General features: G+C 45.7%; 57 protein-coding genes. 36 read left to right on the top strand and 21 right to left on the bottom strand.

The features are described from left to right. Window positions 1-146 precede the first annotated feature (146 nt). Entirely contained in the window at window positions 147-710 is a 564-nt protein-coding gene (locus QUB44_RS18835; RefSeq protein ID WP_333369816.1) for a Uma2 family endonuclease, read from the bottom strand. Window positions 711-1,033: 323 nt separating this feature from the next. On the opposite strand from QUB44_RS18835, the gene QUB44_RS18830 reads away from it, so the two are divergent. The 4 genes from QUB44_RS18830 to QUB44_RS18815 all read left to right on the top strand — a co-directional run bounded on the left by QUB44_RS18830 (window position 1,034) and on the right by QUB44_RS18815 (window position 5,175). After that, on the top strand, window positions 1,034-2,017 hold the full coding sequence (locus QUB44_RS18830) for an alpha-ketoacid dehydrogenase subunit beta (protein ID WP_333369815.1): 984 nt from the start codon (window positions 1,034-1,036) through the stop codon (window positions 2,015-2,017). A 144-nt stretch (window positions 2,018-2,161) separates the two neighbouring features. Further along, on the top strand, window positions 2,162-3,559 hold the full coding sequence (gene secD / locus QUB44_RS18825) for a protein translocase subunit SecD (RefSeq protein ID WP_333369814.1): 1,398 nt from the start codon (window positions 2,162-2,164) through the stop codon (window positions 3,557-3,559). Window positions 3,560-3,726: 167 nt separating this feature from the next. Next, a complete protein-coding gene (secF, locus tag QUB44_RS18820) occupies window positions 3,727-4,695 on the top strand; it encodes a protein translocase subunit SecF (protein ID WP_333369813.1) in 969 nt (322 codons plus the stop codon). A 99-nt stretch (window positions 4,696-4,794) separates the two neighbouring features. Beyond that, window positions 4,795-5,175 carry a hypothetical protein gene (locus tag QUB44_RS18815; protein ID WP_333369812.1) on the top strand — a complete coding sequence of 127 codons (381 nt, stop codon included), beginning with the start codon at window positions 4,795-4,797 and terminating at the stop codon, window positions 5,173-5,175. A 169-nt stretch (window positions 5,176-5,344) separates the two neighbouring features. On the opposite strand, the gene QUB44_RS18810 is transcribed toward QUB44_RS18815, so the two are convergent. Further along, window positions 5,345-6,829 carry an ATP-binding protein gene (locus tag QUB44_RS18810; RefSeq protein ID WP_333369811.1) on the bottom strand — a complete coding sequence of 495 codons (1,485 nt, stop codon included), beginning with the start codon at window positions 6,827-6,829 and terminating at the stop codon, window positions 5,345-5,347. A gap of 1,431 nt (window positions 6,830-8,260) precedes the next feature. Between QUB44_RS18810 and QUB44_RS18805 the strand changes: the two genes are divergently transcribed. Both QUB44_RS18805 and QUB44_RS18800 read left to right on the top strand, forming a co-directional pair. Then, entirely contained in the window at window positions 8,261-8,659 is a 399-nt protein-coding gene (locus QUB44_RS18805) for a DUF4342 domain-containing protein (RefSeq protein ID WP_333369810.1), read from the top strand. Window positions 8,660-9,244: 585 nt separating this feature from the next. Then, the gene (locus tag QUB44_RS18800; protein ID WP_333369809.1) at window positions 9,245-10,081 is read left to right on the top strand and encodes a hypothetical protein; all 837 of its coding nucleotides are present in this window, start codon (window positions 9,245-9,247) and stop codon (window positions 10,079-10,081) included. Between the two features lie 225 nt (window positions 10,082-10,306). Here QUB44_RS18800 and QUB44_RS18795 read toward each other — a convergent pair whose 3' ends face one another. The 3 genes from QUB44_RS18795 to QUB44_RS18785 all read right to left on the bottom strand — a co-directional run bounded on the left by QUB44_RS18795 (window position 10,307) and on the right by QUB44_RS18785 (window position 14,283). Then, window positions 10,307-11,692, bottom strand: a complete 1,386-nt coding sequence (locus QUB44_RS18795) for a hypothetical protein (protein ID WP_333369808.1) — start codon at window positions 11,690-11,692, stop codon at window positions 10,307-10,309. 806 nt (window positions 11,693-12,498) lie between these two features. Next, window positions 12,499-14,028: a YifB family Mg chelatase-like AAA ATPase gene (locus QUB44_RS18790; RefSeq protein ID WP_333369807.1), complete on the bottom strand. Its 1,530-nt coding sequence runs from the start codon at window positions 14,026-14,028 to the stop codon at window positions 12,499-12,501. A 48-nt stretch (window positions 14,029-14,076) separates the two neighbouring features. Beyond that, window positions 14,077-14,283, bottom strand: a complete 207-nt coding sequence (locus QUB44_RS18785) for a hypothetical protein (RefSeq protein ID WP_333369806.1) — start codon at window positions 14,281-14,283, stop codon at window positions 14,077-14,079. Here QUB44_RS18785 and QUB44_RS18780 point away from each other — a divergent pair. From QUB44_RS18780 to lnt, 3 genes are all read left to right on the top strand, one after another. Beyond that, window positions 14,282-14,629: a histidine triad nucleotide-binding protein gene (locus QUB44_RS18780; protein WP_333369805.1), complete on the top strand. Its 348-nt coding sequence runs from the start codon at window positions 14,282-14,284 to the stop codon at window positions 14,627-14,629. The genes QUB44_RS18785 and QUB44_RS18780 overlap by 2 nt on opposite strands. A 545-nt stretch (window positions 14,630-15,174) precedes the next feature. After that, window positions 15,175-16,257: a photosystem II q(b) protein gene (psbA, locus tag QUB44_RS18775; RefSeq protein ID WP_333160757.1), complete on the top strand. Its 1,083-nt coding sequence runs from the start codon at window positions 15,175-15,177 to the stop codon at window positions 16,255-16,257. Window positions 16,258-16,444: 187 nt separating this feature from the next. After that, window positions 16,445-18,172 carry an apolipoprotein N-acyltransferase gene (gene lnt, locus QUB44_RS18770; RefSeq protein WP_333369817.1) on the top strand — a complete coding sequence of 576 codons (1,728 nt, stop codon included), beginning with the start codon at window positions 16,445-16,447 and terminating at the stop codon, window positions 18,170-18,172. Between the two features lie 60 nt (window positions 18,173-18,232). Here the strand turns inward: lnt and QUB44_RS18765 are convergent, their stop codons facing one another. Beyond that, window positions 18,233-19,138, bottom strand: a complete 906-nt coding sequence (locus QUB44_RS18765; RefSeq protein ID WP_333369804.1) for a bestrophin family ion channel — start codon at window positions 19,136-19,138, stop codon at window positions 18,233-18,235. A gap of 370 nt (window positions 19,139-19,508) precedes the next feature. Between QUB44_RS18765 and recJ the strand changes: the two genes are divergently transcribed. Then, entirely contained in the window at window positions 19,509-21,605 is a 2,097-nt protein-coding gene (gene recJ, locus QUB44_RS18760) for a single-stranded-DNA-specific exonuclease RecJ (RefSeq protein ID WP_333369803.1), read from the top strand. A 121-nt stretch (window positions 21,606-21,726) separates the two neighbouring features. Here the strand turns inward: recJ and psb30 are convergent, their stop codons facing one another. Next, entirely contained in the window at window positions 21,727-21,867 is a 141-nt protein-coding gene (gene psb30 / locus QUB44_RS18755; protein WP_015175616.1) for a photosystem II reaction center protein Ycf12/Psb30, read from the bottom strand. A 353-nt stretch (window positions 21,868-22,220) separates the two neighbouring features. On the opposite strand from psb30, the gene QUB44_RS18750 reads away from it, so the two are divergent. From QUB44_RS18750 to QUB44_RS18735, 4 genes are all read left to right on the top strand, one after another. After that, window positions 22,221-22,595, top strand: a complete 375-nt coding sequence (locus tag QUB44_RS18750) for a YkgJ family cysteine cluster protein (RefSeq protein WP_333369802.1) — start codon at window positions 22,221-22,223, stop codon at window positions 22,593-22,595. A gap of 67 nt (window positions 22,596-22,662) precedes the next feature. Further along, window positions 22,663-23,868, top strand: coding sequence for a transposase (locus QUB44_RS18745; protein ID WP_333369801.1), 1,206 nt, complete (start codon window positions 22,663-22,665; stop codon window positions 23,866-23,868). A 224-nt stretch (window positions 23,869-24,092) separates the two neighbouring features. Then, window positions 24,093-24,416: a hypothetical protein gene (locus tag QUB44_RS18740; protein WP_333253351.1), complete on the top strand. Its 324-nt coding sequence runs from the start codon at window positions 24,093-24,095 to the stop codon at window positions 24,414-24,416. A gap of 257 nt (window positions 24,417-24,673) precedes the next feature. Beyond that, complete coding sequence (locus QUB44_RS18735; RefSeq protein WP_006631083.1) at window positions 24,674-24,961, top strand: YggT family protein; 288 nt, start codon at window positions 24,674-24,676, stop codon at window positions 24,959-24,961. A gap of 368 nt (window positions 24,962-25,329) precedes the next feature. Here the strand turns inward: QUB44_RS18735 and QUB44_RS18730 are convergent, their stop codons facing one another. From QUB44_RS18730 to QUB44_RS18720, 3 genes are all read right to left on the bottom strand, one after another. Continuing rightward, a complete protein-coding gene (locus tag QUB44_RS18730; RefSeq protein ID WP_333369800.1) occupies window positions 25,330-25,761 on the bottom strand; it encodes a hypothetical protein in 432 nt (143 codons plus the stop codon). 62 nt (window positions 25,762-25,823) lie between these two features. Then, window positions 25,824-26,801, bottom strand: coding sequence for a shikimate dehydrogenase (locus QUB44_RS18725; protein ID WP_333369799.1), 978 nt, complete (start codon window positions 26,799-26,801; stop codon window positions 25,824-25,826). Window positions 26,802-26,985: 184 nt separating this feature from the next. Beyond that, a complete protein-coding gene (locus QUB44_RS18720) occupies window positions 26,986-28,350 on the bottom strand; it encodes a P-loop NTPase fold protein (protein WP_333369798.1) in 1,365 nt (454 codons plus the stop codon). 315 nt (window positions 28,351-28,665) lie between these two features. Here QUB44_RS18720 and QUB44_RS18715 point away from each other — a divergent pair, with 315 nt between their 5' ends. Next, window positions 28,666-28,887, top strand: coding sequence for a hypothetical protein (locus tag QUB44_RS18715; protein WP_333369797.1), 222 nt, complete (start codon window positions 28,666-28,668; stop codon window positions 28,885-28,887). Window positions 28,888-29,423: 536 nt separating this feature from the next. Here QUB44_RS18715 and QUB44_RS18710 read toward each other — a convergent pair. Beyond that, window positions 29,424-32,201, bottom strand: coding sequence for a phycobilisome rod-core linker polypeptide (locus QUB44_RS18710; protein ID WP_333369796.1), 2,778 nt, complete (start codon window positions 32,199-32,201; stop codon window positions 29,424-29,426). Window positions 32,202-32,668: 467 nt separating this feature from the next. Here QUB44_RS18710 and QUB44_RS18705 point away from each other — a divergent pair, with 467 nt between their 5' ends. After that, window positions 32,669-32,824 carry a hypothetical protein gene (locus tag QUB44_RS18705; protein ID WP_333162876.1) on the top strand — a complete coding sequence of 52 codons (156 nt, stop codon included), beginning with the start codon at window positions 32,669-32,671 and terminating at the stop codon, window positions 32,822-32,824. A 60-nt stretch (window positions 32,825-32,884) separates the two neighbouring features. Continuing rightward, window positions 32,885-34,069 carry a class I SAM-dependent methyltransferase gene (locus tag QUB44_RS18700; protein ID WP_333369795.1) on the top strand — a complete coding sequence of 395 codons (1,185 nt, stop codon included), beginning with the start codon at window positions 32,885-32,887 and terminating at the stop codon, window positions 34,067-34,069. A gap of 112 nt (window positions 34,070-34,181) precedes the next feature. Here the strand turns inward: QUB44_RS18700 and QUB44_RS18695 are convergent, their stop codons facing one another. Both QUB44_RS18695 and QUB44_RS18690 read right to left on the bottom strand, forming a co-directional pair. After that, a complete protein-coding gene (locus tag QUB44_RS18695; protein WP_333369794.1) occupies window positions 34,182-34,625 on the bottom strand; it encodes a PIN domain-containing protein in 444 nt (147 codons plus the stop codon). Then, a complete protein-coding gene (locus tag QUB44_RS18690) occupies window positions 34,626-34,907 on the bottom strand; it encodes a hypothetical protein (protein WP_333369793.1) in 282 nt (93 codons plus the stop codon). Window positions 34,908-35,147: 240 nt separating this feature from the next. On the opposite strand from QUB44_RS18690, the gene QUB44_RS18685 reads away from it, so the two are divergent. Both QUB44_RS18685 and QUB44_RS18680 read left to right on the top strand, forming a co-directional pair. Then, entirely contained in the window at window positions 35,148-35,321 is a 174-nt protein-coding gene (locus QUB44_RS18685; protein ID WP_333227457.1) for a hypothetical protein, read from the top strand. A gap of 95 nt (window positions 35,322-35,416) precedes the next feature. Next, window positions 35,417-35,683, top strand: coding sequence for a hypothetical protein (locus QUB44_RS18680; protein WP_333369792.1), 267 nt, complete (start codon window positions 35,417-35,419; stop codon window positions 35,681-35,683). Window positions 35,684-35,758: 75 nt separating this feature from the next. Here the strand turns inward: QUB44_RS18680 and QUB44_RS18675 are convergent, their stop codons facing one another. Both QUB44_RS18675 and QUB44_RS18670 read right to left on the bottom strand, forming a co-directional pair. Further along, window positions 35,759-37,432 carry a leucine-rich repeat domain-containing protein gene (locus QUB44_RS18675; protein WP_333369791.1) on the bottom strand — a complete coding sequence of 558 codons (1,674 nt, stop codon included), beginning with the start codon at window positions 37,430-37,432 and terminating at the stop codon, window positions 35,759-35,761. A 71-nt stretch (window positions 37,433-37,503) separates the two neighbouring features. Continuing rightward, the gene (locus tag QUB44_RS18670) at window positions 37,504-38,160 is read right to left on the bottom strand and encodes a hypothetical protein (protein WP_333369790.1); all 657 of its coding nucleotides are present in this window, start codon (window positions 38,158-38,160) and stop codon (window positions 37,504-37,506) included. Window positions 38,161-38,706: 546 nt separating this feature from the next. Between QUB44_RS18670 and QUB44_RS18665 the strand changes: the two genes are divergently transcribed. The 5 genes from QUB44_RS18665 to QUB44_RS18645 all read left to right on the top strand — a co-directional run bounded on the left by QUB44_RS18665 (window position 38,707) and on the right by QUB44_RS18645 (window position 40,319). Then, window positions 38,707-38,931, top strand: a complete 225-nt coding sequence (locus tag QUB44_RS18665) for a DUF433 domain-containing protein (protein ID WP_106332354.1) — start codon at window positions 38,707-38,709, stop codon at window positions 38,929-38,931. Then, window positions 38,928-39,200, top strand: a complete 273-nt coding sequence (locus tag QUB44_RS18660; RefSeq protein ID WP_333369789.1) for a DUF5615 family PIN-like protein — start codon at window positions 38,928-38,930, stop codon at window positions 39,198-39,200. The genes QUB44_RS18665 and QUB44_RS18660 overlap by 4 nt, the downstream gene beginning before the upstream one ends. Before the next feature lie 183 nt (window positions 39,201-39,383). Then, window positions 39,384-39,749, top strand: coding sequence for a DOPA 4,5-dioxygenase family protein (locus QUB44_RS18655; RefSeq protein ID WP_333369788.1), 366 nt, complete (start codon window positions 39,384-39,386; stop codon window positions 39,747-39,749). A gap of 151 nt (window positions 39,750-39,900) precedes the next feature. After that, a complete protein-coding gene (locus QUB44_RS18650) occupies window positions 39,901-40,104 on the top strand; it encodes a type II toxin-antitoxin system HicB family antitoxin (protein WP_193972043.1) in 204 nt (67 codons plus the stop codon). Beyond that, complete coding sequence (locus QUB44_RS18645) at window positions 40,101-40,319, top strand: type II toxin-antitoxin system HicA family toxin (protein WP_333369787.1); 219 nt, start codon at window positions 40,101-40,103, stop codon at window positions 40,317-40,319. The genes QUB44_RS18650 and QUB44_RS18645 overlap by 4 nt, the downstream gene beginning before the upstream one ends. A 37-nt stretch (window positions 40,320-40,356) precedes the next feature. On the opposite strand, the gene moaA is transcribed toward QUB44_RS18645, so the two are convergent. Beyond that, entirely contained in the window at window positions 40,357-41,346 is a 990-nt protein-coding gene (moaA, locus tag QUB44_RS18640) for a GTP 3',8-cyclase MoaA (RefSeq protein ID WP_333369786.1), read from the bottom strand. Window positions 41,347-41,532: 186 nt separating this feature from the next. Here moaA and QUB44_RS18635 point away from each other — a divergent pair, with 186 nt between their 5' ends. The 10 genes from QUB44_RS18635 to QUB44_RS18590 all read left to right on the top strand — a co-directional run bounded on the left by QUB44_RS18635 (window position 41,533) and on the right by QUB44_RS18590 (window position 50,205). After that, a complete protein-coding gene (locus QUB44_RS18635; RefSeq protein ID WP_333369785.1) occupies window positions 41,533-41,982 on the top strand; it encodes a nitrate reductase associated protein in 450 nt (149 codons plus the stop codon). A gap of 135 nt (window positions 41,983-42,117) precedes the next feature. Next, window positions 42,118-43,407: a hypothetical protein gene (locus tag QUB44_RS18630; protein ID WP_333369784.1), complete on the top strand. Its 1,290-nt coding sequence runs from the start codon at window positions 42,118-42,120 to the stop codon at window positions 43,405-43,407. Window positions 43,408-43,904: 497 nt separating this feature from the next. Then, window positions 43,905-44,366 carry an ATP synthase subunit I gene (locus QUB44_RS18625; RefSeq protein WP_333102792.1) on the top strand — a complete coding sequence of 154 codons (462 nt, stop codon included), beginning with the start codon at window positions 43,905-43,907 and terminating at the stop codon, window positions 44,364-44,366. Between the two features lie 55 nt (window positions 44,367-44,421). Continuing rightward, on the top strand, window positions 44,422-45,180 hold the full coding sequence (gene atpB / locus QUB44_RS18620; protein WP_333369783.1) for a F0F1 ATP synthase subunit A: 759 nt from the start codon (window positions 44,422-44,424) through the stop codon (window positions 45,178-45,180). 128 nt (window positions 45,181-45,308) lie between these two features. Then, complete coding sequence (gene atpE / locus QUB44_RS18615) at window positions 45,309-45,554, top strand: ATP synthase F0 subunit C (protein ID WP_242717122.1); 246 nt, start codon at window positions 45,309-45,311, stop codon at window positions 45,552-45,554. A gap of 97 nt (window positions 45,555-45,651) precedes the next feature. Then, window positions 45,652-46,137, top strand: coding sequence for a F0F1 ATP synthase subunit B' (locus QUB44_RS18610; RefSeq protein WP_006631106.1), 486 nt, complete (start codon window positions 45,652-45,654; stop codon window positions 46,135-46,137). An 87-nt stretch (window positions 46,138-46,224) separates the two neighbouring features. After that, entirely contained in the window at window positions 46,225-46,752 is a 528-nt protein-coding gene (locus QUB44_RS18605) for a F0F1 ATP synthase subunit B (protein ID WP_190740265.1), read from the top strand. 3 nt (window positions 46,753-46,755) lie between these two features. Continuing rightward, the gene (atpH, locus tag QUB44_RS18600; RefSeq protein ID WP_333369782.1) at window positions 46,756-47,301 is read left to right on the top strand and encodes an ATP synthase F1 subunit delta; all 546 of its coding nucleotides are present in this window, start codon (window positions 46,756-46,758) and stop codon (window positions 47,299-47,301) included. 111 nt (window positions 47,302-47,412) lie between these two features. Continuing rightward, window positions 47,413-48,930: a F0F1 ATP synthase subunit alpha gene (atpA, locus tag QUB44_RS18595; protein ID WP_333369781.1), complete on the top strand. Its 1,518-nt coding sequence runs from the start codon at window positions 47,413-47,415 to the stop codon at window positions 48,928-48,930. A gap of 321 nt (window positions 48,931-49,251) precedes the next feature. Next, window positions 49,252-50,205, top strand: a complete 954-nt coding sequence (locus QUB44_RS18590; RefSeq protein WP_333168390.1) for a F0F1 ATP synthase subunit gamma — start codon at window positions 49,252-49,254, stop codon at window positions 50,203-50,205. 293 nt (window positions 50,206-50,498) lie between these two features. Here the strand turns inward: QUB44_RS18590 and QUB44_RS18585 are convergent, their stop codons facing one another. The 5 genes from QUB44_RS18585 to QUB44_RS18565 all read right to left on the bottom strand — a co-directional run bounded on the left by QUB44_RS18585 (window position 50,499) and on the right by QUB44_RS18565 (window position 52,209). Further along, on the bottom strand, window positions 50,499-51,077 hold the full coding sequence (locus QUB44_RS18585; protein WP_333369780.1) for a Uma2 family endonuclease: 579 nt from the start codon (window positions 51,075-51,077) through the stop codon (window positions 50,499-50,501). Between the two features lie 157 nt (window positions 51,078-51,234). Next, entirely contained in the window at window positions 51,235-51,432 is a 198-nt protein-coding gene (locus tag QUB44_RS18580; protein WP_333369779.1) for a DUF2442 domain-containing protein, read from the bottom strand. A gap of 26 nt (window positions 51,433-51,458) precedes the next feature. Next, window positions 51,459-51,671: a helix-turn-helix transcriptional regulator gene (locus QUB44_RS18575; RefSeq protein WP_333369778.1), complete on the bottom strand. Its 213-nt coding sequence runs from the start codon at window positions 51,669-51,671 to the stop codon at window positions 51,459-51,461. A 57-nt stretch (window positions 51,672-51,728) separates the two neighbouring features. Beyond that, entirely contained in the window at window positions 51,729-51,941 is a 213-nt protein-coding gene (locus QUB44_RS18570) for a helix-turn-helix domain-containing protein (protein ID WP_194009260.1), read from the bottom strand. Window positions 51,942-51,996: 55 nt separating this feature from the next. Continuing rightward, entirely contained in the window at window positions 51,997-52,209 is a 213-nt protein-coding gene (locus QUB44_RS18565; protein ID WP_190735550.1) for a helix-turn-helix domain-containing protein, read from the bottom strand. A 148-nt stretch (window positions 52,210-52,357) separates the two neighbouring features. Here QUB44_RS18565 and QUB44_RS18560 point away from each other — a divergent pair, with 148 nt between their 5' ends. After that, window positions 52,358-52,801, top strand: coding sequence for a hypothetical protein (locus QUB44_RS18560; protein ID WP_333369777.1), 444 nt, complete (start codon window positions 52,358-52,360; stop codon window positions 52,799-52,801). A gap of 478 nt (window positions 52,802-53,279) precedes the next feature. Beyond that, window positions 53,280-54,572 (top strand): Z1 domain-containing protein, encoded by a 1,293-nt coding sequence (locus QUB44_RS18555; RefSeq protein WP_333369776.1) that lies wholly within the window; start codon window positions 53,280-53,282, stop codon window positions 54,570-54,572. The last annotated feature ends 33 nt before the right edge of the window (window positions 54,573-54,605 follow it).

Raw genomic sequence — 54,605 nt, 5'->3', positions numbered from 1 at the left:
TCATAAGTTAGGGTGAATCCGACTTCTAAACTCTAAACCTAAACCCTGCCTACTGTCTAGAACGAAATAGCCCTGTTATAGAAAGGCAAATTACTCTTGAAGAATGGAATAGCTTGTGAACTACCACACACTCCTCCCAAAAAAGTTTATGGTATTTTTGCCATCTGAAATAGCTGTGAAGCCGTAAATTCTAATCCATCAAAAAGTGTATCTATTAATAGCGTATCTCCCATATAAGTCTGCGGTGCTGCATCGGGGTAAAAAACTGTAATGCTTCTCGCCTTGCTATCTACTACCCAAACCCGCAATACCTTAGCATCTAAATAATCTCTCGCTTTAGCAGCTAACTGACCGAAAGTTTGTTCGGGTGAAATAATTTCTATGACTAATTCTGGGGCTACAGGACAGGCTTCATCTTGATTCCAGTCAGGAGATAAGCGTTCGTAAGAAACATATAAAAGGTCTGGTACTGGCACCCAGTCTCGCCCCAGTCTGGTTAATCTTACCGCCCATTCTACACCAATTTCTCCCCGTTCCTCACCCCACTGTTCGAGGATTTTTATTAGGCTTCGGGTGAGGCGAGAATGAAATTTTTTAGGTGACATCTTCGGTACTGCTTGCTCGTCAATAAGTTCGTAGGTAATATCGCCTTCTCCTTCGGGAAGAGTGAGAAACTCTTCCAAAGTGAGTTGAGTTTTTGTCTGGAGCATAATATTCCTCTGCTGTGGGCAGGCAAGTTATATCATTTCCGGTGTAACCGGAAATGATGTTGACTGTTGACGGTTGACTGTTCACAGCGTCAACCGTCAACCGTCAACCGTCAACAGTGAACTCGAATTTACTATTCCGATGCTAACGGATTTGATATTAGTATTATTTTAACTTAAATATTCATTGACATAATACAAATGTTATGATAAAGATTGGCAAAATCTCAGGTTTTAACTGCCGAATTTGCGATCGCATCCTCATCCACACCCCCAAAAGGTTAAGATTCTAATCTGACCCTCCTGCAATCATTGCTTCACCTCCTATGGCAGAAACCTTATTGTTCAACGCCCTCCGCGAGGCGTTAGACGAAGAAATGGCCCGCGACTCCGCCGTATTCGTACTCGGCGAAGACGTAGGTCAATACGGCGGTTCCTATAAAGTCACCAAAGACCTCTACAACAAATACGGCGAACTTAGAGTGCTCGACACCCCGATCGCCGAAAATAGCTTTACAGGCATGGCAGTAGGCGCAGCAATGACGGGACTGCGGCCTGTCATCGAAGGCATGAACATGGGCTTTTTGCTGCTGGCCTTCAACCAAATTTCCAACAACGCCGGAATGCTGCGCTACACATCCGGTGGCAACTTCAAAATGCCAATGGTAATTCGTGGGCCTGGCGGCGTGGGCCGACAACTCGGCGCCGAACACTCCCAGCGGTTAGAAGCATATTTCCAAGCAGTACCGGGTTTGAAAATAGTCGCCTGTTCGACTCCCTACAACGCCAAAGGACTCTTAAAATCAGCCATCCGCGACGATAACCCCGTTCTGTTTTTCGAGCACGTCCTTCTTTACAACCTCAAAGAAAATTTGCCAGAAACAGAATATTTAGTGCCGCTGGACAAAGCAGAAATTGTGCGATCGGGCAAAGATGTCACCATCCTGACTTATTCCAGGATGCGGCACCACGTCTTGCAAGCCGTGCCCGCACTGCTAAAAGAAGGTTACGATCCAGAAGTAATCGACCTAATTTCTCTCAAACCCCTGGACATGGAGACCATCGGCGCATCCATTCGCAAAACTCACAAAGTAATCATTGTAGAGGAGTGCATGAAAACAGGAGGCATCGGTGCCGAACTAATTGCCTCAATCAGCGATCGATTTTTTGACGAACTCGACGCACCGGTTTTGCGCCTGTCTTCACAAGATATTCCCACACCTTACAACGGCAATTTGGAAAGACTGACAATTGTCCAACCCAATCAAATTGTCGAAGCAGTCCAAAAAATGGTAGCTTTGCGAGTATAAATAGTGATTAGTCAGTAGTCATTGGTTGACTGTTGACTGTTGACTGATGACTGTTGACTGATGACTGATGACTGATGACTAAAATCTGCCAACTGCCAACTGTCAACTGACAACTGCCAACTGACCAATGACTAATAATTAAATATGCAAAAACAACGTTCGCTATTAGCCCTAATTTTTGTTCTAATCATCGCCGCCATTACTGTAATAGTAACTATTCCGACGCGGCTGGGATTAGACTTGCAAGGAGGGTCGCAACTCACAATTCAAGTAAAAACTACGCCCACAATTACCAAAATTGACGAGGGAATGTTAAAAGCAGTGCTGCGGATTGTCGAAAACCGCGTCAACGGTTTGGGCGTTTCCGAAGCATTAGTGGTACCGGTGGGTACAGATCAGATCCTTGTTCAGTTGCCTGGAGTGAGCGACCCGCAGCAAGCAGAACGAGTTTTGGGCGGCACGGCAAAGCTAGAATTTCTGGAACAACTGCCCGGAACAGAAACCCAATTAGCCATTGAAAGGCAGTTGCAGCAGGAATTGCTGGTCAAACAAGAAGAATTGAAAATTAACCCGAATGAGGCTGCTATTAAAGAAAATCAGGCTGCTTTGAAAAGAAGTAATGAGGCGATCGCCAAACTCTTCAAAAGCACCGGCCTCGGTGGCGAAAACCTCAAAGACGCTCAACCTCAACCCTTGGCGGCTGGGAACAACTGGAACGTTGCTCTCGTTTTCGATGCCCAAGGAGGCGAACTATTCGCCCAACTAACGAAAAATTTAGCCGGCACCGGACGCAGTATCGGTATTTTCCTAGACGAAAGAATGATCAGTTCTCCCGTCGTCGGCGTTGAATTTGCCCAAACAGGAATTACTGGTGGGAGTGCCGTAATTCAAGGCAACTTTACAACGCAAGAAGCCAACGATTTGGCAGTGCAATTGCGCGGTGGTGCTTTGCCTGTGCCGGTCGAAATTGTCGAAAACCGCACAGTCGGCGCTACCTTGGGTAGAGACAGCATTCAAAGCAGTATTAACGCAGGTATCGGCGGCTTAATTTTAGTCTTGATTTTCATGGTTGCCTACTATCGACTCCCCGGCATAATTGCCAATATTTCTCTGTTAATTTATGCTCTGTTAACTTGGGCAGCTTTCGTGCTTTTGGGAGTGACATTAACCCTGCCGGGAATTGCTGGTTTTGTGCTCAGCATCGGGATGGCAGTGGATGCTAACGTGCTGATTTTTGAGCGCACGCGGGAAGAGTTGCGCGCGGGGAAATCGCTTTATCGATCGGTCGAATCGGGTTTTTACCGCGCTTTTTCCAGCATTTTAGACGGCAACGTCACAACAGTTATTGCTTGTCTTGCTTTGTTCTCCTTGGGCGCAGGTTTAGTTAAAGGGTTTGCTGTAACTCTGGGATTGGGCGTAGTAGTGAGTATGTTTACTGCGCTCACTTGCAGCCGCACTCTGCTGTTCGTAGTATTGAGCTTTCCAGCATTGCGGAAACCTCAGTTGTTTTGTCCTAATTTGTCGAAAACTGCTAATAGTTAATGGGTAATTGGTAGTTGGTAATTGGTAATTGGTAGTTGGTAATCGGTAATAGTTATCAACTACAAACCGCTAAAAATTAGTTGTAAATTAATTACCAATGCCCAATGCCCAATGCCCAATGCCCAATGCCCAATGCCCAATTACCAATTCCCAATTCCCGCTAAATTATGAAATTCAGTGTAATCAAATATCGATCGCTCTGGTGGAGTATTTCCGCCGCTATAATCCTCGCAGGTATAGTGTCGATGGCGATTTCTTGGACTCGTCCCGACATCCGCGCACCGCTGCGGCCGAGTTTGGACTTTATCGGCGGCACTCGGCTGCAATTTGAACTCGACTGCACGAAACCGGAAAATTGTAAACCCATCGATCTTGCTGCTGTCCGCCAAGTCCTGGACACCCAAGGTTTGGCCGGTAGCAGCATTCAAGTTATCGGCACAGAACAGCGAGGTTTATCGTTACGAACGAAAACTTTGGATGTCGAACAGCGGACTAATTTGCAAACAGCTTTGAGCGAAAAGATAGGTGCTTTTTCTCCTCAATCTACTCAAATTGATACGGTTGGGCCTACCCTCGGCAAACAGTTGTTTACTTCGGGTTTGCTGGCTTTGTTGGTTTCTTTTGCTGGAATTACTGCTTATCTGACATTCCGATTTCAGTTGGATTATGCCTTTTTTGCTTTTGTGGCTGTGTTTCACGACGTGTTGATCACGCTTGGTGTTTTCTCGTTTTTGGGTTTAGTTCAAGGACTGGAAGTTGACAGTTTATTTGTGGTCGCGCTCTTGACACTTATCGGTTTTTCTGTTAATGATACTGTGGTAATTTACGATCGCGTGCGAGAAGTAATCAAGCTAAATCCGGGACAGTCGATCGATCAAATTGTCGATGATGCTGTCATGCAGACGCTGGGAAGGTCAATTAACACAACGTTTACCACGCTGCTGACATTGTTTTCAATCTTTTTGTTTGGCGGCGAAACCCTCAAATACTTTGCTTTAGCTTTGATTGTCGGTTTTATTGCTGGTTCGTATTCGAGTATTTTCGTTGCCAGTACGCTACTAGCTTGGTGGCGCAGTCGGACCGGTCACTCCATCCCCGTCCCCGCAGAAGGAATCAACCAGTCAGAGGAAGTTTAATTGACTGTTAACGGTTAACTGTTGACGGTTAACTGTTGACTGACTAATAAATCATCAATAACCAATAACCAATGACAAATGACAAATAACAAATAACAAATGACTACTGACCAAACTTTTGAAATTGAAGTCCAAAGGCTTCACAAACTAACAGTTTACGGCCGCTGGTTAACTGTGATATTGCTGTGGATTAGCGTCGGTTCTTTGAGCATTTGGGGTTTGCGACGCGAAATAGCTTTGTGGTTAGAACACTTCACTTGGGCGGCGGTGCGCTATGGTTTATCTTTTCATCGCTGGCCCACTCTCGGTTTGGGTTTGTGCTTGGGGATGACTTTAGGAGTGCTAACTTGGCAAAGTCGCAATATGATGCGAGGATTGCCCCACCGGGAAAAACAGGGTTTGGAACAACAAGTTCGCCGCATTCGCCAACAGGGGCCGAGTCATCCTTTGTGGAAGTGGGTTTGCAAAGGTTCGCGGTAGCTGACGGGCTTTATTCTTTAGTCTCAAGCGAGAGGAACGAAAGTTTGACAAGAAGCGGTTTCAACCGCCGAGTCCCTAACTTTTATTGCTTCTGCCTTCTGCCTTCTGCCTTCTGCCTTCTGCCTTCTGCCTTCTGCCTTCTGCCTTCTGCCTTCTGCCTTCTGCTATATCACGCAAAGCGAGGCAAAATCTGTGCTAGGGAAGACTGTTGAAGTGGAATTTCGATCGCAAATTCTGCTCCTTTTCCCAGTTCCGAAAAGCACTTCAATGCGCCGCCATGTTGGTTCACAACAATTTCATAGCTAATCGACAGTCCCAAACCCGTTCCTTGACCGACCGGCTTAGTAGAAAAGAAAGGGTCAAACAACCGCTTCCGAACATCTTCTGTCATCCCCGGGCCGTTGTCAGAAATTTTAATTATTACCTTTTTTTTATCAATTAACTCGGTGCGAATCCGAATCGTAGGAATCAGGCAGGTAGACTTATAAACTGATGATTTAGTCTTTGTACAAGACTGATTTTGCTCGCATGATTGCGACTTTTTCGCGCTTTTATTATCGACATTTTCGTGTTTATTAGACTCAACAAGAGCGTAAATTGCATTAAGTAAAATATTCATAAATACCTGATTGAGCTGTCCGGGATAGCACTGCACCAGCGGCAAGTCGCTGTATTCTTTGTGAATTTCGATCGCCTCGTACCCCGGTTTCCCTTTAAGCTGGCTTTGCAACAGCATAATCGTGTTGTTGATACCGTCGTGAATGTTGACCTGCTTCATTTCAGCTTCGTCTAATCTGCAAAAATTCCGCAGCGACAAAACGATGTCGCGCACTCTTTCTGCACCTTGCTGCATAGAATTTAAGACTTTCGGCAAGTCTTCTAGCAAATAATCGAGTTCGATTTTTTCTGCTTCCGCTTCAATTGCTGCGATGGGTTCGGAACAGTGCTGTCGGTAGATGTCAAGCATCTGCATTAAAGCTTGCGTGTACTCTTTAGCGTGGTGCAAATTGCTGTAAATAAAGCCGATCGGATTGTTGATTTCGTGAGCTACTCCTGCTACTAACTGCCCCAAAGAAGACATTTTCTCTGTTTGAATTAGTTGAGTTTGAGTGCGCTGAAGTTCCAGCAGGGCAAGTTCTAGCTGTTGGGCTTGATGTCTCAATTGCGCTTGCGACTCGCGCATCGCCACGGTTGATAACTCGTGAATTTGTAACTGAGAAAGCAGCAGTTGGTGTACGTCTAAAAGTTTGTAAGTTTCCGGTTCTACTTGTACTACAATTGGTTCGTGGATTAATTCGGGCGATCGCTCCAAAGACTGCCGCACTGCTGTCATAATTGAGGTTTCGCGATCGAGAACCAACATATCAGTTTTAGTAAAGCGGTAGAGTATGAACAAAGGCTGTTGAGAAAATAACTCCAAGCTGTAGGGGCGGCTCATGTGTTCAAAATAACGCCGCCGCGAAATCATCCCTATAAACTTTCCTTGCTGAGTGATGATGATGCCCGGAACTAAAGGGTTTGCTTGAAAAATTTTAGCAACTTCGTCCCCCGGACACTCAGATTCTAGGAGAAAGTCGTACAGGGTTAATTCCTGTAGAGTCGATCGCAAACCAAGCGGCGATTTTAGGGGACTCAACCCGTCAGTTTCATACACTGCTCCCTCCTTTGGTAATTGGCAGTTGCGGTTGGCTGCTGGAGTCTTGTCTACTATTTAGAAGGCCTTTTCAACTCTTTTTATAGCTTAGTCATCAACTTTCCTCTGCTCCCTCAAATCCAGTTAATTCAGCAGGATTCTTTTTTGCCTTAAATCGTGCTGGTGTCCCCCGAAACGATATTGCAGGTGAGATTGATTTAACAGCAGACACCCCTTTGAAACCTGACTATGTATTGAATTTTATATATCCAAGATTTTACTAATCCGAATATAACAGTCATAACTATTTTTAATGTTTGATGACATTAATTTGGTTCAGATGGATAGACATCTGCGACCTGTGGCAGTACATTTCGTATTGCCCCTTGCGTAAAATTATATTACAATAAGACAAGAATAGCGACAAATCTGCAGCCGATCGCCCGATTTTAAAATTCAGGCAAAACAGGTTTCCGGCAATTGCCAATAAATCTCAATTGTCAGTTTTTTCGCACAAATGCCGATCGCACTCAACCCGAATATTGTATTGTAGGTAGTCTTCCAGCCAGGGACAGCCGATGGCGAGCAATTTGTCAAGTTCGGCAGCTTATACTTTAGCCGCATCGACACTCCAAAGCTTCACCAACGAAATTTTTCCCGACAGATGCTAAAGTTGTGCGATCGCCACTAAAACTCACATTCCACACATCCGCTTGATGTGCCTTAAAAGTTTCCCGAAAATTATCGTCGGGCTACCAACATGATATTTAAATTCCGTTGCTGGAAAATCGGAGACAGAGAATCAAGAGGAAGCTGAAGGAAATAATTGTATTTTACCCGACATTTCTCCAACTTCAACTTCAATTGGAGGAAGTTGGTGTGCTTGCGATAATATTTCACTCATTATTACTTCTCCTCCCCCTTGATTTTAGGCAATTCTCATTAGAAACTCTAAGATGTTGATTTGAGGAACCTCCGGGGGTCGGGTTTGATTTGGCGATCGCACTGAGCTAAATTGAAATGACATTTGAGGAAAGTAAGCGACGGTTTCCATGTGCGGTTTCCCGAACGAGAGGTGGTAATTGTATACACGGCGGGACGATCGTACTTTCAGTACAATGTCAGTATTTCAACCTGTACACCTCTTTAGTCTGAGTCTCTGAGAGTGTGGAAGTCGCTCTCATCCTTTCGTTGTCTGGATTTGAAGTTTTTCAAGGATTAGGCGGTGCGAGGGTTAGAAGCAGACAGTTAACTAAACGGCACAAGGAAAGATGGACAGATGGGATAAGCCTAGAAGCGAGAGAGTGAGGGAATTTTCATCATCATACATTCAGAAAATCACGACAGCAGCAGCAAGATCACCCAAAAGAATGATTGATTCAAAAAAAGTGGCGTGTTATATTTCAATATAATTCTATACAAAAATACTTTTACCTAAAAGGAGAACAAAAAATGGACACACCTACAGAACGCCTACAAGAACCAGTCGGGACAAGAGAACTCGAATCAATACCTGTATCTGAAAAAGTTTCTGCCGACAAAATGAGTGAGGTTAATTTTGAAACGACTCCTTTAGAAACCCCTACTTATACTCAGGAAAAAGTTAGCGTCGAGGAGTTGAAGATTAACGGCGACGATTTGGTTGCTAAAGTTAAAGAACTGATGCACGAAGGCCATATCCGCCGCATCATTATCAAAAATGAAGAGGGACGGGTATTGGTAGAAGTTCCTCTGACGGTGGGAGTAGTCGGCGGAGTCATCGGTGCGGCGTTGTTTCCAGTCATTGCAGCAATAGGAGCGATAGGTGCATTAGTCGCTCACCTTACCATCATCATTGAAAGAACCGAGTAAAAAAACTCAGTTGTCAGTAATGCTCATGTCCGGTTAATTTCCTGTAATAAAGCTTGTTTGTAGTGAGTACGACTATCCTCTGTTGATGGATGAGAAAAAACTGGGCTTTATTACTAAAAACTTAATTGTGGCTATCTAATCGGACTTAAACACATTTCAAGCACAAACGGGCTTTATAAATATAGCAATCCTTGCAGGAGTCGTAATTTTTTTTACGACTCCTGCAAATGATTGCTATATGCTTGCACAGCAAACATTATAAATAACTCATTTAGCGGGTATTCTTTGTTGAAGTCGGGCTCATCCTATTCCTTTGAGGAGTTGGGCAATCACTCTGAGGGTAGAGCCTGGTTAATACCTTAACGAGTTAGATTCGATACAGATGAAGGAAAAGCCAAAAGTTCTCTAAACTCCCTAAGCAGAAAGCTGTTAAGCATTTAAACTGGGTATGACCAAAACGTTAAATGCTTACACATGAATCTTGCCTGAATCTTGACAATGCTGAACAGCTTAGCTCAAGTTTTCCAACCAGAGCATCTCCTACAGACAAATATTTTTTGAATAATAGTTGTGGCGAAGATAATTATGAAACCTAACGAAGAAAATAGTTCTAGCCGTGAAATTCATCAAGAAGTTCACACAGATGCAAGTAACGGTCACGTCAGTACAACGCGAACCACTACAAGTGTTCCGGGTACAACGGGGAAGGCTTCTAAAGAAGCAGCTCATCACCAAGGTTATGTACAAGGTCAAATGGCGGAAAACCACCGCCAACTTGGAGTCCAAGAAGTCCGCGATAATGAGAATGCTGGTCGCGGGTTACTGTTAGGGATTCTTCTTACTTCTTTGGTAGGCTTAGTTCTGGGCACTGTATATTACTTCAATCGGGGTGAGGAGGCTCCTACTCCTGCTTCTGCTCCTGTGATTGTTGTACCGAAAGCGAATCAACCTTCCGCAACACCTGCTCCGACTCGGACTATAGAGAGAGAAAAAACGATCATTGAAAAGGTTGTTCCGGTTCAACCAAGTCCAGCTCAAAACGCTACGCCTGATCCTCAACCAAGTCCAGCTCAACAGGCAACTCCGGCTCCTCAAGCAAATCCGTCTCCCAATATCAATATTACAATTCCAAATTCACAGCAGCAAGATGCACCCGCTCAGGAAGCAGCGCCGTCTCCATCTTCGCCGTCAAATAATACCAATACTACGGTTCCGACTCCGCAGAATGAGCCAGCTTCGACTCCGCCAACTCCAGCACCTGAGAGTTCAGCTACTCCACCCCCAACTCAAGATGAGGGCGCTCCAGGAGCAGGTAGCAGCGGCGAAACTAATACCGAAAGCCGGAGCGATTCTAATCCTACAGATACGGCTGTACCTGAGAGCAACTCCGGCGCAGAGGGTGCGACTGGTTCACCGCAATAGAAGTTGGATGTCGAATTAGTCCGCCAGGGGTTCAAACCCCTGACTCATAGCTAAAGTCCTTGAAAGCTGATATCTGGCACCATTCTCAATTAGCCTTTTATGAACAGGCTTTCGGGCCTGTTAAGCGAGAATGGTGCAACATCTCAGACTAACCGGACATTGTGGCTCAACTCAAAAAACCTGGTTTCTGCGATGGAAAACGTTTTAAGATTGTGCCAACCTATCCTAAGAAACAGTTTGGTGAACTAATTTAACTTTCCCTAAAGCCGTCTTCCTGCTGTCAAAGAGTTTCATCACCCCGGAGGAGATGGTCTCGATGACATCGGGAGAACAATAAGACAGAAACTCTTCCGAGGAAATATGACCGGCAAAAAACTCTTGAGCTTTCTTCAAAAAGTTTTCAGTTTCAGCAAAGCCGATAGATTTGATAATAAACGTAGCTACGGGAGAGTTTTTAATATCATAGGGAGATTCTTGATTTCTTCCTATTGCTAACAAATTTAAAACCTCTTTTTCCAACTGAGTTTCTAATGGGTAGGCGATCTGTTTGTTGGGCAAGTAATCCTCTAAAACCGAGGTCTTAAATCCGGGGGCGCGCAATTCTCCCATCATAGTAGAAAGCGGAATATCGCGCCCCAATCGGTAGGAAAGAGCTTCTAAAATGGCGATGGTAATTAGCTTGATACCCAGATAAAGTTTAGCAACTTCGATATTTTTGCGAGTTCGGGCAATCAGGTTAGCGTAGGTTTCATCGTCCGGCTCTTGCATAAACTTCTGGAAAACCAGTTCGGGTTTGAGGAAGTTCAAAAATCCTTCCATTTTTTGCAGAGACCTGCGATATCCGGCAACAGTATAGGAATTAACATTGCTCAATTCGTGGTTAGTTTCTGGCATCAAATTCCAGGTATTGTCTAAGAAATTAGAGGAATTTGGAGATGCAAAATTCTCGACATCTCTATTTGCTAGCCTGACAGAACGCTTGGCAATTTCTACGGTTTGGGCATCGCTCCATCCCAAGTTAAAATCGCGATTTATACTTACCAAACGTTGGTACAAAAGTTCGATCGCGCTCAAACCGCTGGGCGAAAGGGGACGAAAAGGAATAGTAGCTTCGATGCAAGCGGCGATTTCGGCGATCGTACTAGCTGGCAAAAAAGGCTCCAAAGATTTGGCAGCAATAACGGCACTCAAAAATTCGTTTTGGCCACCAAACGGAGAGAGAGCCTTGCCGGGAATAAACCCAAATACTGAGGCCACTAGCTGATACATGGCATCGTCGGGCAGTTCGGTTTCATCTCTAATAACTAACTGCGATCGCACTTCTTTGACAAATGGACAAAGGGCGCTACTAATATTGAAACTAACGCCCTGATCGACTTGCACGTACACGAGGTCGTGAAACAGCGCAGCCAGCACCTCGATCGGATCGACTGACCCTCCGACCTCAAAAATGTGTTCCGACGTGTGAAAGTAGCGCCAAGGCCCTCTCATCGTTTGAATGATTAGCTCAGCTATCTGCTCCAGCTTTGGAATGTCTACTCGACCTCCCAATTGCTCGATCGAGCTTACCAAGCAATCCAAGCACCGTTTTTGTTCTGCCAAAAGCTCCATTTACACACCTCCAGTGCATTCCCTGATTGTCTTGCGCTTGATTGCATGGTATCAAAACGCGCTGCGATCGTGCCATGATTTGTCACTCAAAAATTTCAAATTTTAGGGTGAAACAGCGAGAGGGGGTCAGGGAAAGAGGAAGAGGGAGGAAGAGCGAGGGAGAAGGAGGGAGAGGGAGAGCGGGAAATTAAATATTAAAAATTCTACCGTTGTGGAGATTCGCGCAACTTGGGCGATCTGTATCATAAATTACAGTAAACATGACAAAAAGTGGGTAAAAACTTGATGAATTTTTGAGGAAATTATGAGGGATTTTTGACAAAAGCTGTGGGTGGCATTGACACCTGCTTCAAGCTGCTGTCGTATAAATACTGCGTGTGGCCTCAGAATAAGATTCCTAGACGTGCTGATAAACCTCTTGATATTTGCGCTGATACACTTCAGTTGATTAGCTTTCGGGCCGTTGGTCTAAAGCTTCCTCGATCGCCACTTTAACTGCTGCCTTGGTTTGCTGTCGCCTCCCCCACTCTAACACAAACAGAACTTACGCAACTGTCACAAGTTCTCCTAGCACCATGCAGCACAAAATCAGACAATCAACATGGGAACATCGGGGCGTTTCAGCGGCTCAATTAAATAATTGGACAACATCAATCGAGCTTCAACACCCCCTTAAGCCCTTAGTCCCCCTCTGCTGGGACTTCGTATGTTTAGACGTGATTTAAATCGCCGAATCAACTGTTAAATACCCAACTTCTTTAAGAAGTCGGGGATGGGGGTATTGTGTGTTTTGAGCCGTTGCTGACTTACTGCATCCGATCGATCGTCCGATACTGCACCGCCTCCGCCACATGATTCGTTTTCAAGCTTTCATCCCCCGACAAATCAGCAATAGTTCTAGCAACCTTCAAAATGCGATCGCTAGCCCTCGCCGAAAGCCCCAACTTCCGAATCGCCATCTCCAACAAATTCCGAGAAGCCTCATCCAACTGACACCATTTGTTAATGTGATTGCTTTGCATCTCCGCATTACAGCGCAAACTAGATTCCGACTGAAAACGGCGAGTAGCGAGCTCTCGCGCCCGCTGCACCCTCACCCGCACCGGTTCCGACTCCTCCCCCGTCGGCTGTCGCGTAATTTCTTCAGGTTTCAAACGATTAACTGCCACTTGCAAATCAATCCGATCCATCAAAGGACCCGAAAGTTTTGCCCAATATTGCTCCCTCTTTTGCGGCGAACAAGTACACTGTTGAATCGAATCGCCGTAATAACCGCAAGCGCAAGGATTCGTACTCGCAACTAAAGTGAATTGAGCCGGAAACATCACCGATTGTCTAGTTCGAGAAATTGTCACATAACCATCTTCCAGCGGTTGTCGCAAAAACTCCAAAACATCTCTTTTAAACTCAGTTAATTCATCCAAAAAAAGAATGCCGCGATGTGCTAAAGAAATTTCACCCGGACGCGGAAAACTGCCGCCACCTACCAAAGAAGGGCCAGATGCTGAATGGTGAGGACTGCGAAAAGGTCGATCGCTCACCAGCATTCCCTTATCCTTCAACAACCCAGCAACCGAATGAATTTGAGTTACATCCAAAGCTTCCTCAAAAGTCAGCGGCGGCAAAATACCCGGCAAACGCCTCGCCAACATAGTCTTACCGCTCCCTGGCGGCCCCACAAAAATTAAATTGTGTCCCCCCGCAGCCGCAATTTCCAAAGCCCGTCGCGCGTGAATTTGCCCCTTTACATCCTTTAAATCCAAACCCGGCAACCGCGTTTTTGCTAATTCTTCTCGAGCGTTTACTTCTACAGGCGAATAAACTCCAGGATTGTTCAAAAAATCCGTAACTGCAAAAATATTCTCAAAACCATAAACAGATATTCCGTGCACCAAAGCCGCTTCTTGCGCGTTACCAGCCGGTACAACTAATCCTGAAATACCCATTTTTTGAGCAGCAGCGGCGATCGGCAAAACTCCAGCCACAGGCCGCAAACTCCCATCTAAAGAAAGTTCCCCTAAAAACAAATAATCTCCCAAAAGTTCCGCGCTGACTTGTTCCGATGCTGCTAAAATGCCAATGGCGATCGGCAAATCAAAACTCGGCCCTTCCTTCCGCAAATCCGCCGGAGTTAAATTAATCACAATACTCCGCATCGGAAAAGCATATCCCGAATTTTTTAGGGTAGCCTTAACCCTTTCTTTAGCTTCTTGCACCGCAGAATCTGGCAATCCCACCACCACAATTTTCGGTAGTCCGCCCGACACATCAGCCTCAACACCAACCTTTACCGCGTCAATTCCAACGATCGATGCACTCCAAACCCTAGCAAGCATTTTTCTTTATCCTTAATTTGCCTGTCCTTGATTCATCATCTATTATGATTAACAATGACTAATGAATATCGGGAGAGGCAAGAAAAACTTTTCCTTGCCTCTTCTTTTTCTCCTCTTCCTTCTCTCCTGCTGAGTCTTCCCTCTTCCCTCTTCCCCTTCTCCCTTCCCACTTCCGCCTTCCCTCTTCCCACTTCCCACTTCCCCCTTCCGCCTTCTTCCTTCTTCCTTCTTCCTTCTTCCTTCCTTAACACCCATGACAACTCAAGAAACGCTTTTCAGCAAAATCATCCGCAAAGAGATTCCAGCAGACATCGTTTATGAAGACGACTTGGCCCTCGCGTTCAGAGATATCCATCCGCAAGCACCCGTCCACATCCTCGTCATTCCCAAACAGCCTATTGCCAAATTAGCCGATGCCGAGTCGGAAGATCATGCTCTCATGGGACACCTGCTGCTGACTGTCAAGCGGGTAGCAGACCAACTCGGACTTAGCAACGGCTATCGCGTCGTCATTAATAGCGGCAGCGACGGCGGCCAAACTGTAGACCACCTGCACCTTCACATTCTCGGCGGACGGCAGATGAAGTGGCCCCCAGGCTAAAGGCTAATTTTTACGCAGAACTTACGGACTCATCCTCAGAAACCCGGTTGATTTCTATTGCCCAGCGCTTCAGAAACCGGGTTTCTTTTTTCGTCAATAAACCTGGTGGATTGGATCTTGTTCAGAATGCAGCCCGCACTAGAAACCCGGTTTTCAGTATTCTCCCGATACAAACTTACCCTCGCAGAATCCACCGATGATATGTAAATAAATATTAAAAATCATCTCTTCACGACCTAATTAACAGATATTTAAATAGAAAGAGAATCGACCTGAACAAAAATAATTTGCTCTAACTGCTGAACCAAGCTACAGACAATAGATTCAGTTCTTCTGACCGCTGTATTTAACCAGTTTGGTGTGTAATTTTACTTTGTAAAATAATACAAATATTTACTAATAATCAAGTTTTTGTAAAAGTTTGTAAAATTTTTGAATTGTCAGCAGTAATCCCTTGGCAAACTTTAGTGAATGGTGTTACTAATATAAGCGTGGGGCATTCCCACAACGAACTTTGAAAATTCAATTAAGCCATCATAAACCAAATGACAACAACCGTACAGCGTCGCGAAAGCGGCAACGTTTGGGAACGGTTCTGCGAGTGGGTAACTAGCACCGAGAACCGCATTTACATCGGTTGGTTCGGCGTCTTGATGATTCCCACCTTGCTCAGCGCCACCATCTGCTACATCATCGCCTTCATCGCTGCTCCTCCAGTGGACATCGACGGCATCCGCGAACCCGTTGCAGGTTCATTGATGTACGGCAACAACATCATTACTGGTGCAGTTGTTCCTTCATCGAATGCGATCGGGCTTCACTTCTATCCCATCTGGGAAGCAGCTTCCCTCGATGAATGGTTGTACAACGGCGGCCCCTACCAATTGGTAGTATTTCACTTCCTGATTGGCATTTTCTGCTACATGGGTCGTGAATGGGAACTGTCCTACCGCTTAGGTATGCGTCCTTGGATCTGCGTCGCTTACTCTGCACCTGTTGCAGCAGCCACCGCAGTATTCTTGATTTACCCGATCGGACAAGGCAGCTTTTCTGACGGTATGCCCTTGGGTATCTCCGGCACATTCAACTTCATGATCGTGTTCCAAGCCGAGCACAACATTCTGATGCACCCCTTCCATATGTTGGGAGTTGCTGGTGTCTTCGGCGGTGCTCTGTTCTCCGCCATGCACGGTTCTCTTGTTACCTCTAGCTTGGTTCGCGAAACAACCGAAACTGAATCTTTGAACTACGGTTACAAATTCGGTCAAGAAGAAGAAACCTACAACATCGTTGCAGCCCACGGCTACTTCGGTCGGTTAATCTTCCAATACGCGAGCTTTAACAACAGCCGTTCTTTGCACTTCTTGTTAGGTGCATGGCCAGTTGTCGGCATCTGGTTTACCGCTTTGGGTATTTCCACGATGGCGTTTAACTTGAACGGTTTCAACTTCAACCAATCGATTATCGACTCGCAAGGTCGCGTCATCAACACTTGGGCTGATGTCATCAACCGCGCTAACTTGGGTATGGAAGTAATGCACGAGCGCAACGCTCACAACTTCCCCCTCGACTTGGCCGCCGGTGAAGTCACCCCAGTAGCAATGGTTGCTCCTTCCATCAACGGCTAAATTTAGCTTTTGATTTAACAAAAAGCGCTCCTAGAAATAGGGGCGCTTTTTGTTTTGGTAAGTAGAATTTTATAGATTTCCTTCTGTTAAATCCGTTAAATCCCATACACTGCGCGTTGCCGAGCTTCCTTCTTCCCGATCGATCTGATATATTAATTAGGAATTATTATTTTTGGCAATCATCAAAGTGGCGATATTTAACAGGCACAAATTAAAAAAACTCGTGGTTCATAAATCCAAAACATTAGCCTGGGCGATCGTATTTTTGAGCGGCATTTTGATGGCATTGACAACCGCACCAGTAAATGCTTGGCTATTGGCTTGGGTAGCATTAGCTCCCCTGTGGGTTTTGGTTGTCAGTTATCACAAGCCAAAAATAGAAGAACAAAAACAAAAATTTCTCTTTCTTCCTTCTTTCCTCAACATCCATCCGTTACATCTTGTACAGTGCTCGTTGCCGAACTTCCTTCTTCCTTCACTCTGGGGAATTGGCTATCACGGATTAGCTTTATCTTGGATTATGGGAATTCACCCAATGACTTGGTTGGGAGTTCCTTGGTGGCCGAGTTTGGCGATCGCACTTTTTTGCTGGGCATTCATCACCCTCTGGGGAGCAGCCTTAGTCGCCGTTTGGGCGTGGCTATTTGTAATTCTCAACTCCCTCACTTTACCAGGCAAAAATCCTATTCTTATTCTTAACTCCCCCCCTTTACAAGGGGGGGGTAAAGCTCAATTTTTAGCATTAACTCGCGTTTTAATTGGCACAGCTTTGTGGTGTGCCTTAGAAAGTATTTGGAGTACAGGTTCGCTGTGGTGGACATCCCTATCATATACCCAAAGCCCGCACAATTTAGCAATATTGCACCTCGGTCAACTCTCCGGGCCCAGCGCAGTAACAGCCGCTATTGTAGCAGTAAATGGCTTAATCGCCGAAGCTTTTATAGAAGGAAGAAGGAAGAAGGAAGAAGGAAGAAGGAAGAATTGGATTGCTTATATTTTGCCTGCTAGTTTGTGTGTAGTTTTGCATATTGCAGGATGGAGCTTATACAACCGCCCTTTGAATCAAGAAGCTGCAACCGCTTTAAAAATTGGCATTATTCAAGGCAATATTCCTAACGAGATTAAGTTTGATTCAGGGGGTTGGGGGCGCGCTTTGGAAGGTTACACCAGTGGATACAAAGAGTTAGCCGACAGGAAAGTCGATGCTGTGTTAATTCCAGAGACGGCTTTGCCTTTTATCTGGACAAACGAGTATCAGCGTTCTACCCTTTCCTTTTACCAAGCTATTCTCGAACGCGGCGTTGTGGCTTGGGTGGGAGGCTTCGGACAGCAAGACAATAGTATCACTAACAGCTTATTGGCGATCGATCGCACTGGAGAAATTGTCGGCCGCTACGATAAACTAAAGCTAGTGCCTTTAGGCGAATATATCCCTTTTTACGAAATTTTAGGCGGGATTATTAATCGGCTTTCCCCCTTAGATGCTCATTTAGTACCCGGTAATTCTAAACAATTGTTTGATACGCCGTTTGGCCGCGCCATTGTCGGAATTTGTTACGATTCAGCCTTTGCTGAAAATTTCCGATATCAGGCGGCGAATGGAGGGGAATTTATGATCACCGCTTCCAACAATGCCCATTACAAACCGCCCATGTTAGATCAACATCATGCTCTCGATGTAATGCGAGCAATTGAAACTGATAGATGGGCAGCTATCGCAACCAATACGGGTTACTCTGCTTTTGTAAATCCTCGTGGCGAGACGGTTTGGAAGTCGAGAATTAATACCTATGAAGTCCGAGATGCTACTATTTATCGGCGGCAAACTCGGACTTTGTACGTGCGGTGGGGAGATTGGCTGACGCCTGTATTGTTAGTATTGGCTGGGTTAATGCGGTTGATTGTTAGAAATTAACCAGTAGGTTATACGATTTTAGATTTTTGATACCCATCTTAAATCTAAAATGGAATGAATTTACTTATCTTTCACCTGTTCGTGAACGCTAGGAGATAAAGAAATTAAATCGTCGATATTGCGCTGCATGGCAGCACAAATATTGTCCAAAGGCAAATCATTGTCATCGTGTCCGAAGGGATTTTCTATTTCAATGCCGATTTCTTCGATGCCGAACAAAGTAAAACTAATTAAAGCCACAACTAAGCCGGTTCCCCAACTCAAATCTTTCACCATTTGAAAGGGCAGTGCCAAACAGTAAAGCAACAATAGTTGTTTCAGGTGAATCGCGTAAGCCAAAGGGATAGGCGTCTTCAAAATCCGCTCGCAGCCGCCTAATACATCAATCATAGAGTTGAGCAATTCATTCATAGCAGTTAACTGATAGACATCGAGGCAATTGCGCTCGTACTGCTCGTGCATATAATCCTCAATCCAAAAGGCAATTTCTAGGGGCGGATTGTTCATTGATTTGAGCTTTTGGTACTGCGCTGGGGACATTAACGCCTCCAATTCTGGATTGGCTGATTGTTGCCGCAAGTGCAATTTCAGCGCCACTGCAAAGGCAGGTAACAGGCGCAGGACTGACTTTTTGATTACGATATCCTGCGGGTCTTTTTCCTCAATTGCTACCCAGATTTGGCGCGCCAAATTGCGGACGTTATTGACTAAAGTTCCCCAAAATTTTCGACCGTCCCAAAATCTTTCGTAGGCTGTATTTGTCCGAAAAACTAATAGTAAACCCAGGACAATACTCGGTACAATACTCGACAAAATGGGCATGGAAACCGGCAACTTAAAAAAGTGCAGCACGGAAATAAAAACTCCAAAGCCGCCGCACAGCAAAACGCGGGGCAAAATTGACGGAATGACAGACCCCCGAACCTGTAATGCAATTTTAAACCAAGGCGGTCGATCGCCACTCATGTAAGTCTCCTCATTAAATTAGTAGTCTGCGCCCTAGGGCTGGCGGCGCAAATGCCTGCTGAACTTAGTTCTGCTGCTCCAGCGAGTCGATTTGAGATTCGAGATTTTAGATTGACTCCACAGATAAATCTGGGTGGTTGGAACTTTGGTCTAAAATTTTTTCGTCTCCACGACTGCTGTCAGGGCTTGTATCCATGTTGGGCTGCGGTGAGAGCTTCCGAAAAAAGCTTTCCTACAAACAACCTTTGGATTTTACCCAAAAAACTCATCTTTACGCTCAATCTAAAATCTAAAATCTAAAATCTACAATTGATTGACGGAGGGACTTAATTCGGTAAGATTAACTATGTATCTTTAAACCTCAGCTTCCGTGCAAGAGCTACCGACATCTGTGCCTCCGCATTTTCACCGATTGCCAAACCAACGGTGGCAAATTTATTCGCCTCAACCACAGCAAGCCGAACAGTTTGCCGCTGAAATCGGTTTGTCGCCCTTGCTGGCACAGGTACTGATTAACCGGGGCATCGACTCTCTGAAAGAAGTGCAAGGGTTTATCGAACCGGAATCTCTGGTTTTGCCCGCGCCAATGGATGAGTTTCCAGATTTGGCTGCGAGTGTCAAATTGTTGCGGGAGGCGATTTCGGGAGGGCAAAAAATTGCAATTTGCGGCGACTACGATGCTGACGGGATGACGAGCACCGCTTTGTTACTACGCGCTCTGAGGCTGCTGGGAGCGAATGTGGATTATGCTATTCCCAGCCGGATGCGAGAAGGTTATGGGATTAACGATCGCATTGTAGAAGAATTTCACTCCGAAGGTGTCGCTCTCATTCTCACGGTTGACAACGGAATTGCAGCCTACGGCCCGGTTGCCAGAGCGCGAGAACTCGGTGTCAAAGTTATTATTACAGACCACCACGATTTACCCCCAAAACTGCCGCCTGCCGATGCTATTCTCAACCCGAAATTAATCGCGGAATCTTCACCTTATCGCGGTTTAGCTGGCGTAGGCGTTGCTTATGTTTTGGCGATTACTTTGGCTCAGGATATGCAGAAAGTTGGCGGGTTGGTAAATCCCCTGCTAGAGTTATTTACCTTGGGAACTATTGCGGATTTAGCGCCTTTGACTGGAGTTAATCGGCGCTGGGTAAAGCGTGGTTTGCGGCTGTTGCCTCACTCGCAATTGGCGGGTATTCAGGCTTTGATTCAGGTGGCTGGAGTGCAGCCGGGAAGTGCCGAAAGTCCCTCAATTCTCAACTCGCAAAATAAAACTAATAATTCCTTAAAGCCTGAAGATATTGGTTTTCGACTTGGGCCCCGGATTAATGCTGTGGGGCGGCTGGCTGACCCTCAAATTGTGATAGAGTTGCTGACCACGGACGATCGCGAATTGGCTCTCAAAAACGCGATGCAGTGCGAACAAATTAATCAGCGCAGGCAGGAGTTGTGCCAGGAAATTGAGCAAGAAGCTATCGCTTGGTGCGAGAAAAGTGATCTCGATTTGCAGCAAGAACGAGTTTTAGTTGTCGTGCAACCCGGTTGGCACCACGGGGTGATCGGGATTGTAGCTTCTCGGTTAGTGGAACGCTACGGCGTACCTGTGTTTATTGGTACTTTTGAGGATGAGGCTGGCGAAAACGAGGCTGTAGGGGCGGTTGCCCATAAAATTATCAGGGGTTCGGCGAGGGGAATTCCTGAGTTTAATGTATTTGACGGGCTGAATTTTTGCGCGGATTTATTAACTAAATTTGGCGGACACAAAGCGGCTGGCGGTTTTTCTATGCCTGCTGAGAATCTCGAACAATTTCGCAATCAACTGTCAATTTTTGCCAATCAATGTTTGCAACCGGAACACCTAAAACCGCTGGTTTCAGTAGATGTGCAGGCAAATTTGGCTGAGATCAATCTCGACCTTTACCGACAAATTGATGCTCTGGAACCTTGCGGGATTGAAAATAAGGCTCCTGTATTTTGGACGCCTAATGTTTGCATAACTGAACAGAAAATTGTTGGTAAAGGAGGTCACGTTAAACTAACTGCAAGTCAAGATGGAAATGTATCGGCTAGTGTGAAGGCGATTGCTTGGCGTTGGGGGGAATATTTTCCTTTGCCTCGGCGGGTTGATATTGCTTACCGATTGCGGGAAAATAGTTTTAATGGCAAGACATCGGTGGAGTTAGAATTGTTGGGTGTCCGGCTGCCCGCAGATGCTGCTACTTCCAGGCTGCCAAAGTTCGGAAAAGTTGAGTTTGATTATTGCGATCGCACTTATTCTTGCAGTCTGTCTCCCGCCGGGTCGATCGAGGAATTGAGAATTCGCAACTCTCAAGGGCAAGTTTTGGCTGTTGCACCCGGACAAAACATCGGTTTGTTAGGCAACTCCCGCAAAGATGCTAGAGAAGTCGATGTATCTCTACCTTTTTTTGAGAATTTGATTCAAACTGCTAAACACGCCCTTGGTATTTAATAACTCGGTATTTGATAACAAAGCTCGTGCTGCTGGGAAAATTGGAGATCGAGCGTTGTGAATTTTGAATAATTTAAAACTCAAAACTCCCAACTCTCGATCGCCCCGGAGCGTGCTATAATTACAGATCGCCGCCTTTAGCTGCCAAGAGAAAAATCACGATCGGGCCCGAAAGCACGACGGCTGCGAGTAAAGCTACCTGAACAATGAGTTGGTAGTCTACACCACCCAGACCACTGAAAAGATCGGTTATAAAGTCCATTTGTCCTCCTGACTGTAGTGATTAAGTCTAGATTGTTGAATTAGAAAATCCGCTTCTGATTTTACCGGGCGATCGACCATATTTTTTAAGGAACTTTACAAAATTCAACAAAATGTAAACTACGATCGACCTCTCAGTCACAGGAAATCAGGGACTTGATGCCCCTTCCCGGAAACTCCCCCCAATCTCAAATCTCAAATCTCAAATCGAACCCCCTTTCGGGATATCCGTCTCCGGCGGGCCCTGGCAATTGATATACTTTAAGAGCCCCAATTTCCTAAAGTTTGGCATTTTCCACATAATGCTCCGAATCTAAAATCTAAAATCTAAAATCTAAAATCTAAAATCAAACTATGGCTACTTGGCGTTGCGTAAAGCAGTGCGGTGCTTGTTGTTACCTCGACCCAACAGAGCGCCCAGACTTAGACGAGTATTTATCTGAAGACGAATTAGCGGTCTATTTGAGCTTAGTCGGAGATGACGGTTGGTGTATAAATTTTGACAAAGTGAGCCGAGAATGCGGAATTTATGCCGATCGACCGCGCTTTTGTCGGGTAGACTCAGAAGTGTTTCAGGAAATGTACGGCGTTGAGCCGGCTGAATTGAACGATTTCGCGATCGAGTGCTGCTTGGAACACATTGAAGATCTTTATGGCGATCGATCTTTGGAAATGATCCGCTTTAACTCTGAAGTCGGAATCCTCGCCTTACCGAAAAATTCGGTCTAAAGCCCCGTCCTTCTAGGACGGCTTTCTCTAAAGATGTTATAGTTACGCGAGTAATGTTAGCGTAAATATGCTGGTATTTGAGGCAAAACTTGAGGGGACGAAGGAGCAGTATGAGCGGATTGATGAAGCCATTCGTACTGCTCGATTCGTTCGGAATAGTTGCATCAGATACTGGATGGACAACAAAGGCATCGGGAAGTATGAGTTGAGTGCTTATTGCGCTGTTCTCGCTCAAGAATTCCCGTTCGCTGGAAAACTTAACTCCCAAGCCAGACAAGCTTCTGCCGAACGAGCTTGGTCTGCTATCACTCGGTTCTACGACAACTGCAAAAAAGTCAAGCCAGGGAAGAAGGGTTTCCCACGATTCAAGCGCTTGCGAACCCACGGTTCTGTTGAATACAAAACAACGGGATGGAAGCTGTCTGAGGATAGGAGAGCTATCACGTTCAGCGACGGGTTTGAGGCTGGAAGTTTTAAACTGTGGGGAACCCGTGACTTGCATTTCTACCAGTTGAAGCAGATTAAGCGAGTTCGAGTTGTTCGTAGAGCCGACGGGTACTACGTCCAGTTTTGTCTTGACGTTGAACGGATCCAGAAGAGAGAACCCACAGGTAAAACCATTGGTCTTGATGTTGGATTGACTCACTTCTACACCGATTCCAACGGTCAAACCGTTGATAATCCCCGCCATTTGAGAAAGTCCGAAAAATCCCTTAAGCGACTGCAACGTAGACTTTCTCATACCGAGAAACCCTCTAAGAACAGAGCCAAAGCGAGAAATCGCTTGAGCCGGAAGCACCTCAAGGTAAGTAGGCAGCGTAAAGACTTTGCCGTGAAGTTGGCAAGGTGCGTAGTCCAGTCTAACGACTTGGTTGCCTACGAGGACTTGATGGTGCGGAATATGGTAAAAAACAGCAAGCTTTCCAAGTCTATTTCTGATGCGGCATGGTCTAACTTCCGCAGTTGGTTGGAGTATTTCGGCAAGGTGTTCGGTGTGGTGACAGTAGCTGTTCCACCTCACTACACCAGCGCCAACTGCTCTAACTGTACGGAACTTGTCAAGAAGTCGTTGAGTCAACGCACTCATAGATGTCCTCATTGTGGGCATATGCAGGATAGAGATTGGAATGCAGCTATCAACATACTTGAACTAGGACTCCGTACCGTGGGGCACACGGGAACGTTAAACGTCTCTGGAGACATCGACCTCTGCATTGGTGAGGAAACTCCTCAATGTAAGTCGAGTCGCCGAAAGAGAAAGCCCAGAAAGTGATTTCTGGAATCGCCGCCCTTCAAGGGCGGTGAGGATGTCAACTGACAACTAACCGACTTGATGCCCCTTTGGGCTTTTGTCCCTCCGGCTCATTTTCCCGATCGCCCTCTCAATTCTTTAATCAAAAGTCTAAAATCTAAAATCGAACGATCGTCTGCCGCTTTCTCACCGGGAGAGTGTCAAAATAAACAAATCAAAGAAATATCGCGCAGTTGAGTTGATCCATGAGCAATCGAGAGGGTTTTACAGGGGGATTTATTGCCGGAGCCGCAGTTGGTGGCTTGGTGGGTGCAGTTTTGGGCGCGGTGCTGTCGCGGCGCGCTGCTGAAGCTTTGCTGAGTGAACCTTCAGAAGCAAAGACAAGAAAGATCCGCCAGAGGAAAGCCGGTCAACTCGAAGCCGACAGCATGGAAGTAGCAAGGCTGAGTTTAGAAGATAAAATTGCCCAGCTAAATCAGGCAATAGATGACGTGCGGCTGCAACTCGGCGACGTAAACGGCAACGCGCCGGCGCCGGGCGGCGAGGGTTCGATCGCCCAAGACTCCTGAATCCATTTAAAATTTTAGATTAGTCGGGCAGATCCATGCGGGCGATCGGTCAATTGTCCCACATTTCTCTCTTCATCTTTCCAGCTAAAAGGGGGAGACAGAAGGAACAAGGAACAACAAAAACGCTCCCCCTCTCCCCATCTAAGCCTCTCCCTCCTCTGTCACTCCCCCCCACTCCCACTCCCCCCACTCCCCCAGCTATGCTAAACTCACAGTTAAAGTGTCTGTAAACCTTACTCAAACTACAAGCAAAATTTATGAGTTCTTCAATAGGCCTTTTGGCAACCACGCTAGCAACATTTCTGCAAATCTATCTAGTCCTGATGATTTTCCGGGTGCTGTTAAGCTGGTTCCCCAATATCAATTGGTACGACCCCCCGTTTTCGATTTTGAGTCAGTTAACAGACCCTTACCTCAATCTATTCCGATCGATTATCCCCCCCTTGGGAGGGATTGACTTTTCGCCACTGATTGCGTTTTTTGTACTTCAGTTCGGCTCGGAATTCTTGATCGGTCTTTTGACCAGCTTGCAAACATCCTTGTAGTTTGAAAAGCTTAAGTTTTTCAGCATTGAGCGTAAATTGTTTGGCAGACCTAGCTGTTTGCAACTAAATTTTAGATTTGACATTTTTAGATTAACTCCCCGGTTGAAAAGCTGGGGAGTTCATCGTACATTAGAAATGAGAAATTGTTGGCAACTCAACAATCTCCTATCAATTCCGGTGTTACCGGAATGATGGGAAGTGGGGAGTGGGGAGTGGGGAAATGTGGAATTATTCACCTTGACTTGATCATTCCCATCCAACCGGAAACGATATCAAATCTCAAATCTCAAATCGAAAACTGCATCGCAATTTCACCGGCAGCCAACCCAAAATCTCAAATCAGCCATCTAAAATCTCAAAGAGTTTCGTTAGCGGCGAACCACGCCAGTAAAACCTGTAGCTTTAAATTGTTTGAGCTTCAAAGGTGTTCGTTGATTGGCTGCAACCGAAATTCTGAGCTGAAAATCGCTAACTCCGGGAGGAACTTCTTCTATAGAACCCAAGCGAGTCCGGTTTTGCATCACCGGATTGTCGTCGGCATCATAAATGCGGCCGAAAATATCGGCATTGACAACTGGTTTGCCGGTGCTATTTTCAGCTTTCCCAGTAATCAAAAAGCAGTTAGCTTCCATAGAACTGCCGCTGGTGACTGTTCCTTCTCCCATTTGGGCAGGGCATTCGCGATAAGAAAGGTCGGAAAGTTTAATCTGCGTTAGAGCCCAAGCAGGTGGAGTGAATACCAAACTAAAAATTCCGATCAGGCAAGTAGCAAAAAAAAGGCTGATAGCTCGAAATTTCATAAATTGCAGCGCAAGTATATTTTAATCCTCAGCTTAGCGCGAATTCAGTTGTAAATTGCTACTTAGCTTAAGCCTAAATGCTGCCGCAAGGCTTGGCGCATCACATCAACTGGGACGGATTCTTTGTTGAGCCAAATTTTTAAGGCGGCTGCTCCTTGTTGAACTAGCATTTCGAGTCCGTCAATAGCTCGCGCTCCGCGAAGCTGTGCATCTTTGAGAAACTGGGTAGGGTTAGGGGTGTAAATTAAATCGTAGACGATCGCACCTGCTGAAATTCGATCGATCTCACCAGCCGCAACCGGCGACTTTTCCCCCTGCGGATACATCCCCACAGGCGTCGTGTTCACCAGCAAATCTGCTTGCGAGATTAACCTTGACAAATTATTCCAAGTATGAACCTGCAAATTCTGCACGGGCATCGGAGAATTGACCCAACTCTGCTGAAATTCCCCTAAATTTTGTTCGCTGCGGCCGACAACGTGAATCTCTGCACATCCCAATTGAGCGCATCCAGCCACAACAGCTCTCGCCGCCCCGCCATTCCCCAAAATTACTGCTACTTTCTGACTCCAATCGGAACCCCCCCTAGCCCCCCCTTGGTAAGGGGGTGGACAGGATTCCACAGCCATATTGCCCGTTTCTAAGGGAGAGGTCGCGTATTTAGCCCCCCCTTGGTAAGGGGGGGTTGGGGGGGTTTGCAGCGGCGCTAGAAAGCCTTCAACGTCAGTATTTGTGCCGCACCAACCTTTGTCAGTTAGGTATACGGTATTGACTGCGCCGATCAATCTGGCGATCGGGGAAACTTCCGACAACAGCGGTAGGATTGCTTGTTTGTGCGGAATCGTGATGCTAAATCCCCGAACGCCGATCGCCGCAAATCCTGCAAGAGCAACTTTTAAATCCCCTGGTTTTACCGGAAACGGCAAGTAAACAAAATCGACTCCCAAGTGGGAAATAGCAGCATTGTGCATCGCCGGCGACAGAGAATGTTCGACGGGATGACCAATTACTCCCAACAGTTTAGTAGTGCCTTTAATCATTTTTGTTAGTTGACTGTTGACTGTTGACTGTTAACGGTTGACTGTTGAGTTTTGTTAGTTTTCATACCAGATCCTGCTACAGTTGGGCCCTTATTCTTTAGTCGGCTAGGAGTGAACTTCGTTGGTTCAGAAGCGATTTTCCTCGCCGAGTGACTGTAAACCGTCAACTGTTAACTGTCAACTGTCAACTCTCAACTGTTTGCCGAAACTCTTTGGCGTCAGCCAAAATCGGATTGACATCAAACCAATAATCTTCGCCGTAACGGTATTCAAACACCCAGAGACTCCGCAGCAATATTTGGTATTTAGTTTCCCCGTTCACAGTTTTGGTAACGGATACTTGGCGCAGCAATTGCCACTCATCAGGTTCGATCGCCAAAGTAAGCTGGTGGCGGCGCTGGACGATCACATTTTCCAAAGTTTCCCGCGACAGAGGAGGGTCTTGTTTCTGCAGACAGCCATACAGTAGTTGCAGCAAATTGCGGACATGACCACCGCTGACTCGACACAGGCGATCGAGAGTTTCCGCAGAGTCGAAAACTTTACCAACCAAAGCGTAGCGCTGCGAAGGGTGCACCGTCGGAAAAGCCCGCGCCAGAACCATCTGCTGCAGCAATTCCACACCCTCAGAGCACTCTGAACCATCGCTCAACTGCACCGGCACCATCGGCAAAACCTTCGGATCTACCCCAAATCGATTGGTCAACTGGCCCAAATCGTTAGAGAAAATCAGTACCAAAGGAATTGTATACACGACGTGGCAATTTAGTCTTGCCAATTGTTCGCCGCGATCGACAAACAGGTATTCCGGCTGCAGCCGCCCCGTCGGTTTCGCGCACAGGTGTATGCGATCGAGATTATCGATAATTACTACAAGTCCTTGTTTCCCTTGGCGTTTCAGTTCTTTGTTAGCCGGTTCTAGCAACTCCTTATTAAGCGCATCTAAAATTACGTTAGTTCGCGGCTCCAAATATTGCCTCAACTCCGATCGCAGATTCGGAGCATCTTTCGCTTTAGCAGTAATTTTGCCAATTCCCAGGGCCAGAGAAAACTCTCCCTCCGTGCTGGCATTTATCTCCCCAAAACCCGGGACATTAGCTTCAGCGCTCAAGTCTATTTGAGTTTGAAAAACATCAGCAACCCCTTTGAGCAAAGCTTTAAAACCCGTCGGTTGCAGCTTGATTTTCATTTTCTCAATGCTTTCGCTCACCTGACGAGCAACGCTCAACAAAATGTCAGTGATATCTACATCTGCCATGTCTAAGTCTTTACTCGACTCAAAGTAAACAACATGAAATCCTTGTTGCTGCAATTGAGCTTGCAGCCGCAGCAATTCAGTTGATTTACCAGAGCCGATGTGACCGGTGAATAGTTGACAGGTAGGTGCATCGGGGGACAGACGGCTGATGGTGCGCTCCAATTGTTCTACGATTGTGCCGCCCCGCACTGAAGAGAAATCGATATAGTATTGTCGGTCTTGTTGATTTGCTACTGCCAGGGTGTAGCTGGGATTGCAGGCGCTATAAAATTTCTGTAAATTTAGTTCCATACCCTGTTCGCTCAAAACTACATTATGCCCTAATAGCTTATTCGTTTCGCTACTTTACTAATCAGAACAAGTGGTTCGTTTATTCTGCTGTTTTATTTTGCGGTCAATATCTTGATGTAGCTCATACAATTTTAGATTTGAGATTGGGAATGGCTCATCACTATCGCGCTTTAGATCTGACCTAGCGTGGTATTTTTTGGGAAAATTTTTATCATAATAGGCGCTAACCAATTATACCTAATTTTTGCCCACAGGGAATGAAGGGAAGTCACTAATACCCGATAACTAGGCTATCGATCTGTCTGTGCCACGATTTTGTATATTCAAATCAAAGACGAAGAGTGGGCGGTAATGTTCTCGCGTCAAAGTGGCTATTTGAGTACGGTTAACCGAATAGATAAAGGGCTGGAACTTGCACCCGCCCCGATGCGGTTATCAAGTCAAGATCAACTCAAATCTCAAACCTCAAATCTAATTGCTGCAGCAAATCCAGTGGCAAATTTAAAACTGTTGGCTGCACCGATTCAGCAGATTTAACACCGAGCAAAAACCGATACTTGCGAAGGACAACAGTCGTAGAGAGATCAAGATTTTAGACTCTTGTTCAAGGTCAGAGATTCATCTGTGGAGTAAATCTAAAATCTAAAATCTAAAATCGACTGACAGCGCTATTTTCCATAAATCTTACCATTCGTTCGGGTACACCTGCTGAAGCGAGGTTTTGACCTGTAACCAGCCTCTGGCTCGCAACAACGTAAACTTGAAAGTTGGGAAAAACTACAGCCAAGAATAAAACTGATGCTAGAATTTTACCAATTTCAATAATTGTATAAACACGAGGCAGAGCCTCTGGATATGCGTTACCAGGCTCAGCGTGGGAACGAGAAAAACACTTAAAGATTTTGGATGTAATAAACGATATCCAGTCTCTTACTACAAAATCACAATCCTCCGCGACCTCTATCGCCCAAAGTGAATATCCTATAAAAAAAGGGCTGGCAATTATACCAGCCCTTCAACTAATTTGAGATGTTAAATTAGCAGTAATCTCACATCTCAAACCTCAAATCAATCTAGCTTCTGTCGATCGCAGCCACAGGCTCAAAACTCGGAACCACAATTTCACCATTCTGCTTAGTCAACTGGTTGTACAGTCTTTCAGTATTCGGGAAATTAGCAGCCGGTAGAGTCGGGAAGCGGCGGTAAGGAACAGTATCCTCACCAAAAGCCTCAGCATATTCAACGCTGTTCAACATCGCGTTGATAAAGCCCTTAATCCCTTTACTTGCCAAGATTTGGTTATAAGTCCGAATCTCCGCTTGATTGCGGGGAGCACGGCCCAAGAAGTGCTTCGTACCCAACTCAATCACCTTAGTATTGGGATAAGGTGCGTAGAACTGTTTGATGTACAGCGACGAGCAGCCCAAAGCCTCAATGAACTCCTTGAGATTGATTTCATTGTTGCCCAGTTTGCTTTCCAGCGCCGTGAATTCATTCTTCACAACGTAGGGGTTTAAATCGCGTTCAAAAATTTGACGGTAAGCAGCTTGAATTAAAGTTTTCAAAGCTACTTTGTCAGAAGTAGTCGTCAGCTTGAACATCTTAGTTTGTTCACGCCGCTTGCTGACACCTTGAGCAATCCGACTTTGCAACTCGATATCGCCTCGATTGCCTGCTGCACCGAGTTCGATAAACCGAGGAGTTTCTGGCGTCTGAGCTTGGACATTTTGTTCAGCGACGGAACCCGATCGCATCGTCCGCATCGACAAACCACCGGGAGTCACATAGCGCTCGTAGGGTACTGTATCTTCCCCGAAAGCTTCGTTGTACTCCATGCTGTCCATGATGCTATCGACCAGCGCGTAGAAACCCTTCTTGGCGCAAATGTCAAAGTAAGCGTTCATTTCCTGGCGGCCGTAGGTAGGGCGTCCCAGGAGTCGGCGGTGAATGTACTCGATCGCCTTACAAACGTAGAGCTTGCTCCAGTACATATTGCGGAACACGTCAGACTTCGCCAACATCCGAATAAACTCGCGCATCGGAATCTCGCCGTTTTCCAGCTTAATTTCCGCCACCTTTTGGCGCTGGCCGTCGAACACGTCGCGACCGAACACTTGCAGGTAAGCTGCCCGAATCACAGCTTGGGTGGAACTTTCGGTATATTTGACACTGGAAGCATTGCTGTAGCTGCTGGAGGCACCGCGGGCAGTTTTCTTGGAAGCAACATAGTTGCTCGGTAACTGGTCTAATTTAAAGACCTTGGGGCCCAGAGAACCAGGAGCAGCACCGCGAGCAGCCGGATTGCTCAACTGATTGTCAATCCCCGCACCTTGACGGATCAGGATACGGCGGGTGTCCTTTCCGAAGGGAGCGGGACGGCTCTTGGGGTTGCGAGTTTCTTTCGGGAAAATCGCGCCGAACTGAATTTCTAAGGGGTCATTGCCGACACCGTAAACGTGTTGGTCTGGCAGAGGCTGGGTGTAGCCGGCAAACAAGGTGATGAACTGAGGAACCTTGCGGAACGGAGCGCTGAAATTGAACAAATCAATTTGCGGGCCCCAGTTGCGACACTCCTGAGCTTCTTGGCCCAAACCGCGCAGGTAAGGCACTGTTTCTTCGCCGAAGTAGTCGGAATATTCTTGCGAATAAACCATCGCGTCTACGAGGGCTGGCAGGCCGCCTTTGCTGACGATCGCAAAATACTTGCTAAATTCCTCCCGCGAGCTCAAACCGCGGCCGAGGAAGTGGCGGGCGGCAAGTTCTACAGCGCGGCTGTTGACAAACGGCTCGTAGAATTGCTGACGGTACAGAGGAGATTTGCCAAGGCGGCGAATAAACTCTTTCATCGAGATTTCGCCATTTTTGACCTTGGATTCCAAGTCAGAAATGCTTTGGCTGTATGCGCGGGTAATATCGCGCTCGAATACTTGGCGGTAAGCTGCTTTGATTACTTCTAGCTTTTCTGCCGAAGACAGACCGGTTTTCATGACGAATTTCGATCGTCGCTCGGCTGCGTTGAAGTAGATTTGAGGCAGTTGCAAGCCTTGCTGGTCGTTGCTTTCGCGCTGCCGCACCTTGTCTGAGGGTGTGGGAGCTTTGAATTCGGTAATTGCTACGTCGAAATACTGTCCGACGATCGCACTTGCCTCTGCATTGTTTCTGAAATAGCCCAAAGATGCTGCCTTCATTTCCTGCATTGCCACAATTGTGGCCGCCGAAGAGCAAGCATTTTCGATGATTTCCCGCAATCCGCGCACGTTCACCGAAATAATGTTCGGGTCGCCAGCTACGATCGCGTAGGTGATGTAGCGCAAAAACCAGCTCAAGTCGCGCAGAGATTTGGTCATGTTGCCCGGGCCGTAGCGCGAGACATTGATCGGCTGAAATCCTGCTGGGATTGGGCCGCTGTAGCCGCCACCGTTGCCAGAAAATAGATTTCCTAGCCCCAAGAAACCACCGCCGCCACCACCGCCGTTGCCACCGCCTGCGCGGCTTTCAACGTAGGTGACATTTCCCAGTTTCATGCCTTCAGAGACATTCGCCGAGCCGCCGCGAGCCGCCCCTGCTACAGCCATCGCAGGTTCTTGTGGTCTTTCCAAAAATGCCAGCGGGGAACCGCCGGTAAAAATCCGGTTGGCTGCGCGGGATACTATCAGTTCCGAGTTTTGGGTCAGCGTCGCAGAGATATCGATCCGAAGAGCCCCTGAACTGAAATAACTTGCCAGTTCGCTGAGTTCGCCCCGCTGTAGAAAGCGGTCTTGCTGTTCTGCTTGCGAAATTGTTGCGACCGGTACAGTTTGATATAGTTGCGGACGCGCAACCGAGCTTCCACCACTTGCTTTTACAGTCATTAGACTCCTTAGCTCCCTATCCAAATAGTTGCAGCATTTAACCAGACTAACCTTGCCTTCTGATGCAGGTCAAAGTAGGTATTTTTGCTTTGTTTACTTTTTGCCTTTACCTGTCACGAGGTTCGGGCGCGCTTACTTTCTTAGATTAAAATGTTTTGGTTTCATCTTTCTGCCTGCGGGGAAATGTCCTATCCGAAGGCAGGCACGGGGTACTCCCTCCGCTGCACTCCGCCGGCATACCCGTGGAAAAAAAGACTCGGCAGGAGAGTTGCCTTTGGGCGATTGTAGCCAGTGCCTTGAATTAAAGGAAAAGAAAATCAAAAATTTTCTTCTGCCTGTTTCGGGGCTTTTGACTTTCTGCGGAAAGACGCCTCCGCTTTACCCGACAGTTCAGCGGTGGGTTATTGACAGTCCTTATTTGTTAAAAAGCCTGTCGAGATTTATTGTATAGATTTAAGAGAGCTTATATGAGAAAAAATGATAAGTTTTATTACGCAGAAGCTGTCAGGGCTTGGCTACCAGGGGTTAGTCGATCGCCCGATCCCTCTGTTTCAGGCTTGCCAAACTATCGCGCAGCGACACTTTTGTGGCGAGTAACGCAGCAAAAGAAGTGCTTGGCGTAGCCGTGTTACCCCGTAGCTACTGACAACCAATCTCAAAACCCACGCACTATTACCTCACTTATGGATACTACGCCTGATATCAGTGCTGCCGTGCGGCGGCTTTACGATACTTTCCCTTTCCCGCCCGATCCTTTGTCAGATGAACCGCCGCCAGGGTACAACTGGCGCTGGAGTTGGCCTGATGCTTACAATTTTTGCACCGGCCAAAAGCCGCCAAAACTAGATGTTCGGATTTTAGATGCTGGCTGCGGCACTGGTTCGAGCACGGATTATCTGATTCACCTCAATCCCGAAGCTTCGGTGACGGCGATCGACCTGAGTGCGGGTGCTTTGAAAGTAGCACAAGAACGGTGTCGGCGATCGGGAGCGCGCGAAGCTGATTTTCGCCACCTCAGCTTGTACGATGCCGCCGAGTTAGAGGGCGAGTTTGATTTGATCAACTGCGTGGGCGTGCTGCACCACTTACCCGATCCGATCCGGGGCATTCAAGCGCTGGCGGCGAAGTTGGCGGAGGGGGGTTTGATGCACATTTTTGTGTATGCTGAGCTCGGACGCTGGGAAATTCAACTGATGCAAAGGGCGATCGCCCTTCTCCAAGGCCCGCAAAAAGGTGACTATCCCGATGGCGTCAAAGTCGGTCGTCAAATCTTTGCTTCTTTACCAGAAAACAACCGTCTTGTCAAGTACGAAAAACAGCGTTGGGCAGGAGAAAATCAGCGGGACGAATGTTTTGCTGATATGTACGTTCACCCGCAGGAAATTGACTACAATATTGAGACTTTGTTCGAGTTAATTGACGCTTCGGGATTGGAATTTATCGGTTTCTCAAATCCGGGATATTGGCAGTTAGAAAGACTTTTGGGGAAAGCGCCGGAATTGATAGAAAGAGCTCAGGGTTTGACGGAACGGGAGCTTTATCGATTAATTGAATTGTTGGATACGGAAATCACTCATTACGAGTTTTTCTTGGGCAAAAAGCCTGTTAATAAAATTGATTGGTCGGACGATCAGGCACTTTTGGCGGCAATTCCAGAGTTGAGTAGTTGTATGCACGGTTGGCCTAGTCAACAAGTGTTTGATTGCAACTACCAATTGATCAATTTGTCAAGTGCTGAATTTGAGTTTTTGCAAGGTTGCAATACCCGAACTGTGGGAGAGATTTTGGCGGATGTGGATATGGGATTGGATGAAGTGCGATCGATCTTATCAAAACAGCTAATTTTGCTAACACCCGGTAAAATCTAAGGGCGGGCAATATGCCCAACTCCTACTTCCCACAATCAAATTAGCTTTTTGTGGAACAGGCATCTTGCCTGTTCTTTGCTCGGAGTAGAATTTCTGTTAAATTCCCAATTAATCAAGGCTTTACAGTTGGAGGATTAACAGCCGTAATTTGTGAATAACGAGCGAAATCAGCAATGTTAAAAGTTAGGATATGGGTTAAACCATGAACTAGCATAGCAGCAACTAGCCGCGCATCATGAACATTGACACCTATAACCTTATGTGTTATCACCAGTCGCTCCCATTCTTGATAAATTGCTTCGGTATCCAACAACAGAGGAAAAAGCTGTTTTAAGCGATTAATTTCTGCCTCTGCTTCTGTTGCAGTACGCCCTAATCCATTTCTCTGGATCGGGCGCGTGCAAACGTTCCAAAACTCGATCAAATTTTGGGGTACGATATAAAGTTGTTCCCCGCGATCGCGCAGAGTAATCACGGCATTAACGGCATCAGGATTCATTGGGTGTGCTGTATCGATGCTACGTAGCAGTATATTTGTATCTACGAGAAACGGCATTTAACCTCTGTCTCCATAAATGCTCTCTCTGCTAATAGCTTCATCTGAAAGAGTGGGGAGATTTAGGGTACGATGACTGTCAACCCATTCTTGAAATGCTATTGACCATTCTATTGGGGTAGCTGTTTCATAAAATGGAGGTTGTTGAGGTTCAATTAGCTGTTTGAGCATCGCATCTAGTAATGGTTTAATCTGATCCGCCGTGCGGTTGGTGATTTTTCCCAAAACTTGAGTAATCGTCTGTATCTCTTGTTCGTGAGATTGCTGAAGATTGTGCAGCATAATTATCCTTGAGTGCAAGTTTTTGGGCTGATGATAGCGGGGTCGATCGCACTTTTTAAATTGATTTTAATATTATAACTGTAGCGCAAAGCCTAGGAAGTAGGCGATTGCTGGTTCCCAGGCTCTAGCCTGGGAACCAGTTAATCCTGGATGCACGTACTAGGATTTTCTGTCATTGCGAAGGTAGTGAAGCAACCTCAAAGCTGACGCACCTTTCCCAAATCCCAAATCCCAAATGGATTGACACAGGCCCCCGTCTGCGGCTACGCTTTGAAGTTAGAGGTTGCTTTGCTTGTAGAGGAAGTAGCCCGCGTCGCCCAAAAATCTAGTTGCACTGCCCAAAGCTGCTACCAACAGCAATGGACAGCTAACCGCCAAACTGGTATCAGCAGTCTGGAGGCTAACGGAGTATGATAACACTCTCTGTAGCCGCCCTGCTATGCGTTGAAAAGCGGGGCGGCTGGGTTTTTGGGTTTTTCTAGAAAACCTAAAACCAGGAGAACATAATTATGTCACAGGAATTCTTGCCTGACGACAACAAATTCGTTAGCGCAGCCCTCGAAGAGGCTCGGCCAAATGACGACTCAGCAGCAGAATCGGAACAGGATGTGGTGTGTGTAACGGTGACAGGTTCGCAATCGGGTGTCAGGGAAACCATACTCACCTTGTACCGCCTGGGATTTGCCCAAGTTGGCGATTGGAGTCCCGTACAACGTGCAGCTAATCCGAACCAAGTAATGAGTGTGCTGATTCGCCGTCGGAAGCGCAAAGCGTAGGTGTTTGCTCGTTCCCAGGCCTTAGCCTGGGAACGCATTCCATGAGGCTCTGCCTCAAATTTCCCTATCTAGACCTTATAACCGTTTTAGCTGACCACTTTTGCATTTGCTGAGAAAAGCTTCATAATGCTTGCTAAGAGCGTTTTGATTTGGTGCTGTTTTTTGATCCTGTGGTAAAGCCAGTTTCCGATCAGCCAAATCTTGGTAACAAGTACCAACGAGTTCAGGGGCAATTACAACTTCCTTGGTATCTGGTCGAATTGAAAGTAGATACAAATCGAAGAGAGTGTGTATGTCGGCTCTGAGTGGTAAGCCGTTTGTTGGATGATTGGTTTGAGTACCTTGATATGGTATTATATGTGCCGCTTCGATAGCTGACTCTACATCACAATCAGTTATTGGACATCGACCACCGTAAGCAATTAATAACTTACGTCTAAATCCAGCCTGTCCCTGTCGCTGCACAATAGAAGCAGTTATCCGTTGTCTGGCGTCTTGAAGAGTTTCAGCGTCAAAATATCCCTCAGATTCAATTTTCTGGCGCTCAGCATCTAGCTCAGGTAGGGCTAGATTGCGTGTGTGGAAGTAAAAATCTAGAATTGTTCGCAAATCACCACAACCTTCATCGTCTTGACCCTGCCCCAGAACTTGCGGGGGAATGGGCAGCGGATTACCTCGCAAATCTAGTTTTTTCAAATTCTTGATGCTGCGAATCACCTCCGGGATTTCAACAATCTGATTGTTAGGGAGGAGTAGGTCTTCCAGATTCGACAGTTGCCCGATCACGTCTGGGATAGTGGTAATCTGATTGTCACCAAGGGAAAGTATTGCCAAACTCGACAGTTGCCCGATCACTTCTGGGATGGAGGTGATCTGATTATGAGCAAGATAAAGGGATGTCAAATTTGGCAGTTGTCCGATTGCCTCTGGGATACAAGCAATCTGATTATTATTAAGGTCAATCCGTGTCAGATTCGACAGTTGCCCGATTGCCTCTGGGATACAAGCAATCTGACTATTATTACGGAGGTCAAGCCATGTCAGGTTCGACAGTTGACCGAGTGCTTCGGGGATGGAGGTAATCTGGTTATACCCTGTCCGATTCGACACGGGGAACCATTCGTTACCAATATCAAGCCATGTCAGACTCAACAGTTGCCCGAGTGCCTTGGGGATAGAGGTAATCTCATTGTTACTCAGGTGAAGCTCTCTCAGGTTCGACAGTTGCCCGAGCGCATCTGGGATAGAGGTAATCTGATTGTGACTGATTACAAGCCGTGTTAGATTCAACAGTTGTCCGAGTGCATCTGGGATGGAAGTAATCCTATTGTTATAAATCCAAAGCTCTGTCAGATTCGACAGTTGCCCGATTACATCTGGGATAGAGGTAATATGATTGTCAGTAATCCAAAGCTCTGTGAGGTTCGACAGTTGCCCGATTACATCTGGGATAGAGGTAATCTGGTTGTAACAGAGTCCAAGCCATGTCAGGTTCGACAGTTGCCCGATTACATCTGGGATAGAGGTAATCTGATTGTCACGGAGGTTAAGCCGTGTCAGATTCAACAGTTGCCCTAGCACATCTGGGATAGAGGTAATTTTATTGCTACGAAGGTTAAGCCGTGTTAGATGCGTACACCTGACAATCTCCAGCGGAAATTCCTCCAACCCCAATTCAGACAAATCCAGTTCCTTCAATTTTTTCTTAGCAGCCCATTCAATTCTTCGCACCGCTTCTTTTCGGGTCATATCCTTTAGCTCTTAGTAATATTCATTTTATAGAGCGTCAAACCGCTATAAAATAAGCTAGGCGGGGAAAATCATTTATTCACATCTTTTATTCTAGGGTCTTCCTCCATTATATTAATTATCATGAGCCGCGCAGCCACAGGATCGTTTTGAAAATTATCTAAAACTTCATTCGTTTGTTTCTTAAATTCTTCAGAATCTTTATTAGGATGACCCCATGTTGTCATGTAAAATTCAGACGAAAACTCAAAGTATAAATGATGTATTCTTATGATTGATTCTACTGTTCTTTCATTTTCAGTTTCAAATTGTAATTGTAGATAACTTGTCAAAATATGAATCATTTTTCTATAATTTTCATAAATTTGTTCTCTATACCATTTTTGTCGCTCGCTCTCTTCTTGCCAAATTCTTTGTTCTCTTTCTCGCTTCAATTGAAAATTATTATTAATACAATTACTAATTAATAACGCGAGGCTAGACAATGCAGCACCTAACACAAAATTATTATTAATAATACTACTAATTAATAACGAGACGTTAGACAATGCAGCACCTAACAAAAAATAAATACCTGGTAATTGGGAAAGCATATTATTTTGATTTTTGAAAAAGCGTAATAATGATAGCTTTTTACTTAGAAGATTAGCAACTATAAATCTATACTGATTTCCAAACGTCCATCCGAACCGCGCTCTCACCGCTCCGAGCGCTCTCACCGCACTCACCGCGTTCTCACCTCTCCGACCGCGCACTCACCGCTCTCTGTGTGCCACCGCTCCCACACACTCCCAGTTTTTAAAAAAGCTGTGGGTTGCAAGGTGCAAGTGTGAAGCAAAAAAGCTAGACCGCCACCGCTCCAATCCGATCGCTCCGACCGTGGCAACCTTGCCAGACGTTAGACCCGCAAACTTTGCCTGTGATGCAACTCTGCCAGCCTTGCTACTGCCACAGGTGGAATCATCCCAAAACCCGCTAGACCCCGCCAGATGGTGCATTTTGTAGCCTTGCTTGTGGTGTCGAGTCGATCGCCCCGTGTCGATCGGACTGCCGCCAATTTTGGAGTCTTATTGGTGGAAAACCCTACTAAATTCGGCAGACATCAAAGCCTGTCTTGCTTTTGCCGCAGACCATGAGAAAACTGATCCGCCTTGACTACTTTCAACGACAGGGTTCTTTTTTTCTCACTACTTGCTCAAACCTGAAATCCTGACCTAAACCAACCAGGATTATTTGCAGTTATAATTACGCTTATTAGTACAAAACATTGCTTTATGGACTACCACGACATCATCACAATTGAACCGGGAAAACGCAGTGGCAAACCATGTATTCGGGGAATGCGAATCACCGTCTACGATATCTTAGAATATCTCGCCGGTGGCATGACGGAAGCAGAAATTCTCGAAGATTTTTCAGAATTAACTTCGGCAGACATCAAAGCCTGCCTTGCTTTTGCCGCCGATCGTGAAAAAAAGTTATTTGTGGCATCCCTGTGAAACTGCTATTCGACGAAAACCTCTCCGACCGAATTCTTCAGAGAATTATCGGTTTGTATCCCGATTCTGTTCATGTCAAAACCCTAGGACTGACAAATACTGATGATGCAGAAATCTGGGAATATGCAAAGACCAATGACTTTGTGATTGTTTCCAAAGATTCTGACTTTTATCAACGGAGTTTACTTTACGACCATCCTCCCAAATTTATTTATCTCCGTGTTTGCAATTGCTCAACATCTAAAATTGTTCAAATTCTGCGAGAGTAAATCGACATCATTAGTCAGTTTGGAGATAGAGAATCAGAGAGTATACTGGTATTGTCGTAGCATAAAACCAAAAAAGCAAAGACTGAGGACATATCAACTTAAGGAGTTTACAGGAGTGAATAAAATATCCAGCAAGTTAAGCTAATATAAAGTTGTTGATTTCTGCTCAATAATCCACTGAAAATGATGAAAGAAGACACCATTAACATCGTTGGTTTTCATGGACATATTTACTTCGGCGCTGATAATCGCGATGCCGCAGCGCGTGTACGAGAAGGATTGACTCAGTTTGACGTGCAGCTTGGGCGTTGGCATGACAAACCCATTGGCCCCCACCCCCAAGCAATGTATCAAGTTGCATTTTTACCAGACCAGTTTGGCAAAGTGGTTCCCTGGTTAATGCTGAATCGTGAGGGGCTCAATATTCTCATTCACCCTGAAACAGGCGACGATGTGGCAGACCACACGAAACATTCTTTGTGGCTAGGAGAGAAGCTAGAGTTGAATATCGAATTTCTGCGACCTAGGACAGGTAACGCCAGCTTATGATCGATCCGCGCGCAAGGCGAGGGCGTTTCTCTAGACTGACTTATCGCTGATAATAGATAATTAGCCGTCAATTTGAGACATAGTGCGGCTGTAATTTCCTGTATTTACTAATAATAGTTATAATATCCTTAACACATGACTGAATAAATGTATGAAAATTAGAGCAATCATCCATCCCGCAGAAGAAGGTGGCTATTGGGCTGAAGTTCCCGCACTTCCTGGGTGCATTACCGAAGGAGATACTATGGAAGAAGTGATGGCTAATTTAAAAGATGCGATTGAAGGTTGGCTCGATGTTGCTAATAGTCGTGAAGCAATTGCCTCCACAGATAAAATTGTTGAAATTGCTGTATGAAATCTATTTCAGGAAAGCGACTGTGCAAAATAGTAGAGCAGAAAGGTTGGGTTTTGAAAAGAGTTACTGGCAGTCATCATATCTATGAAAACGCCGAAATAGAACAAATTTTGTCAATTCCAGTTCACCGGAATCAAGATTTGAAAGTTGGAACCTTAAGAGCCTTGATGAAAATAGCCCAGCTATCTGAGGAAGATTTACAAAGTTTGTCTTAACTATAATGTATTTTGAGAGCGATCGACGAAGGGCAGTTCACCCACCGATTTGAGACATGGTGCGGCTGTAATTTCCCTGAGTAGTTCCCGAATCTCGCTGCTTGAAATTAATCTCCGGTTTAATATTCAATATCTGCTGCACTCGATCGCGCAATTCGCCTGTAGACACCCCATCCCGTAAAGCAGTTTTTAAGTCAATTTGACCAGTTTCGTTCAGCAGACAAGGCCGCAGCCACCCGTCAGCAGACAAACGCATCCGGTTGCAGCGATCGCAAAAACACTCGGACATTTGGCTGATAAATCCTAACGTGCCCTTCGCCCCCGGAATTTGAAACACATCCGCCGGCCCATTTCCGCGCACTCCCGACTCAGCTAATCCATATTTGTCGCTAATTTGTTGCCGCAATTCTGCTGATGCTACCCAACCTTTATCGCCAAATAAATCCCCATTGCCGATCGGCATAAACTCAATAAATCGAACGTGCCAATTCCGGTTAATTGTTAACGCCGCTAAATCCAATATTTCGCTGTCATTCACACCGGGAATTACCACAACATTCAGTTTTAGCGGGTCGAATCCTGCTTGATAAGCCGCTTGAATTCCCTCCCACACCTGCGTCCATCGCGATCGTCCCCGACTGCCAATTATTTTATCAAAAGTCTCCGGTTCCAAGGAATCCAAACTAATATTAATCCGGCGCAAACCAGCATTGTATAGATTTTCCGCCATTCCCGCCAACAAAAAGCCATTAGTTGTCATTGACAAATCTCGCGTTTCCGGCATTGAGGCGATCGACCTTACCAATTCCACCACCCCAGGCCGCAGCAGGGGTTCCCCACCCGTCAACCGAAACTTAGTAAATCCCACGGGTATAAAAACTTCCTGCAGCAGAGTTAGCAATTCCGAGTGAGTTAACAACTGCTGCTGCAATACATAGTCCAACTCGCTACCTTCCGGCATACAGTAGAGACAGCGGAAGTTGCAGCGGTCTATCAAGCTAATCCGAAGGTAGTCTACGGTATCCATGTCAATAGTTTGTAATATTATTTAATTATAAATGCTGACTCGATTTTCTGCAATTATTGATAGAGAGCAATAAACCTGCATCAATTTCTTTTCACCTTCCCCCTCCTCTCTTCCTGGGCGCCCTCTGCGCCCTCTGCGGTTAATAAAAAAAATCTCATTCACAACTCAAATAAACTTGCTAACTATATGTTCTTTGAATTTGAAGCTGATTTTGTGGAAGCTTTGCGCTGCATCCCCATGCAAGTACGTCTCAAGTTAGATACTTGTGGCATTAAATTAAAGTTGCAGGATTGGAATCATTTTAACCAAGCAGAACGTCAAATGCTTGTAGAGAAACCTTGCTTGACACCAGCAGAAATTATTGATTACCGAGAAAAGCTAAATCAAATATTAATTCAACAGACAGGCAAACCGGGAACAGATTTGGCGGTTGATGAAAATCCCCCGTGGATGGATGCTGCAACTGTACCGGAGTCGGTTTCTGCAAAAGCGCAAGAGCTCGGCGTGACAATTTCTTTGGCCCAGTGGGCGAGTTTGCAGCCACTACAGCGATTTGCTTTGATTAAGCTTAGTCGATCGAGCCACGAGAATAAAAACTTTCTCCCCGCTGTTCGAGAGTTTCAACTTATTGAATAAGTATATGGTAAAAAGTTTGTAGCCAGCGCGAGCAATCACTCAATGTAGGTTGTTGGTTGGGAGCGATTTATTTACCATATCGCCTCATTTTCAGCGAGAATATAACTTTTAAGTAGCATTTACTTTCAAGACACCATGTCTAACAATCCTCAGTTTTTTGATCCACTGCCCTACTGGGCTTTCAACAATCCATCAGCAGGAAGTGCCATCAGCCCATTTAGCCCAGTTAGGTTCACTTACTTTCATTTAGAAGACTTTGAAGACGGCGCTTTAAATACACCGGGTGTTACTGTTTCTGAGTTTGCCACAACAAATATTGCAACAACCTTCAGCGACTCGGTGGACGGCGATGACGGTGTTATTGATGGTCAGGCCAGAGGAAACAGCAGCAGCTTATTCTCGAATTTGAGGACTAGCAGCTTTACCTTCAACTTTTCCGCTAATGCACTTGGGGGTCAATTACCAACCCATGCTGGAATTGTCTGGACGGATATTGGCAGGAATGGTGGCGGCACACCCCGGTCTGGCGACCTGCTAAATAACACGTTATTTGAGGCGTTTGGACCATCGGGAGAATCTCTGGGGGTTATCGGTCCCTTTTCGCTGGGTGATGAGAGTATTTCGCGTACAACCTCAGAAGATAGATTCTTTGGAGTCGTCAATCAAAACGGGATCTCATCAATTCGATTGTCGATGCCCGGTAAAAATAACTGGGAAGTCGATCATCTTCAATATGGTTTCACACCTGGAACCATTTCTCCTTCCCCCTTGGGCCCCAATGACCTCTTCTTCAACCTCTCCACCAATGCCGATAACTTTACCATCGATCCAGCTCTAGTCGGCAATCTATTGGTTCAAGGTTTAGATGGTAACGACTTGATCCAAGGGTCGCCATCGGCCGATCGGGTAAATGGCAATGCCGGCAACGATACTATACTAGGAGGCGACGGCAACGATACGCTCTGGGGCGGTCGCGATAACGATCGCATCGAGGGCAACGCCGGCAATGACAATATCGCTGGAAACCTCGGAAATGATACGATCTCTGGCGGTTCGGGTGACGACCTCATACGTGGCGGACAAAACAACGATGTGCTCGTTGGAGGAGAAGGTAACGACCAATTGGTAGGTGACTTAGGTAGAGATATTCTGACAGGTGAAGCTGGAAACGATCTGTTTGTACTGCGGGTGAATGCAGCCGCCTCCAATGTATCTGAAGCCGATGTTATTACGGATTTTACGGCGGGTCAAGATGCGATCGCCCTCACCAACGGACTTGCATTTGCAGGAATTGCCTTAGATGCTTCGGGTAGCAATACAGCGATTCGGATTGTGGCTACCGGACAAATTTTAGGGGTTGTTACCGGAGTCCAACCTGCTGCTCTAAGCGCAGCCAATTTTACGACGTTGAATGGGGACTTTTAACTGTTATCAGTTATAGCAATCCTCAAGCTGAATGCGGTGAAGTAGTTTTCTGAAGACGACTGCAAGAAGACTAAAAATTATAGGATTTCAGTCGGTTTTTAACCGACTTGTGCTATGAGACAGGGAATTAATTCCCTGTCGGTCTTCTGGACAATCCGACAGCCCGACAGCCCGACAGTCCGACAATCCGACAGTCCGACAGTCCGACAGGGGGTTGCAAACCCCTGTCTCATAGTGAAAGTCGTCGGTCGCCGACTAAAAATGATGATGCGTTCAGTCGGTTCTGCCTGGTAACGCAGATAGGCGAGAAGAGCCTCCAATTTACCCTTCGCCACGCGAGGCAGAGCAAGAGTGACATCGGTTCCCAGGCTCTTCCTAGAAACCAGTAAAGTAAAAAATATGATTAATTTTATTTTAAGTATTGTTACCGCAGCGTGGTATTATTTTTCTGAGTTTGCAAAGCACTCGCCTGCTACCTGCATTAGTTTCTGAGCTTCGTGAACACGCAAAACACACCCACCGAACCCACACCAGCAACCGAGGATATTCCTCAAGCTGGCACAGTCTCAACTGTCTCGACAGTCTCGTCCGAGACAACGAATCCCATGCAAGACTTTTATCGCCTCCAACAAGAGTTGTTGGCGTACACCCTTGCTTTTACGGCGATTATTTTTATCTCCGTTTGGATTTTTTACTCCCTCAATATTGCCCTGAATTATTTGCTTGGGGCGAGTACAGGTGTGGTTTACTTAAAGATGTTGGCTAGAGACGTTGAACGAATCGGCAGCCAAAATCAACGCATCAGCAAGACAAGGCTCGGTCTGTTTTTCGCGGTGATGATAGTAGGAACACAGTGGAATCAGCTACAGATTTTACCGATATTTTTGGGATTTCTGACTTACAAAGCTGCGCTGATGGTTTACGTGATCAGAAGTGCATTAGCACTAGACTACAGGTAGGTCAGGCAAGAAGAGCAAAACTCAACTCATCGATTTGTATGGGGAAGCCCGTTGAATGGCAATGCTTGACGTTCTAAACACCTTTAATCGTTTCCCCCTCGCCAAATTGGAAGTTGGCCAGCAGTTGTACTGGCAACTCGGCAATCTGAAAGTGCACGGGCAGGTTTTTCTAACCTCGTGGTTTGTAATTGCCGTTTTAGTCATAGTTTCGATTTTAGGAACCAGCAAAATCCAGCGAATTCCCAGCGGAATGCAAAATTTTATGGAGTATGCGCTGGAATTTATTCGGGACTTGGCTAAAAACCAAATTGGGGAAAAAGAATATCGCCCTTGGGTACCGTTTATTGGTACATTATTTCTGTTCATCTTTGTGTCAAACTGGTCTGGCGCTCTAATTCCGTGGAAGCTAATTAAGCTGCCATCAGGTGAATTGGGAGCTCCTACCGCTGACATCAACACGACGGTAGCATTTGCACTGCTGACTTCTCTAGCATATTTTTATGCAGGTCTCAGCAAAAGCGGCTTGGGGTATTTCGCCCACTATGTTGAACCGGTGCCTTTCATGTTGCCGTTCAAAATCATAGAAGATTTCACTAAGCCTCTGTCCCTGAGTTTCCGTTTGTTTGGCAACATTCTTGCGGACGAATTGGTGGTCGGAGTGCTAGTGTTGCTAGTGCCTTTATTTGTTCCTCTGCCAGTGATGGTTCTGGGACTATTTACGAGTGCAATTCAAGCTTTGATTTTTGCTACCTTAGCCGCCGCCTACATTGGTGAAGCTCTAGAAGGCGGTCACGGCGAAGAACACCACGATTAACTAACGATAAACGGCGAAGCATGAGGGAGGAAAAAATAAATTTCTGAACTTAAACTTTATGCCGTAAAATCGGACAATTCTCTAGACTTTCTGTTCTCAATTTTGTACTTTAGATAAGGAAAATCATCATGGACTCAACAGTTGCTGCCGCTTCCGTAATTGCCGCCGCTTTGGCAGTAGGTTTAGCCGCAATCGGCCCTGGCATTGGTCAAGGAAATGCAGCAGGTCAGGCTGTAGAAGGGATTGCCCGTCAGCCGGAAGCAGAAGGTAAAATTCGCGGCACCTTGCTGTTGAGTTTGGCGTTCATGGAAGCGCTCACAATTTACGGTTTGGTCGTAGCCCTAGTGCTGCTGTTTGCCAACCCCTTCGCATAATAATTTGAAATTTTAGATTTGAGGTTTTGGCGATTCTAATCCAAAATCTCAAATCTAAAATCAATTAAGCGAATTAGATGGAAGCCGTCAAAAAATCATGATGCACTGGACAGTATTACTAGCAGTTGAAGAAGCGGCTAAGGAAGGGGGACTGTTTGATATAGATGCTACGCTGCCTCTGATGGCGGTGCAGTTTTTAATTCTAGTCGCAGTCTTGAATGTAATTTTTTACAAGCCGCTCAGCAAGTCAATTGACGATCGCGCCGATTACATTCGCAACACTCAAGTCTCCGCTCAAGAACGCTTGGCAAAAGCTCAGCAACTAGCGCAGCAGTACGAGCAAAAACTGGGAGAAACTCGCAAACAGTCTCAATCAGTAATTGCTGCTGCTCAAGCTGATGCCCAAAAAATTGGGGCAGCAAAAGTAGCTGAGGCTCAACAAGAAGCTCAAGTCGCGCGAGAAAAGGCTGGGCAAGAAATAGAGCAGCAAAAGCAAGAAGCAATGCGCTCACTAGAACAACAAGTAGACGCGCTCAGCGGCCAAATTCTCGAAAAGCTATTAGGGCAGTCGTTGGCCAAATAGCGAGACCGAAGAGTTTTAGATTTTTGATAGAATCTCAAATCTAAAATCGCTTCACCCAATCTGCACGCGCAATTATGGAAGAGTATCATGGGGACTGTTTTATTGCTAGCCACAGAAGCTAGCGGCGAAGGTGGTTTCGGTTTAAATTTCGATATTTTAGAAACCAACCTGATTAACCTGGTCATTATTATTGCAGTGCTGTTTTATTTCGGGCGCGGATTTGTAGGTAAAATCCTGACAGAGAGGCGTTCGGCCATCCAAGAGGCGATTCAAGAAGCAGAAAAACGCCAAAAAGATGCAGCAGCAGCTCTAGCAGAGCAACAGCAAAAATTGACTCAAGCGCAAGCAGAAGCCGAACGAATTCGTGCCGCTGCTGAAGAAACTGCCAAGAAAGCAAAAGAAGCAATTCTAGCTCAGGCAGCGCAAGACGTTGAACGCATGAGAGCAACAGCAGGTCAAGAGTTGGAAGCGGAGCGGGAAAGAGCGATCGCCCAACTGCGATCGGCGGTTGTATCTCTGGCATTAGCAAAGGTGGAAAGCCAGCTAAAAACTAGCTTGGACGACAGCGCTCAACACCAATTAATCGATCGCAGCATTGCGTTACTGGGAGGCTAAAACGTGAGTACAGTCAGCACAGAAGTCTTACAGCCTTACGCATCTGCCTTGATGTCACTGGCTGGGTCCAACAATCTCTCAGAAAAGTTCGGCGAAGATATTCGTTCCTTGCTGAGCCTGCTAGAAGGTTCGGAAGACTTGCGTCAATTTTTAGGCAATCCGCTGGTAAAACCGGATGCTAAAAAAGCCGTGATTCAGCAAATAGCGGGTGAAGAAATGAGCCCCTTGATGCACAGCTTTCTGAAGCTATTAGTAGACAAAGGAAGAATTCTTTTTTTAGAAGGAATTGGCAAACAATACTTGGCAAGGCTCCGAGAACTAAACCAAACAGTATTGGCTGAAGTTACATCGGCAGTCCCGCTTTCAGACGCTCAACAGCAGACTGTTCGCGAGAAAGTGCAGGCGATGACCAGCGCTAGTCAAGTAGAAATTGAAACCAAAATAGACGCAGATTTAATCGGCGGTGTGGTAATCAAAGTAGGCTCTCAAGTAATTGATGCCAGCCTGCGGGGACAATTGCGCCGTCTAGGAATTCGCTTGAATTCCTGAGAGTTAATAGCTGATGACTATTAGCTAATTTAATTAGCAGTTAACGGTTGGTAGTTTTGAACAACTGATAACTGACAACTGACAACAAACAACTGACAAAAAACAACTGACATGGCAGCAATCAGACCTGACGAAATTAGCAGCATTATTCGCCAGCAAATTGAACAGTACGACCAAGATGTAAAAGTCTCTAACGTCGGTACTGTTCTGCAAGTAGGCGACGGCATTGCTCGGATTTATGGCTTGGATAAAGCCATGTCTGGGGAATTGCTAGAATTTGCCGACGGCACCGTGGGTATTGCACTGAACCTCGAACAAGATAACGTCGGTGCAGTGTTGATGGGCCAAGGCCTCGGCATTCAAGAAGGTTCGGCAGTTACTGCTACTGGCAGAATTGCTGAAGTCCCCGTTGGTGAAGCAATGTTGGGACGGGTAGTTGATGCTTTGGCCCGTCCGATTGACGGCAAAGGAGAAATTAAAACTACTGAATCTCGCTTGATTGAATCTCCGGCACCGGGGATTGTTTCTCGCCGTTCTGTTTACGAACCCATGCAAACAGGAATTACCGCTATTGATGCGATGATTCCGGTGGGAAGAGGACAGCGGGAACTGATTATCGGTGACAGACAAACCGGTAAAACTGCGATCGCGATCGACACGATTATTAACCAAAAATCGGAAAACGTGATCTGCGTTTACGTAGCGATCGGTCAAAAAGCTTCTACAGTCGCTAACATCGTCAACGTCCTGCAAGAAAAGGGCGCGATGGACTACACGATCGTAGTAGCAGCCAACGCTAGCGACCCCGCAACCCTGCAATACTTGGCCCCCTACACAGGTGCTAGCTTAGCCGAGTATTTCATGTACAAAGGCAAGCACACTTTGGTCATTTACGATGACCTTTCCAAACAAGCACAAGCTTACCGCCAAATGTCCTTGTTGCTGCGCCGTCCTCCCGGTCGCGAAGCTTATCCCGGAGACGTGTTTTACCTGCACTCTCGCTTGCTAGAACGCGCTGCTAAATTGAGCGACGATTTGGGCGAAGGCAGCATGACTGCTTTGCCAATTATCGAAACCCAAGCTGGTGACGTTTCTGCTTACATTCCGACGAACGTAATTTCGATTACCGACGGTCAAATCTTCCTTTCTTCTGACTTGTTTAACGCTGGTTTGCGTCCTGCTGTAAACCCCGGTATTTCGGTATCGCGGGTAGGTTCGGCGGCTCAAACTAAGGCTATGAAAAAAGTAGCCGGTAAGGTGAAATTGGAATTGGCACAGTTTGAAGAACTGGCAGCATTTTCTCAGTTTGCTTCTGACTTGGATAAAGCTACTCAGAATCAATTGTCGCGCGGTCAGCGCTTGCGGGAACTGTTGAAACAGCCCCAAAGTTCGCCTCTGCCGATGAACGAACAAGTGGCTGTAATCTATGCCGGTATTAACGGCTATATGGATGACATCCCAGTGGAAAAAGTCAGCAAGTTTACTGTTGGTTTGCGCGACTATTTGCGGACTAGCAAGCCGAAGTACGGCGAAATTGTTCAAGGCGGAAAAGCTTTGACTGATGAAGCTGAGAAGCTGCTGAAAGAAGGCATCACTGAATTTAAGCAAAGTTTCTTAGTTTCTGCGTAATTAGCACGAAATCTGTAGGGACACGGCAATACCCCTTGGTATCAACTTAAGGTAAAACCCACAGTCCGGCAGGGGTTGAAACCCCTGCCTCAAAGCGAAAGTCCTCTTAAGAGGACTGAAACCCAGAAGAATAATTTTTCAACTCATTAGTCCTCTTTTAGAGGACTTTAGCTATTAGACAGGGGTTTCAACCCCTGGCGGACTAGCGGGTAAGCGGAAAGACTGGCGGACTCAAAGCTTAAGTTGACACTAATGGGCTCTTGGAGTATCCCTACTACCGCTGAGAACTCAGAATAAAGGCTAAGAAAAAAGGAGAAAGTTATGGCAAATCTGAAAACTATTCGCGATCGCATTAAGTCGGTCAAGAACACTAAAAAGATTACAGAAGCAATGCGCTTGGTGGCCGCTGCAAAGGTGCGCCGCGCTCAAGAACAGGTGACTGCTACTCGGCCTTTTGCCGATCGACTGGCAGAGGTATTGTACGGTTTGGCGGAACGCTTGCAGTTTGAAAACCTGGATTTGCCGCTGCTGAAAAAACGCGAAGTGCGATCGGTGGGACTGTTGGTAGTTTCGGGCGATCGGGGTTTGTGCGGCGGCTACAACAGCAACATCATCAGATACGCCGAAAATCGGGCTAAGGAAATCAAAGCTGAAGGCTTAGACTACAAATACGTGTTGGTAGGACGCAAAGCTACTCAGTATTTCCAGCGCCGCGAACAGCCGATTGATGCTACTTACGCTAACTTGGAACAGATTCCCACAGCACCGGAAGCAGCCATGATTGCGGACGAATTGTTGTCGCTATTCCTGTCAGGAACTGTGGACAGAGTTGAGTTAATTTACACCAAGTTTGTGTCGCTAATTAGTTCGCGTCCGGTAATTCAAACTTTGCTGCCCCTCGATCCCCAAGGTTTGGAAACTCCCGATGATGAAATCTTCCGCTTGACATCGCAAGGCGGACAGTTTCAAGTATCGCGCGAAAAGGTTTCTGCACCTACTAAGAAGAGTTTGCCCCGCGACATGATTTTCGAGCAAGATCCGGCGCAAATTCTGGATGCTCTTTTGCCCTTGTATTTGAACAACCAATTGCTGCGGGCTTTGCAAGAGTCTGCTGCTAGCGAGTTGGCGGCGCGGATGACGGCGATGAACAATGCTAGTGAGAATGCTAGCGATTTGATCGGTAGTTTGACGCTGACTTATAACAAGGCGCGGCAAGCGGCAATTACTCAGGAAATCCTGGAAGTTTGCGGCGGTGCTGAGGCTTTGAATGGTTAGGTTAGGGTTGATAATTTGTTAATTTTATGCTATGCGTCTGGGGGAACTCAGGCGCTTTTTTTAGTGAAAATACAAAAAAATTCGACGATCTAAACTTAGCTTGATATATCCCACATTCCGCACCGAGACAGTCACAATCGGTTTTTTCGGGAGTCGGATCGAAAATTAAGTTTTTTTTATACAAAGATACCGCTCGCTCGTGGCAACGATCGGCAGTTTCAAGCGATCGAATAACCAAAATTCGTAGTGTGCCAGTTGGGGGTGCGGAATGTGGGATATATGGTGGCAATAATTTACCTGTTCATTAGTTGAGAAATATGGATGGTAAGATCGGGAAAAGCAAGGGGTTCAATGGTGCCAGTTCGGAAAGTATTTCGCTGCTGGTAAAAATCGCCTTCCGGGAAGCGAAACACAATTAATTGTCGATCGCGCAGGTTAACAACCCAATATTCTTGAATTTCGGCGGCTGCATAAATCTTGCTTTTTTCCTCTAAGTCTTTACTCAAACTGGAATCAGCATATTCAATCAGCCAAAAAATGTTTTCTGGATATGGGTGATGTTCCAGGTAGATATCGTTGAGAGGTTGAACGACGGCAATATCGGGTTCTGGTTCTGAGTTATTTGGCAGAGTAATCGGTCTGGCTTCGCGAATTTGGGCTCTCGTAGATAATGCGACTCGCAATCGGTTGGCAAATCGATCGCTAAAATAAGTATGGGCCGTTCCTTCGGGTACCATTTCGACTATTACTCCATTTAGTAATTCAACTTTGCGATCGTTTAAAATGCCGGCTTCGATCATTTTATGGTAGTGATTTATTGTCCATTTTGCTGTAGTTAATGTCATCGCGATCGCTCCTTGCTTATATCTCACTATGACTTTTTGCTGAAGTAACTTATTTTAGGCGATATACTCATGTTATATCGGATTTTTTACGTTCTTCTAACCAGGGCTGAAAAGAATTTTGACTTTCTCCAGATGGTTTACCGAGAATAATATTTTTTATGCTAATGTCTTCGTCAATATCAGGCTAGTGGATTCCATCATTTCCACCAATAAATCGCCAATTATTGCGTTCGTTTGGTGTGCTATGCAATAGCCGAGGATACCAAGCTAAAGGAACAGAAATAGTACGACCATCGGATAGATCGACTGTTAGCGCGTCGTCTGTAACAACTACGTTTTGTGCTTGGGGGATTTCTAGCAACTCAACCATTAAAGAAGTCATTCCAACGCGCTAATAACTGCGATCGACTATTCCTGCACAATCTCATACAAATCTTCGATCAACAAATCAAAAGTCCTAGCCAACTTGTGCAAGGCTGTCACGTCAACTGTTGCTAATCCAGGCGATCGGGCATAAGTTCTCAGCTTGCTGTAGACTACGCCCGATCGCTCTGAAACCTCTTTGATCGTCCAGCCTTTCTCGGCAGCCAACTCTCGAACCCGCAACTTAATTAATCCCATAACCTCTTGACAAGTGATTGAGATAAGTCATCCGATTGTACTGTAAAAAGCGATCAACTACTCTTTGACGACCTCAACCAAATCTTCCACCATCACGTCAAAAGTACGTGCCAACTTCAGCAGACAAGTAAAATCAACCATTGCCATTCCCGGAGAACGTGAATAGGTGCTGAGTGTGCTGTAAATGACTCCCGATCGCTCAGAAACCTCTTTGATCGTCCAGCCTTTCTCAGCAGCAAATTCTTTAACCCGCAATCTAATTAAACCCATTGACAAAAAAACTAGATTTACTCTGGGATAAAATTTTATCGTAAAAAGCGATCGCTCACTCCTGCACAATTTCCACTAAGTCTTCAATCATTACATCAAAGGTGCGAGCCAATTTGTGTATAGAAATAAAGTCAATGGTTGACACTCCCGGACAGCGGGCGTAGTGTCTGACGGTGCTGTAAATTACTCCCGATCGTTCTGAAACTTCTTTCAGCGTCCAGCCTTTCTCGCTAGCTAGTTCTCTGACTTTTAACCTGACTAAACCCATACTTGACAAATGATGGTACACCATCATAGGATGGTTTTATCGTAAAAAGCGATCGCCCCCAGGTCTGGAAAACTAAAAAGCGATCGCCTATCCAAATTCAATCCCTTTACAAAAGTTTGTACTCTTTACAAAGGATTTGCTTAAAATCATGTTAACAAAATTTTCGCGAAAATCAACCCCCAGACACAGATTGAGCCGGTTTGTGACGAAAGAGGCGATCGCGCGGCTGCTGAAAATCAACGTAGAACAAATATATCGCTTCGAGTGCTGGGCGCATATCCTGTACGTGCACGCCAAAGGCATGAGTCGGTTTGTGAGTTATGCCGACTTTCCGCCAGTTTTGGGAGTGGAATCGCCCTCTGGTTTAGATTTTGGTTATTGGAAGCGCCGTTGGGCGAGTCAGAAACAGAGACACGCGCCGGATTTTTGGGTGGATTTCTATGCGGCGAGATTTCAGAAAGCTGTTTGTGTTTCTGAATTGTTGGAGTGGGGGGAAATGGTGGGGGTGATTAAATTGATGTTGGGGGCGATCGCCCTGGAGTCGCTGCGAAAGGTTTACGCACAAGAGAAATCTCTACTGGAACATTTCTAAATACTAAATGATTAACGATCAGGATTTTCTGCACGGTGCAGCGTTCTTAAGATTAATTAACTCTGGCTCTAGGATTAGTATCACCCATGCCTCTGGAATACATCAGTCAATATACTTAGTTGAAAGTGATAGCAGTAAGTCAGCTATTCTCTTCAAAGTTTCTAAGAAAGCTACTTCTGCATGGTCTTTCACTTTGAGCGCTCAGGAAAAATCTGCTCTAGCTACTGTGTATGACAAGTATCCTGACTTTTCGGCATTTATCGCGCTAGTTTGTCACAAAGACGGTATCTGCTGTATAGCGGAAGAGCGATTGTGGAGTATAGTTGATAAAAATGCAGATATTAGTGTTCAACACATATCCGTGTCTAGGCGACCTCATGGAAGTTATCATGTAAGTGGCCCCGGCAGGCAGCAGATGAATCAGACTGTACCTCAGAATGATTGGCCTCGCGTAGTTTTGTAAAATAAAAAAACCGCCATGAGTAAGATTCCTATTAAAAATGATGGCTATTGTATCAACAGGTTTCTTGACAGGATTAAGAGCAAACTTGGAAACACAGAAGCAGAGCAGTTAAAGCAAGCTGCTGTTGAAATTGTTCAAAATTGCGTTGATATTTACTCAACAACATTTGGCTGTGGTGATGTTGGTGATCAAGGAACAGGTATTGTTAGTAATCATTATAAAGGCCAAATACCTAATGGTACTACTGGACTAATTTATGGCAAAGTCCAAAGCGGCAAAACTAATACTACCATTGCTACGCTGGCACTTGCTGAAGCTAATAAGTTCCGTTGCTTCATTGTATTAACATCTGATAATACATGGCTCGGCAAACAAACAGCAGATCGTTTCGCTAATCAGATAAAAGGTGGCCCAGTTGTTTTTAATTGGGAACAATGGAGAAACGATCCCCTAGAATTTGCTAATCAACTGCACGACTATATCAATGATACTGGTGTTGTCTTAGTATCCACAAAAAATGTGCGTCACCTTGATAACTTGCTTAAGGTTCTCAAGTCGGCTAAAGCCCGTAGTGTACCCACTCTGATCTTTGATGATGAGGCTGACAATGCTAGTCTAAATACCAACCAAGCCAAGCAAGCTAAGAAGGAAAAAAATACGGTTCCTGATAGTAAGATTTTTGAAATTATCGCCCAAATTAGGCAAAGAGTTGCTAATCACATATATTTACAAATTACAGCTACTCCTCAAAGCTTGTTGCTGCAAAATCTCGATCACCCCTGTAAACCAGCCTTTTGCGTACTCTCTAAACCAGGAAATAATTATATAGGAGGAGACATTTTTTTTGAAGCAAATAGCAAACACTGCTGTACAATACAAGCCGAAGAACTGGATAAGTTAAAAAAACAGGGAGGAAAAATTAACCCTGGAGATAATTGGGATATGCCGCCAGGGCTGAGATTAGCTTTGTGCTGTTTTTTCGTGGGTTCGATATACAAAATGAAATCAGCAACAGATATAGATGCTAAGTATTCTTTTCTAGCTCATATTGACCACAAGCGGATTACTCACAGCACCTTGGAAAAGGTTATTCGCAGCTTTGTTGTAGAGCTTGACAAGGCTCTGCGATCTAAATCATCTGTCACAAAGCGAGAGGATGCACTCAAGTGGTTAAGTGAAGCTCATGCGAAGTTAAGCAAAACAGCTTCTAACTTACCACCTCTCAATGACCTTGTTGTGGAGCTACAGTATCAGTTACGAAATACTATAGCAATCCTAAATGATTTTCTCTATCTAGATCAATCCTAAATGATTTTCTCTGTGTAAGTATATTGACGTATT

The organism is Microcoleus sp. AT3-D2, assembly GCF_036705715.1.
Taxonomy (GTDB): domain Bacteria; phylum Cyanobacteriota; class Cyanobacteriia; order Cyanobacteriales; family Microcoleaceae; genus Microcoleus.
The sequence above is the reverse complement of the archived record's forward strand: the minus strand, read 5'-3'. Positions and strand labels throughout refer to the sequence as shown.

Coding starts and splice junctions, on each gene's coding strand:
- QUB44_RS18835 (WP_333369816.1), bottom strand. CDS start 710: ATGCTCCAGACAAAAACTCAACTCACTTTGGAAGAGTTTCTCACTCTT.
- QUB44_RS18830 (WP_333369815.1), top strand. CDS start 1,034: ATGGCAGAAACCTTATTGTTCAACGCCCTCCGCGAGGCGTTAGACGAA.
- secD (WP_333369814.1), top strand. CDS start 2,162: ATGCAAAAACAACGTTCGCTATTAGCCCTAATTTTTGTTCTAATCATC.
- secF (WP_333369813.1), top strand. CDS start 3,727: ATGAAATTCAGTGTAATCAAATATCGATCGCTCTGGTGGAGTATTTCC.
- QUB44_RS18815 (WP_333369812.1), top strand. CDS start 4,795: ATGACTACTGACCAAACTTTTGAAATTGAAGTCCAAAGGCTTCACAAA.
- QUB44_RS18805 (WP_333369810.1), top strand. CDS start 8,261: ATGGACACACCTACAGAACGCCTACAAGAACCAGTCGGGACAAGAGAA.
- QUB44_RS18800 (WP_333369809.1), top strand. CDS start 9,245: ATGAAACCTAACGAAGAAAATAGTTCTAGCCGTGAAATTCATCAAGAA.
- QUB44_RS18795 (WP_333369808.1), bottom strand. CDS start 11,692: ATGGAGCTTTTGGCAGAACAAAAACGGTGCTTGGATTGCTTGGTAAGC.
- QUB44_RS18790 (WP_333369807.1), bottom strand. CDS start 14,028: ATGCTTGCTAGGGTTTGGAGTGCATCGATCGTTGGAATTGACGCGGTA.
- QUB44_RS18780 (WP_333369805.1), top strand. CDS start 14,282: ATGACAACTCAAGAAACGCTTTTCAGCAAAATCATCCGCAAAGAGATT.
- QUB44_RS18785 (WP_333369806.1), bottom strand. CDS start 14,283: ATGGGTGTTAAGGAAGGAAGAAGGAAGAAGGAAGAAGGAAGAAGGCGG.
- psbA (WP_333160757.1), top strand. CDS start 15,175: ATGACAACAACCGTACAGCGTCGCGAAAGCGGCAACGTTTGGGAACGG.
- QUB44_RS18765 (WP_333369804.1), bottom strand. CDS start 19,138: ATGAGTGGCGATCGACCGCCTTGGTTTAAAATTGCATTACAGGTTCGG.
- psb30 (WP_015175616.1), bottom strand. CDS start 21,867: ATGGACTTTATAACCGATCTTTTCAGTGGTCTGGGTGGTGTAGACTAC.
- QUB44_RS18750 (WP_333369802.1), top strand. CDS start 22,221: ATGGCTACTTGGCGTTGCGTAAAGCAGTGCGGTGCTTGTTGTTACCTC.
- QUB44_RS18745 (WP_333369801.1), top strand. CDS start 22,663: ATGCTGGTATTTGAGGCAAAACTTGAGGGGACGAAGGAGCAGTATGAG.
- QUB44_RS18740 (WP_333253351.1), top strand. CDS start 24,093: ATGAGCAATCGAGAGGGTTTTACAGGGGGATTTATTGCCGGAGCCGCA.
- QUB44_RS18735 (WP_006631083.1), top strand. CDS start 24,674: ATGAGTTCTTCAATAGGCCTTTTGGCAACCACGCTAGCAACATTTCTG.
- QUB44_RS18730 (WP_333369800.1), bottom strand. CDS start 25,761: ATGAAATTTCGAGCTATCAGCCTTTTTTTTGCTACTTGCCTGATCGGA.
- QUB44_RS18725 (WP_333369799.1), bottom strand. CDS start 26,801: ATGATTAAAGGCACTACTAAACTGTTGGGAGTAATTGGTCATCCCGTC.
- QUB44_RS18720 (WP_333369798.1), bottom strand. CDS start 28,350: ATGGAACTAAATTTACAGAAATTTTATAGCGCCTGCAATCCCAGCTAC.
- QUB44_RS18710 (WP_333369796.1), bottom strand. CDS start 32,201: ATGACTGTAAAAGCAAGTGGTGGAAGCTCGGTTGCGCGTCCGCAACTA.
- QUB44_RS18705 (WP_333162876.1), top strand. CDS start 32,669: ATGAGAAAAAATGATAAGTTTTATTACGCAGAAGCTGTCAGGGCTTGG.
- QUB44_RS18700 (WP_333369795.1), top strand. CDS start 32,885: ATGGATACTACGCCTGATATCAGTGCTGCCGTGCGGCGGCTTTACGAT.
- QUB44_RS18695 (WP_333369794.1), bottom strand. CDS start 34,625: ATGCCGTTTCTCGTAGATACAAATATACTGCTACGTAGCATCGATACA.
- QUB44_RS18690 (WP_333369793.1), bottom strand. CDS start 34,907: ATGCTGCACAATCTTCAGCAATCTCACGAACAAGAGATACAGACGATT.
- QUB44_RS18680 (WP_333369792.1), top strand. CDS start 35,417: ATGTCACAGGAATTCTTGCCTGACGACAACAAATTCGTTAGCGCAGCC.
- QUB44_RS18675 (WP_333369791.1), bottom strand. CDS start 37,432: ATGACCCGAAAAGAAGCGGTGCGAAGAATTGAATGGGCTGCTAAGAAA.
- QUB44_RS18665 (WP_106332354.1), top strand. CDS start 38,707: ATGGACTACCACGACATCATCACAATTGAACCGGGAAAACGCAGTGGC.
- QUB44_RS18655 (WP_333369788.1), top strand. CDS start 39,384: ATGATGAAAGAAGACACCATTAACATCGTTGGTTTTCATGGACATATT.
- QUB44_RS18650 (WP_193972043.1), top strand. CDS start 39,901: ATGAAAATTAGAGCAATCATCCATCCCGCAGAAGAAGGTGGCTATTGG.
- QUB44_RS18645 (WP_333369787.1), top strand. CDS start 40,101: ATGAAATCTATTTCAGGAAAGCGACTGTGCAAAATAGTAGAGCAGAAA.
- moaA (WP_333369786.1), bottom strand. CDS start 41,346: ATGGATACCGTAGACTACCTTCGGATTAGCTTGATAGACCGCTGCAAC.
- QUB44_RS18635 (WP_333369785.1), top strand. CDS start 41,533: ATGTTCTTTGAATTTGAAGCTGATTTTGTGGAAGCTTTGCGCTGCATC.
- QUB44_RS18630 (WP_333369784.1), top strand. CDS start 42,118: ATGTCTAACAATCCTCAGTTTTTTGATCCACTGCCCTACTGGGCTTTC.
- atpB (WP_333369783.1), top strand. CDS start 44,422: ATGGCAATGCTTGACGTTCTAAACACCTTTAATCGTTTCCCCCTCGCC.
- atpE (WP_242717122.1), top strand. CDS start 45,309: ATGGACTCAACAGTTGCTGCCGCTTCCGTAATTGCCGCCGCTTTGGCA.
- QUB44_RS18610 (WP_006631106.1), top strand. CDS start 45,652: ATGATGCACTGGACAGTATTACTAGCAGTTGAAGAAGCGGCTAAGGAA.
- QUB44_RS18605 (WP_190740265.1), top strand. CDS start 46,225: ATGGGGACTGTTTTATTGCTAGCCACAGAAGCTAGCGGCGAAGGTGGT.
- atpA (WP_333369781.1), top strand. CDS start 47,413: ATGGCAGCAATCAGACCTGACGAAATTAGCAGCATTATTCGCCAGCAA.
- QUB44_RS18590 (WP_333168390.1), top strand. CDS start 49,252: ATGGCAAATCTGAAAACTATTCGCGATCGCATTAAGTCGGTCAAGAAC.
- QUB44_RS18580 (WP_333369779.1), bottom strand. CDS start 51,432: ATGACTTCTTTAATGGTTGAGTTGCTAGAAATCCCCCAAGCACAAAAC.
- QUB44_RS18575 (WP_333369778.1), bottom strand. CDS start 51,671: ATGGGATTAATTAAGTTGCGGGTTCGAGAGTTGGCTGCCGAGAAAGGC.
- QUB44_RS18570 (WP_194009260.1), bottom strand. CDS start 51,941: ATGGGTTTAATTAGATTGCGGGTTAAAGAATTTGCTGCTGAGAAAGGC.
- QUB44_RS18565 (WP_190735550.1), bottom strand. CDS start 52,209: ATGGGTTTAGTCAGGTTAAAAGTCAGAGAACTAGCTAGCGAGAAAGGC.
- QUB44_RS18560 (WP_333369777.1), top strand. CDS start 52,358: ATGTTAACAAAATTTTCGCGAAAATCAACCCCCAGACACAGATTGAGC.
- QUB44_RS18555 (WP_333369776.1), top strand. CDS start 53,280: ATGAGTAAGATTCCTATTAAAAATGATGGCTATTGTATCAACAGGTTT.